This window comes from Promicromonospora sp. NPDC023805 (assembly GCF_040639635.1).
In the GTDB taxonomy this organism is placed as follows: domain Bacteria; phylum Actinomycetota; class Actinomycetes; order Actinomycetales; family Cellulomonadaceae; genus Promicromonospora.
This window is the reverse complement of sequence record NZ_JBFAAH010000001.1, coordinates 1-54,111: the sequence shown is the minus strand read 5'-3', so window position 1 is coordinate 54,111 and position 54,111 is coordinate 1. Positions and strand designations below refer to the sequence as shown.

The following is a 54,111-nucleotide window of genomic DNA, read 5'->3' as shown; positions in this document are numbered from 1 at the left end:
GCGGATGCGTGTCAATATATGCTCCGCCGACTGAGGCGTGATTTCGCCGTATAGGCATTGCGCCATCATAAGGCTGAGCAGTTCGAAGATGCCGCAGAGATGGCGACGAGCCTGCGGCGACATGCTGGGCCGCATCGTCGAGGGGGCGGTGATCCGCACGTTGAAATGTGAAATGTCTCCGGTAAACCGCATCGACCCCTATGGCAACGAGGTGACTCGCAAGAGTCCAGGCAATCACACGCCGATCGTTTGGGACTGGTGCTGGCTATGAGTAATTACGAAACTATCGTCGGGTTCGAGGGCGTCTACCTTGAAGACAGTTGGGTGCTGGGAGTGCATCTGGAGCCCGGACTAGCTGTACTCGAAGTGGATGTGGTCCTTACGGAAAGTCATCCGCAGTACACGGCACCGAGCGCCGGTGAACAGTTCTGCTATCGACGGGCGCAGATTCGGTTCGAGGAGGTCTCAAGTGTTTGCTGGACGGGTCAGGGGCTCGTGAAGGCTGCCGTGGACGCCACGGGTGAGCGCGACTTTGGGTCGATCGACGAGTTCGAAGTCGACGGTGACTCCTTCTCGCTTGAGGGCGACTTTGGCCGTCTCGAGATCGAGTCGCGGCGACCCGGCCTGCACCTGCTTTGACGACGGCGGAATGTACGACGAGGAGTTGCCAGGCGGTATCTGCTCTAGGTGTATTAGTTATCGCGCCGACAGTGTGGAGTTCGCGCTCCCGCCGCCGCTATCACCCGAAACCAGGCCGACCCTACGGCAATCCCCCATTGGATTGACAATGGAGCGGTCAGGATTGCTCGAGTAAGTACCGTGGATCCCGATTTTAAGATGAACGGTGTCACGTTGTATCTCAGTTCGCTGGAGAGCGATAGATTCACGCGCGTCCGAGAGTGTCGATTTGTGCGACCGATCGTCGTGGGCGATCAGAAGCCGGGTGTGGTCGCGCATCTGACGCCTGGTGTTCCTGGTCAAGAATTTGGGGTGGGCGAGGACATCTCGTCTTTTGTGCTCACGACCCGTTTTGAGGGCGCTGATATCCGAAAGCTCGAAGAGTTTCCCTGCTTTGTCTTCATTGCTCTGCCTCAGGTAACGCTGACGCCTGAGATGGACCGAATCGCCGCGGTCGATCTGCAAGTGATTGCGTGGGGTGAGTTGTACCGAACGGCGACCGACGCGGAGCAGCACCGGTTCGGGTAGTTTCGATGTCCTCCCACTATCGGAGATCTCGATAAGGATGGCCCCGCCCCTCGCGAGCTTGTTCCAGCCCGTGGCGCTCGCCAAGAGCGGCGGCGAGGCCGACGGGGTGTCCCCGCCGACCGCGCCGTGCCCAGCACCCTGCGCCGCTACGCGTCCCCACCCTCCGTGAACAACCGCGGGAGGAAGTCGATGAGCGACTTCTGCCAGACGTCCCAGCTGTGCGGCCCCGGAACGATGGGCGCGAACTCGTGGTTCACCCCGCGGCTCTCCATGGCGGCGATCAGCTGCAGCGTCGCGCCGTAGGTGAAGTCCTGCACGTCACCGGAGTAGACGCGCAGCAGCTTGGTGCCCTCGTTGATGGCCTCGACGTCCGCGGTGGCGGGCGGCGCACCGAACGCCGACATGGCGCCGATGTAGCCGAACTCGCCCGGGTGCGCCCAGAGCGTGCTGAGCGTGTGGCCCGATCCCATCGAGAGACCCGCCAGAGCGCGCTGGTCGCCGTCGGAGCTGATGTTGAACTGTTCCTCAGCGGCCGGCACGATGCGCGTCGTGATCTCCGTGGGGAAGTCCACGCCGTTTCCGTTAGCCATGACGACCACCATCGGCACGATGTTGCCCCGCAGGTAGTGGTTGTCGAGGATGCGCTGGACGTATCCCACCTCGACCCAGTCGGTCCACGTCTGCCCGCCACCGTGCTGCAGGTACAAGACCGGGTACTCCTCGGCGCGGTCCGCGTCGTAGCCCGGCGGCGTCCACGCGTACGCGGAGCGCTGCTGGCCGCCACCTGCGGTACCCGGGCCGAAGTTCCCCTGCACCGCGACGGGGCTGTCCCCGATGCCGGTCGCCTCGGTCACCGCCGCGCGGGGCACCGTGAAGCGGTAGACGTCCGAGACCGGGTTGTTCGGCACCTCACTCACCCACGGGTCGGCGCTCACCGCCTGCGCGGCAGGTGCGCCTCACCGGATCTTCTCGTTTACCGGTAGAGCAATGGCGGTCACGATCGCGTCGTCGATCGAACACCGTGAGTAATCTATTGATTATCGAGCGATCCTCATCGATAATCGCTGCATGAGTCGCATAGTCTTCAACATGCTCACGCTGCTGATCGTCAGCGGGATCGCCATCGCCCTGTTCGCCCAGGTCGTGATCCTGCCCGGGATCGCCGCCGGCGAGGTCAGGCTCTTTCCCCCGTACGAGCCCTACCGGGCACCGCTCCTGGCCGCCGGGATCGCGTTCATCGCCTGCGCGCAGGTATCGCTCGCGGCCCTCTGGATGCTCGTGTTCCGCGCCCAGGCGGGCATCTTCTTCCGGCCGGGCACGCAGCGCTGGGTTGTCACGATCGGCGCGGCGGTCGGTGTCGCGACGCTGCTCACCGCCGGCTTCTTCCTGTATCTGACGTTCGTGGGGATCCCGATGCCCGACGACATGGGGGACCTGGGGCTGTGGATGGCAAGCGGCCTGGGATGTTTCGTCGGCGTCGCGCTGCTCGGTGTCGTGTTCGTGACCCATCGGCTCGTCGAACGGGCGACGGAGGCACAGACCGAGCTGGACGGCGTGCTCTGATGGCGATCGTCGTCGAGATCGATGTGCTCCTGGCGAAGCGGAAGATGTCGGTCGGCGACTTCGCCGACGCGATCGGCCTGAGTCCGGCCAACGTGTCGGTGCTGAAGAACGGCCGTGCGAAGGCGGTCCGGTTCTCGACGCTCGACGCGATCTGTGAGGCTCTCGATTGCCAGCCGGGAGACGTGTTGCGGTGGGTCTCCGACGACGGCGTCGAATCCGCGGCGGTCAGCCTTCCGCGTAGCGTCGACTGACCGGTGTTCTGATACTGACTCCTTCGCCCGGGACGTCCTGGGCGGAATCGTGGAAGGCGGGCTGATGGCGAACGTTCTGGTGACTGGCGCGTCCCGAGGGATCGGGCGGGCGATCGCGGTGGCTCTTGCCGGCCGTGGTGACCGGGTCGCTGTTCATTACGGCTCCGATCGCGCGGCCGCCGAGCGGACGCTCGAACTGCTGGCCGGCACGGGTCACGCGGTCGTGGGTGGAGACCTGAGCCGGCCCGAGGGCGCGGAGGCCATCGTGACGGCGGCGGCACAGGCGCTCGGAGGAATCGACGTCCTCGTCAACAACGCGGCGCTCGCCCCGAGCGCACGTCACCATCATCCGATCGCGACCGTGAGCTACGAGGACTGGCAGCGAAGCTGGCGGGAGATGGTCGACGTCGACCTCATCGCGGCGGCGAACGTGACGTACCTCGTGGCACGCCAGCTCATCGCCAGGGGCTCCGCGGGGGTCATCGTGAACATCGGCTCCCGGGGCGCCTTCCGTGGCGAGCCGGAGTTTCCGGCGTACGGGGCGGCGAAGGCCGCGCTGCACGCCTTCGGGCAGTCGATGGCCGTCGCCCTCGCGCCGCACGACATCGCGGTGGCGTCGGTCGCCCCCGGATTCGTCAGCTCCGAACGCCAGGCCGGGAAGCTGGCGGGCCCCACGGGTGACTCCGTGCGCTCCGAGAGCCCGTTCGGGCGGGTCGGGACGCCGGAGGAGGTCGCGCACGCGGTGCTGTACCTGACCTCGCCGGGGGCCGCGTGGGCTTCAGGAGCGATCCTCGACCTCAACGGCGCCTCCCACCTGCGCACCTGAGGATCCGCCGCACACCCCGCCTCGCACCGGGCCCCCTGCTCAGCGGGTGAGGGCGGTCGCGAGGAAGTCCCGGATCATCGCGGTGGCCTCGTCGAGGTGGGACTCGAGGAGGAAGTGCCCGCCGGGCAGCAGCTCGATCCGGGCGTCGGGAAGGTCCTTGGCGAACGCTCTGGCGCCGTCGGGCCCGAAGATCTCGTCGCGCTCTCCCCAGACCGCCAGCAGTGGCACCTGCGAGGTGCGGAAGTACTCGTGCACGGCGGGGTACAGGGGCGGGTTGGTGGCGTAGTCGGCGAACAGCCGGAGCTGGACCAGGTCGTTGCCCGGGCGGGAGACCAGGGCGAGGTCGTGCTCCCACGTGCCGGGGTCCACCAGGGTGGGATCGGAGACGCCGTGGAGGTACTGCCACCGGATCGCCTCACGCGTCAGCGCGGAGCGGACCGCGGGCTCGGTCTGCTCGTTCTGGTCGGTCGCGTAGGCCCACACGTCCTTCCAGAAGCTCTCGACGAAGCCCTCCTCGTACGCGTTGCCGTTCTGGCTGATGATCGCCGTGATCGCGGACGGGTCCGCCAGCGCGAGCCGCCACCCGATCGGGGCGCCGTAGTCCTGGACGTAGATCGCGTACGAGGTGATGCCCAGGCCCGACAGCAGCTCGGCGGTGATCCGGGCGAGCGCGTCGAAGCTGTAGTCGAACTCGTCGACGCCGGGCGCGTCGGACAGCCCGAACCCGAGGTGGTCGGGCGCCACCACGTGGTAGTCCTCGGCGAGCTGGGGGATGAGCGTGCGGAACATGTGCGAGCTGGTCGGGTAGCCGTGCAGCAGCACGATGGTGGGTGCGCCGGCGGGACCGGCCTCGCGGTAGAAGATCCTGTGCCCGTCGACGTCGGCGAACCGATGGTGGATGGCGACCATGATTCTAACCCTCTCGATTGGTTTTGTCTGGTTATAGGAACATCACGGGTGCTAACCTGTCAACACCAGTTGAGGAGGTTAGTCATGAAGGTCGTGACACGGGAGGACGAAGAGCTGCTGCTGGAGCTGCTGAACACGACGCCCGTCGTCGACGGCGAGCGCACCGACGAGCTCGGCGACCCTGATGCGGGTCCGGCCTGGGCCGCGGCGCACGGCGGAGCCGGCAGCACCGGCGAGATCGCGCGACTTCGACGCGTTCGAGCAGCGCTCCAGGACGTCATCCGCGGAGCGGCCGACGCGCGGACGCTCGAGGAGCATGTGGAGCGGATCGCGCTGCGGCCCTCGTTGCGCACCGGCGCCGTGAGCTGGGAGCTGCGGGTACCCGCCGACGAGAGGCTCGCTGCCCGGGCGCTGCTCGCCTGGATGGTGATCGACGAGCGCACGCCCGGCCGGCTCCGGCCGTGCGCGAATCCTGAGTGCTGCCGCTTCCTGCATGACCGCAGCAATGCGAACACTGCTCGGTGGTGCTCGATGGCGCTCTGCGGCAACCGGTTCAAGGCCAGACGCCACTACCAGCGCACGCGGAAGGCTGACTGATCGTTCTACGGGACATCATGAATCTGAACAGAGAAGACGGCGCGGGTGCCTGTGGCGGCACGGACGACTGACTCTGTCCCATGGGGTTCAGATGCCGGCACAGTTCGTGCTGGATGTTGAACGTGGCGATGCGCAACCTTTGACCCACACCTGCCGTAGTGGGTGGCATGACGCATGAGAACGGGGCGACCGTGAGCAACCTCTGGACGGACAGGCCGTCGGACGGCGACGAAGTACGTGAGGTGCGGGTCTCCGTTCCGCGCACCCGCGACGCGGGGTTCACCGCGTTCGTGCGGGACTCGGGCGCCTACCTCCACCGCACCGCATACCTGCTCTGTGGGGACCCCCACCGCGCGGAGGAGCTGGTCCAGTCGACGTTCGAGCGGGTCTACCGCAACTGGGCCAAGGTCCGGCCGGACACGCAGCGCGCCTATGCCCGCCGGATCCTGGTCAACCTGCGGATCGACAGCTGGCGGCACGGGCGTCGAGAGTGGTTTCCGGGTGACGACAAGATCCCCGTGGCAGCGACTTCGGACCATGCCGCGCAGGTCGTCCTGCGGGACGAGCTGGTCCGCGGGCTGGCACAGCTGCCGACCTCGCAGCGCCGAGTGGTGGTGCTGCGGCACCTGCTGGACCTGCCCGAGGCGGAGGTCGCCCGCGAGCTCGGGCTGGCGGTCGGCACGGTAAAGGCCGCGAACTCGCGTGGGCTGGCCCGGCTGCGGGACCTGCTCCGCGCGGGCACGGAGGCCATCGAGCCGGTGGAGTTCGACGAGCAGGCCGTGCTGGACCGGAGCCGGGCGGCGCTGCTGCGGCGACGTGCCGCGCAGGTCCTGGGGGCCGCGTGCGTGGTGCTCCTGCTGGCGCTCGGGGTGGTGACACGCGGCCCGGTGCCGCTGCCTGTCGTCGGACCGGTCGTGCTGCCGGGTGGACAGCTGATCGCGCCCCTGCTGGAAGACGGTCGCGCCGAAAGTGTCCGTCCCGGTCCCACACCGGCGGGCAACACCCCGGTCGCCTGCCCCGATGAGGTCCCCGAACCCACACCGGCGCGGGCCGCCGAACCAGGCGAGAACCTCGGCGGGCTCGACGACCCGGTAGTGGTCGACACCTCAGCCTCCCGCCCGTTGACCTGCTACGACGTTGACATTGAGGCGGTCACACCCGGGTCGTTCGACGACGATACCGGGGTGCCCGTCGCCGACAACGGAGAGCCGCTGCCGGTACTCGGTGGGCTCTCCGAGACGGGGGACATCTGGGCCGCCGTGGTTCGGTCCGGGCCTGGTGGCGCGGTCGACGAGGCCTTTGTCAGTGCGGGTGGGTACCGGGGTGCGCCGATCGCGTCCATACCGACAGAGACGCTCGGCGGTGTGGTGCTGTGGCCGCTCGGCGTCGCCACGCGGAGCGGCCAGGTGATCTGGGGAGAGACGACCGGAGGGGTGGGCCCCATGCACGCCGCCAACGTGCGCACGTTCCGAACGGGTCAAGGGCCGAGAACACTCGCGGCGTACGAGGGGCGGCTGTGGCACGTCGCCGCCACACGTGACCACGCACTGTGGACAGACGGGGCGGAGTACAACAACACACGCCTGCTCACCACACCTATCGACGACCCCGGGACGCCGACGGAGCTCGCAACCGGCGTGACCGCCATCGCGGCCGACGACGACGAGGTCGTCGCCGCCGTCCTGAGCGCTGGATCCGGCGGGACCAGCACCACGTCGATCCGGCTGTTCGACGACCTGGCCGGCGGGGACCCCACCGGCACCACCTTGTTCGAGGTGGAGCACGACTCGTTGGCCGAGGTCACCGCGATCGCAGTCTCGGACGATGTCGTAGCATGGGCGGTCATCCCCATCAACCTCGGGTCTCAGGCGCGGGTCGACCCCGTCCGCCCCGAGCCTCTGGTGAGCACCCTCTACGTCGTCGACCGCCTCGGTGAGCGCAACAGCATCGTGCAGCAGGCCGACCGAGGTATCGACGACCTCCGCGCGTCGGGTGGTCTGATCACGTGGAACAGCACCGTCACCGCTGGTGAAGGGTCCGTCTCGTCCTACCTGTACCGCGCGACGCCGTCGGCCTCCGGATATGACGGCCCGGACCTCGCCCGGTTCCCAGGCGACTCGGCATCAGATCTGGCGGGCAGCCGCACCGCCTGGCTCGAGAACCAGGGCCAGCGGCACTGGCTCGTCGAGGGCGCGGTCACCCCCGCACTGGACCGCGACTGATCCGTACCACCGGCGGCGGGTTCGAGTCGTCGTAGATGCGGGCAGCGCTCAGCAGCCCGGACTCGCCCCGTACGTACACCGCGACGCCGGCCTCGGGCGGCAGGTCGGTCACGCCCCAGCGCACCACGTTGTACTCCAGCGCGCAGGCCCGCCCGTCGTCGGTCACCGTGCAGTGCTCGAGCGGGATGCCGCCGCCGTTGGAGAAGAATGAGGTGAACAGCGCGCGCAGCTCCTGCTCGCCGCGGTGCACGTACTGCCCGCCGGCCGGCTCGCGCACCGTCGCGTCCCGCTCGAAGGCCGCGACCGTTGCCTCGACGTCGCCGGCGGCCAGCGCCCGCTGGTAGTCGCCCACCACTCCGGCCTCCGTCGCTGCTTCGTCGGGTTGCAGCAGCGGTGGCCGGTTGGCGTGCGAACCGGTGATCGGCCAGGTGCTGAAGTACATCCGCAGCTCGTGCAGGCCGGCGTCCGACCGTTCGGTGACGATCGCGACCGGGAGCTCGACCCGCCCCTGTCCGGCGTCGTACCGCAGCACGACCTCCTCCACCGTGCGGTGCGGGGTGACGATCAGGTCGACGTCCTCGACGGTGCAGGCGCCCGCGCGCAGCTCCTCGCTCATCATCTCGACGAACCGCCGGAACGCGGCACGCCCCTTGACCCTGCCGCGCACCGGGTGGTGGAGCTCTGGCTCGCCCGCGAAGGACCCGACCAGCGCGTCCACCTCGCCCGACGTCACGCCGTCGAAGAACGGGACGGCGACGAGCGGCGAGCGGCGGTGCTGGGACAGCTCCGCGACGTACCTCGCGGAGAAGAGCTCAGGAAACCACGGCATCGAACGATTCCTTCCGTCGGGGCTGTTCGCCCGGTGCGGCCTGGGTCTTGCTGGCGGAGCTCATGCGGTGCTCGCTCCCTGGCGGCTCCAGGGCAGGACGACGAGCTTGCCGCGGGCGGCGCCGGACTCCATGAGGGTGTGCGCGTCCCGGATCTGGTCGAGGTCGAACACGCTGTCGACGGGTACCACCGCGTGACCGGCCGCGACGTCGTCGAGGAATCCCTGCAGGACGTCGGCGGGCAGGTCGTCGGCCTCGCCGGAGTAGGCGGTCAGGCGTACTCCCGAGGGCAGGTAGCCGATGGGGTAGAAGTCCTTGACGGTCCACACGTTGGAGAGCATGCCGGTGAAGCAGGCGGTGCCGTGGACACGGACGGCGCGCAGGGTGTCGGGCAGCGTGGGCGTGCCGACCAGCTCGATGGCGCCGTCGACGCCGTCGGGGAGGATGGCGCGCACCTGTGCGGCGACGTCGCCGTCGTCGAGGAGGACGTGGTCGACGCCGATCTGGGTCAGCGCGTCGTGCTTGGCCGGGCTGCGGGTGGTGGACAGGACCGTCATCCCGAGGCGCTTGCCGAGGACGGCGGCGGCCATACCGACCGAGGAGGTACCGCCGCGGACGAGGAGGCTCTGGCCCGGCTTGGCGTCGAGGCCGACCGTCAGGGAGCCGTAGGCGGTCTGGAGCATCTCGGGGACGGCACCGAGCGTCCGCCAGGGCAGGCCGGAGCGGAACGGGATGACCTGGCCGACCGGGACGCAGGTGTACTGGGCGTAGCCGCCGTCGTAGGCGCGGCCCATCCCGCCCATCATCGTCACGACCTGCTGACCCGGGGCGAACGTGCCGGTGGGGTCGCTGTCGACGACTCCCGTCGCCTCGATCCCGAGCACCCGTGGGTAGGTGACGGCGTCGCCGGCGAGCCCGAGCCGGGTGTGCAGCTCTGACCGGTTGAGCCCGAAGGCCTCGACACGGATCCGTAGCCAGCCGGCCTCGGGCTCGGGTACCGGGAGCTCGCGGACGTGCAGGTTGGTCACGGGGCCGGGTTCGTCGAGCACGACGGCGCGCATGGTGTCGGTCATGGTGTCTCCTTCTGGCTGCTGTCGTCCTGGCTGCTGTCGTCCTGGCTGCTGTTGCCCTGGGTGGTGTCATCGTCGAGCAGCTCGCGGATCCACGCGCGCTCGGCGCGGCTGGTCGCGCGGGCCGTGAGCAGGATGCCGCGGCGGTAGGGGTCGGTGAGGTCGGCGGCGCGCAGCGGGCGGTCGCCGTCGTAGAAGAAGCTGGCGGGCTGCTCGAGGTAGTCGAGGCGGCGGCGTAGGACGACGTCGCGCTCGGCGCGGTCGGGCAGCAGGGACAGGAACGACAGCACGACGAAGAAGCGGCTGCCGTCCGTGATGTCGTGCCCGTCGGCCCCGCGGAGCCGGTCGAGCATGCGGGTGCGGCCCGCCTCGGTGAGGCGCAGGGTCTGGCGCGGGGCGCCGGCGCGGCCGGGTTCGCTCTCGCGCGTGACGAGGCCGCCCTTGATGAGGCGGGTGATCGCGGGGTAGAGGGTGCCGTCGCTGATGCTGCGGGCATAACCGTGCAGCTGCTCCATGCGGCGGCGCAGCTCGTACCCGTGCAGGGGCTCCTCGGCGAGGAAGCCCAGGATCATCAGCTCGATCACAGCCACAGCCTAGTACCTCGATCCGAGATACCTCGAATCGAGGCTCGAGCCCAGTGACTCGGCCCGGAGTTCACGTCAGCTCCGGGCCGAATCACTGGGTCGGCAGACCTTTGTCAGCCGCCCCCGGTCAGGGCTTCTGGTTCACCTCGTCCACGATGGTCCGCTCGACGATCGCCTGCGCGTCCGTCATGCCGTCGGGGTAGGCGTTCGCGACACCGAGCAGGTCCTTCGTCTCCGGATCGAAGATGAGGTCCTGCCGGTAGTACTGCAGGTCGACGCCGACGGCGATGCCGGGCCGCCCGATCGCGTCGGTGATCCCTGGCGTCACGATCAGCCCGTCGACCCGGCCCAGCGCCTCGAAGATCGCCGCCTGCGACCTCGGCGTCAGGTAATGCAGCAGCTCGTAGGCCCTGATGAACATCGACGCCGCCGGTCCTTCGTCCTCAACCGGAGGCTGGTCCCGCAGGTAGTCGTACATCGCGTCGGCGTCGGTGGGCGCGTCCAGCTTGAGCCCCGGCTCCGAGCTGCAGTCGCCGCCACCGTCCGCGAGAGCCCGCTCCAGCCCGCCGTCCTCGCAGGTGTACAGCGGCGTGTCGAGCGGATCGCCTACCGAGTACGTCGCCGTGGCCCGGCCGTCCTGGGTCCCGTCGACCGAGAACCAGCCCGTGTAGTTCTCGGAGATCTTCGTGACGCCCGCTCCCTCACCCTCTCCTATGACCTGGTACCGGTTGGTTCCCGTCGTGCGGTAATAGATGAACTGGTCGCCTCGAACCTCGTCCCACGAGTCGTCCGCGGCGGCGACCGTCCGGGTCGCGGCCGCCTGCAGGATCTCCGCCGCTGAGGCCGCGCCGGGCGGCACCGCGGCCGCGCCGCCGTCGTCCTCCCACGGCATCGAGAGCGTGGCAGTGGGCGCGAAGAGCAGGCCCCCCGCGACCGTCGCCGCGAGGCCCAGCCCCACAGCAGCCCGGACCGCGGGCCTGCGCGTTCCTCCGTCGCGTCGCCGGCCGCCCGGCCGGCGTCCGTCGGCCGACCCGCGCCGGCCGCCCGGACCCCGCACGGTCCAGAGCAGGCCGCTCCCGGCCGAGTGCCCGTGCCGACCGTCCGTCGCGGCAACGGGCGCCGTCATCTCCGCGGTCAGCCGTGCCTGCGCCGACCGGAACGCGGCCTCCTGCTCGGCCTCCGAGGGGTCCAACAGCACCCCCGTCATCTGCAGTGCGTCCAGCTCGGTCCCGCCGGGCTCCTGCCCGGTCCACGTGGTGCTCGTGCTCATCGCGCGTCCTCCTCTTCGTCCCAGAGCCCACCCGGAAGTGCCGCGCGGACCAGCTTGCGTGCCCGGTGCAGCCGGGAGCGCACCGTGCCCTTCTTGATGTCGAGGGTCGTCGCGATCTCCTCGTAGCTGAGGTCGCCCCACGCCCAGAGCAGCAGCACGTCCCGGTCGCCGGACCGGAGGCCACCGAGCGCCGCGCCGAGCGCGCCGCCCGCGGCCCGGGCGGCGACGTTCGTCGTCGCCAGGTCGGCAAGACCGTCCTCGGGGAGCGTTGTCCCGACTCGCGCCATGGCGCGGTAGCGGGTCTCCTCCGCTCGGCGGTGCTGGGCGACCTCCCTGGTCGCGATCCCGAGCAGCCACGGCCGGGCGTCAGAGCGGTCCATGTCGTAGGAGGCCCGACGACGAAACGCCGCCACGAACGTCTCGGCCACCACGTCCTCGGCGTGCTCCGGACCCACGCGGCGGTACGCGTACCGGTGGACCGTCCTCGCGTGCCGACCGTAGATCGCCGCGAACTCCTCCGGCTCGTGCAAGGACGACGCGATCACCTGGGCGTCGGACCGCCCCACCTCGGGCGCGACGTCGGTACCCACCAGCTCGGCGGCCGCCGTCATGGCGCCGCCCCGCCCCGGGGCCTGCGGTCTCTCGTGCGCATCGTGTCTCCCTGCCCGTCGGAACCACTGTCACCCAGGTATCCGCGCGGGAGACGGAATCGGTTCACGGCGGTGGCAGGGCAGCTCGGGGAGGCGCCGGTGTCCCCGGCTGGTCGGGATGCCGTCTGGACAGCCGGTTCACCCGCTCACACGGGCTAGATAAGAGGCAGACCGGCGAGCGCGGTGGAACCGTTGCACCATGACGCTCCCACCCCGGTCGGCCTCCGAAGATGCCGGCGTGAACTACGTCGGCGACCTCGCCCGCGCATGGGCCCTGCTCGAGCCCATGCAACGGTGGGTCGACGCCGCGCCCGGCGGTCCGCGGCCCTCGGAGGAGCTCGTGCAGGACTTCCTGCTGAGCGAGGATCCGTACCCGGCCGGCACCGCGGTGTTCGCCGCACGCTGGCGGTCAGGGCGGTGGGGCGTTGGCGTGATCACGGCGCGCGTCGACGACGACGAGTGGGCAGTGGAGTTCCTCGACCACAGGGACATCGTCTTTCGCGACCACGCCGAACTGGTTCCCGCACTCTGGTGAGCCGGGTGAACCTGCTCGGACCGGGCGAGCAAGCAGGCCGGGCGGCCTCAGCTCACAGCAGCTCGACGCTGTCCGCCTGCGGCCCCCGGTCACTCTGACGCACCTTGAACCGGACCCGGTCACCCTCCTCCAGGACCTCGTCGCCCCGCACGACGGACACGTGCACGAACAGGTCCGCGCCCCCGGAATCGGGGGTGATGAAGCCGAAACCGCGATCGGCGTCGTAGCGCGCGACGGTGCCCTCGCCTCCGCGTACGGGCCCGCCCGATGCCGCGGGGCGGCTCGGCCGACCACGGTCCGTGGCCGGACGCCCACTCCCGGAACCGCGCACGAGCTGCACGTTGCGGGCGTTCGGCCCCTTGTCGCCGTCGACGACGTCGAACGTCACGCGGGCACCCTCGGAGAGCTCGGTCAGACCTCGGCCGAGCGCGTTGACGTGGACGAAGACGTCCTCGCCGCCCGAGTCGCGGGCGACGAACCCGAAACCCTTGGTGTCGTCGTACCAGGACACCGTGCCGTCCGCGCCGTCGGACGTCGACCGTGCAGCCTGCACGGTCTGTGCGGCCTGCGCCCCGAGCGGTAGCAGATGGTCCGCCTGCGGCCCCTTCTCCCCGTCGACGACGAGGAACGCCACCCGCTGCCCCTCCGAGATCACACCGCCACCGACGATGGCCGAGCTGTGCACGAAGATCTCGCCGCGGTCGTCGTCGGGCGTGACGAAGCCGTATCCCTTGGCCGGCTCGTACCAGCTGACGGTGCCCAGTACGCCCAGGGGCGCGTCGGCGGCCCGCTCGCCCGTGACACGGACGCGGCGCGCCTGCGGGCCACGCTCACCCTCGCCCACCTCGAACTCGACGGCCTGCCCCTCGCGGAGAAGCTTCGGTCCGTCGTCGCCGACGATCTCGGACGCGTGGACGAACAGGTCCTCTGCCTCGTTCCCGAGGTCGATGAAGCCGAACCCTCGGTCGGCGTCGAACCATCGGACAGATCCCTGGGGCACTGAAGACTCCTCAACTCGGCAGACATTGCTGTCCTCCAGTGTCCCTGACAGAACGCCGGACGGGTGCGCCGAACCGTTTCGGGCGTAGCTCCGTCGAGTGCGGACCGGATGTCGGCTAGCCGGCGGCGGCGCAGCCTATGCAGGTGCGGGCCGTAGGCCGGGCCAGCAGGCGGTCGCGTGCGATCGCTTGTCCGCAGCGCTCGCAGTGGCCGTAGCTGCCGGAGGCGATCCTCGCGAGCGCGGCGTCCACGTCGGTCAGGTGGTTTCGGGCCGCGGCGAGCAGTGTGCTCGCCTGTGAGCGCTCGAAGGCGATCGTCGACCCTTCGGGGTCGTGCTCGTCGTCGGCTGCGGTGAGCCGTGACGCCTCCACCATCGAGGCAATGCTGCCGGAAAGCGAGGAGATCAGGTCGGCCGTGCGCTCACGATCGGCTGTCAAGAGCCTACGGACCTCGGCGATCGGAGGCATCTCTCAGTCTGTCGTTCGGGCGTCCGGTAGCGCGGCAGAGAGCAGCAGACCGCCGACTGCCAGCCCTATCCGTCCGTGGGGCAGCTCGGGGGAGTGGTGGTAGCTGCCGGTTACCGTGAATGACTCCCCGGGCCGGACGTTGCGTGGCTCGATGAAGCCGTTCCGGGATCCCTGCGCATCCGAGAGGTCAGTGACGTCAGCCTGCACCCATACCTCGATCGGCTCGACTCGCTCGGCGGCGGCGGTCACTTCCGCACGCAGTTCATGGTCGAGGTAGCCGGTGGGGTCGAGGGGCCGTACGCCTGTGGTGACGATCCCGCGGAGCGTCGCCTCGATCCCACCGACTGTGACCGTCTTGTCGAGTGGTACGTCAAGGGCGATCGTGCTCGAACTCGCGAGGACCACGGGGCCAGACGTCCTCTCAGGCGGGTCGAACGACAGCCCGCGCGGTCTGCGGGGGAAACGCGACGTGGTGCTGCTCAGTCCGTTGTCGACGCCGACGAGTTCCGCACCGCTCACGGCGTCTGCCAGCAGCGCTGCGAGCTCGGACGCGGCGGTACGGGCGTCACGCCGGACGGCGTCCCACGCTCGGAACCAGCGCGGGTCAGGGGTCTGGAATCTCTCGAGCTGGGTGATCCGCCCGAACTCGCCGTCGGCGATCCGCTGACGGGACTCCTCCGCAGGGTGCTCGTGACGGACGTGATTGCGCGTGATGGCCTCGCCGACGTGCAGATCGAGGTTCTGCCAGGCGGCACGGGCCTTGGGGATATTGCCGCGCTTGAGCTCGGCCAGGAGCAGCTGGCGTTCCGCGATCGCTGCTTGGACGGGTGACCTCGCGGCATGGGCGGCGTCCATGAGGCTGGAAGCGGCGTTGTCGAGGTCCGTACGGAGCTCCGCTGCCGCTTGCCCGGGCATCGCGGACTGCTTGAGCAGTCGCGTTCCGTTGTTCAGGGAGACCGTGTAGCGCTGTTCCAGCACGGCGTTCATCTGCTGCTCGAGCGAGATGAGGCGTGACTGCGACTGTTCAACCTGAGTGAGCAGGCCGAGGACGCCCGCGGCGAGGCCGCCCGCGTCGTCTCCCGCCAGGGCCCCGACGAGACGGCGCGCGCCGACCTGCGCCACCATCAGGGCGAGAGCGCTCAGCGGTTCCACCCTTGTGAGTGTGCCACCTGCAGTCCGGTTAGCGCTCACATTGGGCCATTCGGACGGGTTGCGGCGTTGGTAACCTTTGCGCGGCTTGTGGTCACCGAACCGCGCACCACTGCCTCGATCCTTCGAACGGACAGCCATGAAGACAGCGAGGCACTCCACGCGGAACGGCGCGCGCAGGTACCGGGTCATGTGGGGCGCCGCGCTCGCGGTGGCCGTCGCGGCCGTTCTGGCCTACCCGGTCATCGGGTCGCTCTCCGGCGATGCGGCCGACGTCGCACGGACCGCTGCCGTCGCGGCCCCCGGCGGCTCTCAGGTGAGTACCCCGGCCGTCACCCGACCCCCACGGGCAGCCCGACGCCGACGGCCTCCCCGACCCCGGAGCCCAGTCCTTCCGCCCCGAAGCCGCGGCCGTCGCCCAAGGCGACCCCGCCGCCGTCGACCACCGCGGCGTCCGCAGGACGGATCAGCCCAGGGACCACGTACGAGGGCGACGCCACCCACTACGACGCCGCGGACGGCAACGGCGCCTGCAGCTTCCGCCCGAGCGACGACATGATGATCGTGGCGATGAACGAGACCGACTACGAGACCGCCGGGGCCTGCGGCGCCTCCGTGCTCGTCCGGGCGGCGAACGGGAGGTCCGTCACGGTGCGCGTCACCAACGTGTGCCCCCTGCCCTGCGCACCCGGGCAGCTCGACCTCAGCAAGCAGGCCTTCGCCGAGCTCGCCGATCCGATGCTCGGCCGGATCCCGGTCACCTGGAGCCTGCTGAGCCCCGATACGGCCGACACGATCTCGATCCGGTACAAGGGCGGGTCGAGCCAGTGGTAGTGCGGCATCCAGGTGATCGACCACCGCAACCCGGTAGCGAAGCTGGAGGTCGACGCCGGGGACGGCTGGCAGGCGTTGCCCCGCACGGGGTACAACTACTTCCTCTCCGAGAACGGCAGCGGGTGTGGCGGCGAGATCAGGATCACGGACATCTACGGTGAACGGCTGACCGTCGGTGGGCTCCCGGTGAGCGCGGGCGTCGTGCAGCCGACCGGGGTCCAGTTCGCCCAGCACTGAAGCTCGCTCAGCACTGTTCACTTCGCGCTATGACTCGATTGTGCCCGATGGCGGCGCGGTCGAGTTTCAGACCGCTTCCGCACCCGCCGCGAGCGCATTCATACATATGATGTGTGCGCATGGTCGAAGAGGCCGGGAAAATTACCCGGGCGATACGATGAGCGATCGTGCGGCCCCCGTGATCGCGCGTCGGAGGAGGAGAGACACGTGGTTCAGCAGGCACCGACCAGTACGCAGGTGACCCGAAACCGGCCGGCACTCGCCGAGGCAGTGATCCGGGCGCTGGTGCAGGACGTCGTCACCGAGAAGTACGCGCCGGGGACCGCGCTGCCGTCCGCCGCCGTGCTGTGCGAGACGTTCACGGTGAGCCGCACCGTGATCCGCGAGGCGCTCACGGCGCTGGCGGAGAAGGGGCTGGTCGCCGCGCGTCAGGGCTGGGGCACGGTGGTGCTCGACCGGGAGTCCTGGTCGCTGCTCGACACCATGGTCCTGGAGGCGATCTTCCAGCGCGACGACAGCCTGCTGTTCATGGACCAGCTCATCGGGATCCGGACGGTGCTGGAGGGCCTGATGGCGTCGTCGGCGGCCCGGCAGGTCGACGACGACGCCCGGGCGGCACTGTCCCGCCAGTTCGACGCGCTGAACGCCTCGCTCGACGACCCCGACGAGTACGCCGAGGAGGACATCGCCTTTCACGCGCTGGTCCACCGGATCTCCGGCAACGAGTTCGCGCGAGCGATCATCTCCAGCATCCAGGGCAAGGCCCGTCTCGTGGCCCAGTACACCGGCGCGCCGCCGAAGGGGCACAACGAGCTCACGCACGAGGAGCACCGCCACATCTTCGAGGCCATCATGAGCGGCGATACGGAGGCGTCGGCAGACCTGATGCGCGCGCACATCTCCCGGAGCTGGGCCCGGCGCCGCCCCAAGGGCTAGATGTCATTCGTATGATAAGTTACGACCCATGAAGATCACGGGGTATCGGAGCCTGCTCACCGTGCACCGGTGGGGCCGGCCCGTCGGGGACGTCAACGGCGTGGTCCGCAGCGGCGTGACCGAGGTCCCGGTCGTCCTCGTCGAGACCGACGGCGGTCTGACGGGTGTCGGCCTCGGGTCGCACGACGCGATCGACCGAGTCTTCCCGGCGATCGAGGGGGAGGACCCCCGCGCGGTCTCCGCGCTGTACGACCGGATGCTCTCCTGGGTCTTCAAGGCAGGTCACGCCGGATCGACCTTCGCCACGATCGGGGCGCTGGACATGGCGCTCTGGGACCTGAAGGCGAAGATGGCCAGTGAACCGCTGTGGCGCCTGCTGGGCGCGCGGGACCGGTTCGTGCCCGGGTACGCGTCCGGCCTCGAGTACGGCCTCGACGAGGACGGTCTCGTGGACCTGTACTCGCGGTTCGCCGACCGCGGGTTCACCGGTGCCAAGGTCAAGGGCGGGCTCGACCTGCGCCGCGACGTGGCCCGTCTCGGCGTGGTGCGCGAGGTGATGAGCCGGAACAGCGAGAACCCGGCGCTGATGTACGACGTCAACGAGAGCTGGGGCAGGCACCAGGCGCGGCGGCAGCTGGCACAGGTCGAGGCGCAGGTCGAGCTCACGTGGATCGAGGAGCCGGTGCGGCGCTGGGACGTCGAGGGGCACCTGGCCCTGGCGCGGTCGACGTCGACCGCGCTCGCCACCGGCGAGAACCTCACCGGGCTGGAGCAGTTCCGGCCGCTCGTCGAGGCCGGGGCGGTCGACGTGGTGCAGACCGGGAGCGTCTGGGGCCCGACCCACTTCATGCGGGTCGCCGCCTACGCGCACGCACACGACCTGCCGGTCAGCCCGGTCGCGTACAACTGCAACCCGCTGGCCGCCGCGGCCGCCGCGGTGCCCAACCACCTCGTGAGCGAGGTCCAGGACCTGTCGTTCCCCGTCGGCCTGACGGTCGACCAGTCCTTCGAGGACGGCGGCATCATCCTCGGCGACGAGCCGGGCCTCGGTATCGCGGTGGACGAGACGGAGATCGCGGCGATCACGGGGACGGGGTCGTGGGCGGCGCCCGCCGGCCCGCACGTCCGTCCGCGCGATGCCGGGCTGCGGCTGGCGCAGCGCCGAGACCCGGCGGCCCAGCTCAAGGTGGCCTCGGTCGGCTGACCCGCGGCTGCCCCGGAGCCGGGGGAGTGCGTCCGTGACCTCCGCGTGGATACGGGCGTACTGCACCAGCACGCCCGTCCGCGTCACCGCGACGGTGGGTGGCATGGCTGGGCTCTCCTCCGTCGGAATGCCTGTCGGGGCCTGGTGATCCGGCAGCGGGCAGACATGTCCGGAGCGAGACGTACTATGTGTGATGACCAACGACACTTGGCATACATGTTATCTCTGGTAGAGTCTGACGCGAGGCAAGGGGGCCGAGTCAGGGCCTTCAGGCGCATCCCAGTCATGCACTGCTGCTGATGAGATAGGAACAACGATGTCCTTGCGTACTCGCTCCGCCGGCCGCACGCGGCTCGGACGGCTCACTCTTGCGGCGGCGGTCGTGGTCCCCGCGCTGGCGCTCGCCGCCTGTGGCGGCGGTGCTGAACCCGGTTCCGGCGCCGACTCGCCCTACGGCTTCGCGGCGGAGGAGCAGGAGGCCGACAGCCCCATCACGGTCTGGGTCGACGCCGCGCGCGAGCCCGCCGTCGACGCGTTCACGAAGGCCCACCCGGACATCCCGGTCGACGTCGAGACCTACGACGGCGGCGCGAACGGCTCGGGCAGCTTCCAGACCAAGGTCACCGCGTTCGACCAGGCCGGCTCCGGCTGGCCCGACGTCGTCTTCTCCACGCAGAACAACGACGCCGCCTGGGCGGCCGTCGGCCAGACGCCGTTCGCGGCCCCGCTCGACCAGGGGTACTTCGACCAGGAGTTCCTGGACGGTTTCACCCCCGGCGCCCTCGATCCCACGACCGTCGACGGCACCGTGTACGGCCTGCGCAACGACCTCGCGTCCGTCGTGACGTGGTACGACCAGAGCCTGTTCGACGAGTTCGGGTACGAGGTCCCCACCACGTGGGAGGAGTACGAGGCGCTCGGGGAGCAGGTCGCCGAGGAGCACCCCGGCTACATCGTGGGCTCCGTCGGCGACGCCTGGGCGCCCGAGGTGTACTTCTGGGGCGCCAAGGCGCCGATCAACACGGTCACCGGGACGGACACCTTCAGCGCGGACACGTCCGACCCGAACTCCGTGAAGATGGCTGAGATCCTCGACAACCTGATCGAGTCGGGATCCGTGGTGCAGGACAGCGTCTTCGACGCCGAGTTCGTCAGCAAGTACTCGGGGAAGACGCTCATGCTGCCGGGCCCGATCTGGTTCAGCGGCGCGCTCTTCCAGAACAAGGACTCGCTCGACGCCCCCGAGGGCACGATCGGGGCGGGGCTGCCCCTGGCCTGGGAGGGCGAGGAGGCCGTGACCGGGAACGTGGGCGGCGGCACCTGGTTCGTCTCCCAGCACTCCAAGAACCTCGACGCGGCGAAGACGTTCCTGGAGTTCGTCACGAGCGCCGACGAGTACCAGGTCGACCTGGGGCCGGGCCTCCCGGCCTACGCCTCCGCGGCGGATCAGTGGCTCGCGAACCAGGCCGAGTCCGGCTACTTCGCCGGCGACTTCACCGCGGACGTCACCGCGGCGTCCGGCCAGGTCTGGGACGGGTGGGGCTACCCCCGGTTCAGCCAGGAGGCGGTCTTCGCCAAGACCGTGACGCCCGAGCTCGCGGCGGGCAAGAAGCTCGTCGACCTGCTGCCCGACTGGCAGACGGCCCTGGAGAACGAGGCCCAGGTGAACGGATACACGGTCGAGTGATGGTGACAGCACAGCGGTCCGGCGCCGCTCCCGCTCCGGGAGCGGCGCCGCCGCGGGCGGCCGCGGGCCGGGTCAGGCGGCACGACAGCCTGGCCCGGAGTCGCAGCCGGATGTCGTACCTCTTCGTCTCCGGCTACACGGTCCTCCTGCTCATGTTCGGCCTGGCGCCCACGGTCTACGCGGCCTACCTGTCGCTGACCAAGGAGGACCAGTTCGTCGGCCTGGACAACTTCGTCCGGGTGGTCGACGACTTCCGCTTCGGGCCCGCGGTGCTCCACGTCGCGCTGTTCGTCCTGTTCTGGCTGGCCGGGCTGGTCCTGTTCGTCGTCGTCCTGTCCCTGCTGGTGCACGGGCTGGCCAGCCGCAGGCTCAGCACCGGCCTGCGGTTCGTCTACTACATCCCGGGTGCGCTGGCGGGCGCGTCGAGCGTGATGCTCTGGCTCTTCGTCCTGGACCCGACGGTCAGCCCGGTCTCCTGGGTGCTGCACGCCATGGGGATGGAGACCTTCGTGCAGACGGTCTCACCCGGGAACCTGCCGGTGATCTTCGCGATCATCGCGTTCTGGACCGGTGCCGGCGGCTGGATAGTGGTGCTCTACGGCGCGCTGAACAACGTGCCCGGCGAGGTGATGGAGGCGGCGCGGATCGACGGCGCGAGCCGGCTGCGGATCGCGCTCAGCATCCAGCTGCCGATGATGCGCAAGTGGATCTCGTACATGGCCGTCATGTCGCTCGCCGCGGGCACCCAGCTGTTCGTCGAGCCACGCATCCTGTCCCAGGCCAGCAAGGGCGTGGTCCCGGTGGACTACTCGCTCAACCAGCTCGCCTACCTCTACGCGTTCAAGCAGACCGACCAGAACGGGTCGGCCGCCATCGCGATCCTCCTGCTCGTGGTCTCCCTCGGCCTGAGCATGTTCTTCGTCATCAAGGGAGGACTCTTTGAGCGCGACTGATCTGAGGCCCGCGATTCCGACGGCGCCCGCCGCCCGCGGCCGACGTCGGGCAGAGCCCGACCCCCGGGCGTGGCTGGGACGCGCGTTCGTCGCGATCGCGCTCACCTTCTTCGCCCTGTTCTTCGCGGTGCCGATCCTCTGGCTCCTGAACGCCACGACGAAGTCGCCCCGCGACCTGCTCACCACCGCGCCGTTCGCGCCGGGGACGTTCACCGACCTGGCAGCGAACTGGGACGCCCTGGTCAGCTTCCAGGACGGCATAGTTTTCCAGTGGCTGGGCAACGCGGGGCTGTACTCCGGCGTCGCGCTCGTGCTGACGCTCCTGACGAGCATCCCGGCCGGCTACGCGATGGCCCTGGGGGAGTTCCGGGGCCGCAAGGTGCTCCTGACCACCACCCTCGTGGTCATGCTCATCCCGAACACGGCGCTGGTGCTGCCGATCTTCCTGGAGCTCTCGGCACTGCAGCTCGTTGGCACGGCGGCGTCGGTGATCCTGCCGTTCTCGTTCTTCCCGTTCGGCGTGTACCTGACGTACATCTACTTCTCCTCGAGCATCCCGGCGGACCTTCTCGCCGCCGCCCGGATCGACGGCTGCGGGGAGCTGGGCGTCTTCACCCGCATCGCGCTCCCGCTCGCCAAACCGGTGGTGGCGCTCGTCGGGTTCTTCAGCTTCGTGGCCAACTGGAACAACTACTTCCTGCCGTTCCTGGTCGCGCCCGGCCCCAAGGCGCCCATCCAGGTGGGCCTGGCCGAGATGCTGGCCAACGTGCCACAGTTCAACCCGACGGCCGCCGGCGTGACGACGATCGAGCTGCCCGCGCTGGCACTGGCCACCCTGCTGTCGGTGGCCCCGGTGCTGCTGATCTTCCTCTTCTCGCAACGATTCCTGGTGGCGGGCATGACCGCCGGCGGGACCAAGGAGTGAGTACGAACATGGTGGAGAGACACGGTCTTGTCGTGAACATCGTCCCGGAGCGGCGCGAGGAGTACCTGCGCCTGCACGCCGACGTCTGGTCGCAGGTCGAGGTGACCCTCCAGGCGTGCAACGTGCACAACTACACGATCTTCGTGCTGGAGAACACGCTGTTCGCCTACTACGAGTACACCGGCACCGACCACGAGGCCGACATGGCCCGGATCGCGCAGGACCCGGTGACCCAGGAGTGGTGGAGGCACACCGACCCGTGCCAGACGGCGTTCGGCCAGGACGCTGCGCAGGGCGAGCGGTGGCGGGACATGCAGGAGGTGTGGCACCTGCCATGACTGCTACACCTGCGCCGGTGCCTGACCGGTCGCCGCACTGGCCGCGTACAGGAGCTCCCTCAGATCCGGGACGGCCTCGCGGTCGCGGTGCCAGACCAGCCGGAGGCTGAGATCGCCGGTGGCGAAGGCGAGCCGGGTGAGCTTGCCGGAGGCGAGAGGGCGAGCGGGGCGGTGTCGACGTCGCAGAACTGCAGCTCCTCTATCAGGAGCGGGACCCCAGCTCTGACGGCATGGACTACGGCATCCTGCCGTACCGGCCGGGTCTGCTGACCCTCCATTCCGATCGGGTGGAGCGAGGGGAATGCTGCGGTCATCACCTTCAACGCGGCGATCCCCGGCATCGTGCAGAGCAAGGTGAATGCCGGCAAGAACGTGCACCTGGTCGACGTGTACGGCGCCCTGACCGCCTCCGACCTGGACGACGGGGTCCACCCGACGCCCGGCGGAACCGACGCGCAGCTGTGGACTGCTGGGGAGGCTCCAACCAGCGGTGGACCTACACCGCCGGCAAGCAGCTGAGGGTGTACGGCAACAAGTGCCTGGACGCCTACGGGCCGGGACCAGCAACGGCACCCGGGTGGTCATCTGGGACTGCGGCGGACAGGCCAACCAGCGATGGATGGTCGGCCAGGTCGCTGACCCGGTCGCGCTCACGACGCCGTCGTATGTTCCGGCGTCGTGAGCGCGTCCCGGGAGGCTACTGGCCTGGCCGTTCCTCGAACGGGGACGGCATGTTCTGGATCAGGAACCAGCTGCGTTCGGCAAGGCGCGCCTCGTCGTCCTCGGTGCGGTTCGTGATCATGGCGTACACGATCACGCGGCGGTCCTCACGCTTCGCGGGGTCGGTCTGGAACGTGTGCGCCTTGTAGCCGAGCTTCCGGATCGCCCGGCGTCCGCAACGGCGGAACTGCGTGATGCCCTCTGTGTCCCACTCGTCGAAGTGGTCGGTGACCTGAAAGTCGATCTCCAGAGGTTGCATCATGGCCGCCACGAGCTCGTCATCGTCCACAGATCGCCACGCTACGCCGCGCCCACGGTGCGGGTCTCGTGGATCGCAGGGTGAATTCGCCGGAGCGGTGCCCCAGATCGATCTCACCCCCAGGGCAGGGAGACGGCGAGCAGCGCGACCGCCGAGCCCCCGAAGACCGCGGTGTTGCGGACGTACGTCTGTGCGCGGACCCAGCTCGGGAAGGCATCCTCGGCGGCCCGGAGGAACGGAGCGACCTCGATTCGAGCGAGCTCGGGGTCGCCCTTGCTCCGGAAGGCAGCCTCCACCGACTTCACCGCGGTGAGGTTGCTGTAGACGATCGCCGCGTTCATCAGCAGGACCAGCGACGAGAAGATCCAGGTCAGGAGCTGGGCCGCATCAGCGCCGGCGAAGTTGAGGGAGGCGGTAGCCACCATCACTACCGCGACCGCCACGGGGGCCGCCGTCTCGTGGCCGCCGGCGTCGAACCGCAGCTTGTTCTCCTCGAGTACTTCGGGCCGGACGCCCTGTCGGTGCAGCTCGGTCACCGCGGCGGCCTTGGCCACGTGGCCGTAACGGTGGCGGACGAGCGGGATGCTGACGAAGGCGGCGGCGACAAGCAGCTGCATGACTGCGGCGAGTGTGTTCATGGTGGTCTCCCTCAACTTGCACTTAGTTCAACTGGCTGACGAGTGAGACCGTAGCGGACAACTTGAACTAAGTGCAAGTCCAATATTGAACAAAGTGCAAGTCGTGCGTACGGTGTACGTATGCCGCGTGACACGCTGACAAGGGACCAGATCGTCCAGGCCGCCATCGAGCTGCTGGACACCGAAGGCCTCGAAGGGCTGAACATGCGGGCGCTCGGTCGTCGGCTGGTGTCCGCCGCCACGGCCGTGTACTGGCACGTCCAGAACAAGGACAACCTCGTCCTGCTCGCGACCGACCGGGTCTGGGGCGAGCTCACCCTCCCCGACCTGGATCACGTCGGATGGCGAGCGGCGGCCGAGTCGATGGCCACCGACCTCTACGGGATGTTCGTCCGGCACACCTGGCTGGTGCAGGTGTTCGCCGTGCACGTCGTCTACGGCGAGAGCAAGGCGCGCCACGACGACCGCAGCCTCGCCGTCTTCGAGGCGGCGGGCTTCACCGGTGCCCGGGCCGACCAGGCGGCAGCAAGCGTCTTCACCTACGTGCTCGGCAACGCGGCAGGCGCTACCGCTTCCGCATCGCTCGCACGCTCGCTCGCGGGCGGTGGCCCGACCGCCGAGCTGCAGCTCCAGGGAGCCATGGACAAGGCCCGGGAGATCGCCGCGCAGTATCCGTACCTGCGGGCGCGACTGGACACCCACGCCGCAAGCGACTACGCCGCTTCTCCGGAAAGGACCTTCGAGTTCGGCCTTGAGGCGCTTCTCGACGGACTTGAGCGTCGGACGGCGTCGGGACGCTGATCTCCGCTCAGCCGGTCCGGGCGATGCCGTGCCGGTAGGCGAGGATCACGAGGTGCACCCGGTCGCGGGCGCCGAGCTTGGCGAGGATGCGGTTGACGTGGGTCTTGATCGTCGGCAGTGCGAGCGTGAGCTCGGCGGCGATCTCGGGGTTGGACAGTCCTCGTGCGATACCGAGGAAGACGTCGTACTCGCGCGGCGAGAGCAGGGCCCGTAGCTGCGGGCCGGCGCCTGCGCGGTCGAGGGCCGCGACGTGCGCCTCGATGAGACGACCCGTGACACGGGGCGCGAGGACGGCGTCCCCGGCCGCGACGGTACGGATCGCGTCGGTGAGCGCGGTGGCCGTGGCGCTCTTCAGGAGGAAGGCGCTGGCGCCGGCCCGCAGGCTCTCGAAGGCGTAGACGTCGAGGTCGAACGTGGTGAGCACGACGACCTTCGTGCCGGGAACCGCGCCGGTGATGCGACGGGTGGCCTCGATGCCGCCGATCCCGGGCATCCGCACGTCCATGAGCACCACGTCCGGCCGGAGGGCGCGGGCAAGCGCGACGGCTTCCTCCCCGGTGCCGGCCTCGCCGACGACGGCGATGTCGTCGGTCGCGGCCAGCACCAGCGAGTTGCCGGTGCGGATGAGGGCATGGTCGTCGACGAGGAGCACGCGGATCCGCGGGCGGGGCTCAGCCATCTACGACGTCGTTCCTCTCGGCGCTCGCTGCTCCGGAGTCCGGGACGGTGCGCGGACCGGCGGTACTCAGGACTGCGCGGGTGCGCCAGCCGCCGCCCGGCAGCGGCCCGGACTCGGCGTCACCGCCATGGGCCGCGGCACGCTGCCGGATGCCGACCAGCCCGTGCCCCGGCGTGCCCTGCCGGGTGACCGGCCCGCCGTCGTCGGTGATGGTGAGGACGACGACGCCGTCGCCGTGGTCGATCGCCACGGTCGCCCCGGTGGGACCGTGTGCGTGCCGGAGCGTGTTCGTCAGGGACTCCTGCGTGATGCGGTAGACGGCCTGCCGGATAGCGGCGTCCGCCGGTAACGCGGGCCCGGTCCGGGTCAGCGTGACGGGCAGCCCCGCGCCCCGAAAGCCCTCGGCGAGCTCCTCCAGGGCGGGGAGGTTGTCGCCGGAGTAGTGGAGGTTGGCGTCGAGCCCGGCGTCGGCGTCGCGGAGCAGGGCCAGGGTGCGGTGCATGTCGCCGAGCGCGTCGCGGCCGACCGCGGCGATCTGCTCCACGGCCTCGCGCGACCGTTCGGGATGCTTCTGCGCGGCGCTGGTCGCGCCGTTGGCGAGGGCGACGATGACGGTGAGCGAGTGGGCGACGAGGTCGTGCATCTCGGCGGCGATGCGGGTGCGTTCGGTCAGGGCGGCGTGCTCGATCCGCTGGTTCATGGTCTCGGTGAGCCAGCGGGTGTGGTCTCGCCGGCTCCTGACCAGGAACCCGGCGGCGAGGGCGATCAGCGAGACGGGTTCCATCAGGGAGCCGAGCTGCGGGCGGATCCCGCTCAGCGAGTACGGGACGGTGGCGAGCATGGCCACCGCCATCGCGGCGCCGTAGCCGATCACCGTGCGGGCCGTCGTCTGGCGAGAGGCCACGGTGTACAGGGCGACGGCGAACGGGAGGGTCGGAAAGCCGAGGCCCGGCTGCGTGAGCGCGCTGAGCGCGCCGGCCAGGGCGGCCACGATGAGCACCGTGAGCGGCCACCGGCGGCGCGCCAGCAGGATCCCGGCCGCGGTGGCGAGCAGGAGGTACCCCCACCACGTGGTGCCCTGGGTGCGGAAGCTCAGCGCGAGCAGGTGGGGGAGCCCAGCGGCGACCACGACGACGACGTCCACCGTGCGTGGGTGCTCGCGTATCCAGAGGGCGAGGCGCGACGGCGGACGCGTCAGGTCCGCAGCCTCGACCCGCAGGCCCTCCGTCGTCATCGTTCCCCTTCTCGCGGTAGATGTCCGGGCCCATTCTGCGCGCTGCGGCAGGTGGGGCGGCATGTCGGGCGGCATGTCAGGCGGCACGTCAGGCGTCACGCAGGTGGAGCAGCACGCCCGCCACGAGCAGCGCGACGACCGCCCACAGCGCGAGGACGCCGAAACCCGTCCAGGGATCGAGCTGCGCGACGGAGTGGAAGTCGGAGATGAGCCGGCGCCCCGCGTAGGTCGGGGTGTAGTCGGCTGCCCCCCGGATACCAGGGATGGACGACAACAGCGGCGGCGCCACGACCAGGAGCCCGAGGACAGCGGTGAGCGCGCCGGCGACGTGGCGCAGAGCGGCCGCCAGACCCGTGGCGAGGGCCGCGATCGCAGCGAGGTACGCACCCGAACCGAGCGCGAGCGCGACGGACTCTTCGAGCCGGGGCGCGTACACGACATCGGACCCCGCCAGGATCAGCACCGACAGGCCGAGGCTGCACGCCGCACCGATCACACCGGTCAGGAACCCGAGCGTGGCGAGCACGAGGGCCTTGGCTGCCAGCCAGGGTGATCGTGTCGGCAGTGCCAGCAGCGACAACCGGGCCTGTCCCGACGTGTACTCGCCGGTGGTTGCGAGGACCGCGAGCACGGCGACGACGATCTGCGCCCACAGCACGCTGTCCATGAACTGCACCGGCTCGGCGGTGATCGTCTGCCCGGCGAACCGGGGATCGGCGAGCCGGGACCGCAGGCTGACCGAGAGCAGCGCGCCGGTGCCGATGATCGTGAGCAGCGCGCCGGCGGCGAGCATGCGGTGGGAGAGCAGCGTCCACAGCTTCACCGCTTCCGCGGCGACCGCGCCGACGAGCAGGGGACGGGCCGGGGTCAGGGTGCTTCGGCGAGTCATCGGGTTACCTCCACGGTGTTCGTGCTGGTCGTGCTGTTCGTGCTGTTCGTGCTGGTCGGGGCGGTCGGGGCGGTCGGGGCGTTCGGGCGAGTCGGTGCGCTCGTGGCGGTCAGACATCTCGAGCCCGGAGCGCGACGACGGCACCCGCGAGCGCGGCGGCCGTCCAGGCGAGCAGGACGGCGTATCCGCCCCAGGGTCCGAGCTCGGCGGCGGCGCCGTCGGGTGCGAGGAGCAGCAGGCCCGCCGACGTCGGCAGGTAGAGCGCGAGCTCCCGCACCTCAGGCACCGGGACCATGGTGGTGGCGAACGGTGTGACCCACAGGAACACGACCACCGCGAGGATCGAGCCCGCGAGGTCGCGCACGATCGCCCCTATCCCGAGCGCCAGCACCGCGATCGCGCCCAGGTACAGCCCGGCGCCGGCCACCAGCCGGACCGCGAGGGCCGGCTGGTCGCCCAGGTCGGTTCCTGTGGCGGATGCGAGGGCGAAGGCTGTTCCACCTCCGGCGGCGCCCGCGGCGAGCCCGACGGCGCCCACGACGGCGACCTTCCCGGCCAGGACCGGCCACCGGTTCGGCACGGCCAGGAACGTGACCCTGCTGGTGCCTGACGCCCACTCCGAGCAGATCAGCACGACGGCGAGCACCGCCAGCACGAACTGTGCCCACGCGACCCCGGCCAGCAGCTCGGTCGCCGTCGGCGCCGGGACGGGGCCGTCGCCGTCCTGGGCCGACAGCAGCATCGCGGCGAGACCGATGATCAGGGCGAACGCGGCGCTCGCGGTGACCAGGTTCGACGGCAGCGAGCAGAATTTCAACCACTCGGCGTGCACCGCCCGTGCCACGGCGGTCACGACCCGCTCCCGCCCGCGGCGCCGGTCCGCGGCTCGCCCACGTCTCCGCCGCGGTACTCGACGGCGTCCCGGGTCAGCCTGATGTACGCCTCCTCGAGCGTGCGCCCGGCGTCGGAGGTCAGCTCCGCGATCGGGGCATCCGCGATCAGCTCGCCCCGTCCGATCACCACCACGTGGTCCGCGACGAGCGCCAGCTCGCTCAGCAGGTGCGACGACAGGAACACCGTGCGTCCCTCGGCGGCGAGCGCGCCCAGCAGCCCGCGGATCCACGCCACGCCGTCCGGATCCAGCCCGTTGACCGGCTCGTCCAGGATCAGCGTGTGCGGGTCACCCAGCAGCGCGACGGCGATCCCCAGCCGCTGACCCATCCCGAGGGAGAACTTCCCCGCCCTGACACGGGCCGCGCTCTCCAGGCCGGTCAGCCCGATCACCTCGTCGATCCGTGCCGCCCGGAACCCGTGCGTCGCTGCGACGGTGCGCAGATGATCGACGGCGCGCCGGGACCGGTGCGCGGACCTCGCGTCCAGCACCGTGCCCACCTCCCGCAGCGGCGCACGCAACCGGGCGTACCGCACACCGTCGATCAGCGCCTTGCCCGTGGTGGGACGGTCGAGCCCGACGATCGAACGCATCGTCGTGGACTTGCCCGCCCCGTTCGGCCCGAGGAACCCGGTCACCTTCCCCGGTCGCACCTCGAACGACAGGTCGCGCACTGCCCACGCCCGCCCGTACTGCTTGCCCAGCGACTGCACCTGTATACCCATCATCGACCTCCGGTCTGCGAACGACTTGCGTCGACGCTACGAAGAGGCCGGTGCCCGGCGATGCCACCCCAGGGTTGAACAATTCGGCTACCGCGTGTGGCATGCCTTCAGATAGCTGAGGAACGATGCCTGTAGCCCGGTGACGTGTGTCTCGTGGAGCATCTTGTTCGAGACCTGCTCCGACCGGCCCTTGGTGTGCAGCCGTTCCACGACCGAGAGGACGTTGCGCGCCATCTTTCGATAGATCGGGATGTCTCCGAGCACTTCGGCTTCGTTCAGCGTGATGTGCAGGCGCGGGGGAGTGGAGTCCTCGCCGGGCTGGGGCAGGGCTTCGACCAGGCTGAAGATCTGGCTGTCGGCACTCACCACACCGGGGCTGCCCGCACCGAACGTCGCGAACGGCGCTGCCTCGCGCAGCCAGGCGTAGAGGGCGAAGAGGCCTCCGTAGGAGTAGCCGAAGAGGCCGTGCCCGGACTCGCTGACGCGCAGCTTCGACTGCAGCTGGGGGTGGAGCTCGGCGGTGAGGAAGTCGAGGAAGACATCCGCGTGCGTGTCCGACAGCTCGGCGAGGTAGGCCTCCATCTGCGCCGGGGTCATCTTCCCGGTGTCGCGCGCCCACTCGACGGTGGCCACCATCTCCGCGCTGACCGGTTCCCCCGGCGGGACCAGATCGCGGTTGCGAAGGTGCTCCCAGGCCGCGGCCTCCGCACCGGCGTACCCGATGCTGACCTGGATGTAGGGGCCGATCGTCAAGAACGGGTCTGCCTGGGTGACGATCAGTGGCGCGGTGAGACCAACGGTCCAGTTGCCGTCCACCACGTAGACCAGGGGCAACGGATCCGTCGAGTCCGCATAGCCGGGTGGTGTGGTCACCCAGACGCCGTAGCTGTGCCCCGACCCTGCGGTGACCTCGAAGTACTCCGTGTCCTGCAGGCAGCCGTGCAGCATCTGGCTCATCGAGCTTCTCCTTTCGTGGCGCCGCCGTCCCCCACACGGTGCGGCCCTCTCCAGGGCCGGGGGCGCCATCCTCAACAGTGGTGAATTCGGTGTCGGGTACGCTACTCAACAGTGGTGAGTTCGTCAACGGGAGGTACCGTGAGAGCGCCGGTCGGAGAAGGTCGGGAGCGCCTGCTGGAGGCACTGTTCGACGAGTTCGGTGAGAACGGCCCGAGTGCGAACCTGTCGATGCGCCAGGTCGCCGAACGGCTCGGTGTGCACCACACGCTGCTCACCTATCACTTCGGTTCGCGGCCAGGTCTGCTGCGTGCGGTGCTGTCGGAGGCGCGTCGTCGGGACAACCTCGTCATCGCCGCCGCCGGCGACGAGCTCGGATTCGAGGCGCTGTGCCGGACCATCTGGAGCTTCTACTCGGACCCCGCGCACGAGGATCGAATCCGCGCCTTCTTCCACCTGGTCGGGCTCGCCGTCTACGAACAGGACGTGTTCCAGGAGTTCGTCGCCGACATAGACGACCTGGCGCACATCCTTGAGGCGGCCGCCCTTCGTGACGGCGTCACGCCGACGCAGGCAGAACGGCAGAGCATCATCGCCACCTCGTGCCTGCGAGGACTGCTGCTGCAGCGGCTACTGACCCCCACCGCCGAGATCGACGCCGCGGCCGAGCACTTCATCACCTCGCTGAGGGCTCTCACCGGTGAGGGTCGCCCGTCGTGAACCATTCCGTCGTCGAACCGCTGGCGTCCTGCGTCTGAGGTTGGCCTCGTACGTCTGTGGTGTCGCGAGATCGGTCGGATGCACGCGGCCCGAAACGAGATCGGTCGCTTGCTCCGAGATCGGTCAATCAACGGACCGATCTCAGAGCAAGCGACCGATCTCGAACTACAACGAGTGCAACGGACCGATCTCGTGCCGACGGCACGCTGCGGTGACCACCTCGCCCCACAGCTCGGGGTGGGTGTGCCAGAAGTCGTGCGGGACGTCAGGAATCGTCTCGAAGCGGCCGGCCGGGACAAGCTCACCGAGCTGCGCCAGCGGCCATGACGGGCGGATGTCCGCGCCTGCGGCCAGGAAGGTCATCGGCACCCGCGAGTCGGCGAGGCCGCGCCACAGGCCGGGCTCGTGGATCCAGTCGAGGAACGACTCCTGGAGCGCGGCGTGGACCTCGGCCGACCAGGCGATGTCGGGGCGCGGATCCGCGGCCCTTCCCGCCTCATACACCGCAGACCAGGAGCGGTCCTTGTGCGGCCCGTGTCCGGCGATCCCGACGACCTGCACCACCGACTCCGGACGGTCGAGCGCATAGCGGACGGCGAGGTCGCTGCCCCAGGAGTGACCGAGTACGGTCCACCGTTCGACGCCGGCTGCTCTGCGCACCTCCTCGAGATCGGCCACGGCCTCCGCCATCGTGTGCGGCCCGCCCCCGGACCGGCCGACGCCGCGGGGTTCCGGGAACCAGGCTCGGAAGCCCCGCGGAGCCAGCTCGTCGGACTCCAGGTACTGGACGCAGCCTGGACCGCCCGACAGCACGACGACGTCCGGCCCGGCGCCGCAGACGCCTACATGGAGTTGCGTGCCGTCAGGTGTCGTCACGATCGCGGAGTCCATTATTCGTCCGGGCCGGTGACGCTGAACCCTTGCTCGTTGCCGTACCGGATGACCGACTCCTGCCAGGCCTCGTGCCCGTCCGCAAGGGTCCTCGTGCCGGTGTAGGCCTGGCCGACGGTGTCGGGAAAGACGCTGTTGGCGTGCACCTGATAGGGCAGGTACTGCCATCCGGGCACGACGTGGGCGGATGAGTCGGCCAGGATCTTGTTGATCTGCTGCCCACCGAAGAATTCGGGCTCCTCGGCGAGGAAGGCGGGATCGGTCAGGTCTCGCATCGTGGCAGGGAAGGCACCGGCCTTGAGGCGGGTGGTGACGCCGTCACCGATGTTCGCGTACTTGAGGAAGGCGTACGCCAGCTCCTTGTTCTGGCTCCCTTCCGGGATCGCCAGCGCGGAGCCCCCGTTCTCAGCGGTCTGGTAGGCCCCCTTGGTCCACTGGGGGATCCGGGCGACGCGCCAGTCGCCCGACGCCGCGCCGGCACCGGTCTCGAGGTTCGCGGGCATCCACGCACCCATCACGAGCGCGGCGATCTCGCCGTTGCCCAGGCCCTGGAACCACTCGTCGGACCAGGCGGGGACGTCGGCCAGCAGGCCACGGTCGATGAGCTGCTGCCACATGCGCGCGAACCGCGCGGAGCCCTCGTCGGCCAGGTCCACGGTGACGTTCGTGCCGTCGACCTTGAACGGGTGACCGCCGGCCTGCCAGATCATCGACGTCGCGAACCCGGCGTCGCCGCTGTCCGACGTGATGTACGTGTCCGGGTCGTGCACGTGGATGGCCTCCGCGGCGGCGGCGAACTCCTCCCACGTCGTGGGCACCGTCACGCCGGCCTCCTGGAACACCCTCGCGTTGTAGAACAGGGCCATCGGACCGGAGTCCATCGGGAGGCCGTACACGGCCTCGTCACCTGTCGCGCCGTCGGTGTCGGTCACGGCACCCCACGGGCCGGCCGAGAAGGACCTGCTCAGATCACCCGCACCGAACTCGCTCAGGTCTGCCAGCGAGCCGGCGATGGAGAACTGCGGCAGTGCGTAGTACTCCATCTGGGTGACGTCGGGTACGCCGGACCCGGCGCTGATCGCGTTCTGCAGCGCGACGTAGTGGTCGTTGCCCGTTCCGACGTTCGCCATCTCGACGTTCACGTTGGGGTACTTGGCCTCGAAGTCCTCGACGACCTTGTCCAGCGTGGGCTCCCATGCCCAGACCAGCAGGTCGCCGCCCTCCCGGAGGACGGCGTCGTGCGCATCGTGGGACAGCCCCGCGCGGTCGGCGCTGCCCCCTGCGCCCGAACGGGGGGCGCCGCACGCGGTCAGTGCCAGCGCCAGGACGCACGCACTCGTGATTGCTGCTGCAGCAGAGCGGCGGACGGCTGGTGGTGCGGGCATCGGCGGGGTGAGCCTTTCGGTCGGCGGAGTCAAGCATCCGGCCCGCGAGAAGGGGCGGCAACCCGTAGAAGCCGCAGGTGGACGGAGCCGCAGGGTTCCGTACTCCCTGTCCACCGGCTTGATCGGCGCTCACTCTCCGCTAACCCGCGGCTTGCGACAGTGATGGCTCCGGTACGTCCGTAATGCCAGGGAGACATCCATGAAGAAGCTTTTGGTCATCGGCGCAGGGGCAGTGCTGGCCGCCGCCGCATTTGGTGGACCGGCCGTAGCCACCGCCGTGGCCGCTGCGCCGCAGAACGCGCAGACCGCCAGCCACGCGCAGGCGGCGACCCATCACGGCACGCCGACCAAGGCCGAGATCGACGCGCTCTTCGACCGGTGGAACGCCGCGGTCGAGACCGGCGACCCGGAGCAGGTGGCCGACCTCTACGCCCCGGACGCGGTGCTGCTGCCCACGCTCTCGCCCGTGGTCCGGACGGACCGCGCCGGGCTCGTGGACTACTTCGAGCACTTCCTCGCGAAGAACCCGAGCGGCGAGCGGACCCAGTCCGTCATCAAGGTGCTCGACAAGAACACGGCGATCGACACCGGCCTGTACACGTTCACCTTCACCGCCGACGACGGCACGCAGACCTTCGCGGACGCGCGCTACACCTTCGTGTACGAGAAGGTGCACGGCGAGTGGCTGATCATCAACCACCACTCGTCGCTGCTGCCTGCCGCCAGCTGATCCGTACGTTCAGTCCGCCGGTGGGGGCGTCGTCGAGCACGACGTCCCCACCGGCGTCGGCGACGAGCTGTCTGACGATCGCCAGGCCGAGCCCGGAGCCGGACCTGCCCGTATGGCCCGGCCCGCGCCAGAACCGGTCGAACGCGCGATCCTTCTCCGCTGCGGTCATGCCCGGGCCCTCGTCGCGGACCTCGAGCACGACGACGTCGGCACCGGCCCGTACATCGAGGGTGATGGCCGCCCCGTCGGGCGAGACGCTCAGCGCGTTCGAGAGCACGTTGTCCAGGACCTGCTCGATCTGCCCGGGGCCCGCAAGGACCACCGGATCGGCGTCCCAGGCTCCGGTCAGCCGGAACGCGACGTCGCGTTCGTCGCCCCCGAGACGCCAGAGATCGAGCCGCTGCTGGACCAGCTCCGCCAGGCGCACCGGTTGCGTGCCGCCGGTCCGGGCCTCGGCACGTGCCAGGACGAGAAGCCCGTTGACCAGGCCGCTGATCCGGGTCACCTCCCGGCTCGCCCGCTCGACGTCGTCCCGGACGGCCGCGTCGCCGACGCCGTCGGCGATGTTCTCCAGCGACAGCTGGAGCACCGTCAGCGGCGTCCGAAGCTCGTGGGAGGCGTCGGCCACGAACACCCGCTGGGCCGCGACCAGAGTCTCCAGGCGCTCGGCGGCGGAGTTCAGGGCCAGCGCCAGCGTCTGCGTTTCCGGCGGGCCCGCGACGGCGGTGCGGGCCGCGAGGTCGCCGTCGCTGAGTCGGCCGGCCATCGTCTGCAGGTCGCCCAGCGGCTTGGTCAGCAGGCGTACCGCCAGCGCGCCGAGCAGCGCCGTCACCGCAAGGATCCCGATCGCGAGCAGGGCCCGCAGCTGCCAGACGTCCAGGACCCGTTCGTGGAGCGCGCTGGTCGGGTAGCTGATCCGTACGGCGCCGTTCGGCCTCGCCGGGACGGTCACGACCAGCTCGACGTCGGTCCACTCGGCAGTGGCGTCCCCGCCGTTCCATGACTCGAGGACGTCGACACCGCCGGGAGTGTCGCGCTCGTACGCTGACATCGTCTCGGCCAGCGCGTCGCGCGCGTCCTTGTCGCCGTCCGCCAGCAGCAGCGCCATCGTCATGGCGTCTCCCTGGACGGTCGCCTCGGTGTCGTCCCGCAGGTGGTTGCCGACGGGAACCGAGAGCGGCAGCTTGAAGGCCAGGAGCGCTATCGCGATCAGGACCACGTAGCTGACGATCAGCCGCCGGGTCATGGCTCGGTGCCCTCGACGACCAGGCGGTAGCCGACGCCGCGTACGGACTCGATGGTCAGGGCACCCGCGAACTTCCGCCGCAGGGCGGAGGTGTGCACGTCGAGGGTCTTCGTGGGACCGAACCAGTTCAGGTCCCAGACCACCTCCATGATCCGTTCCCGGGTCAGGAGGGCGCCCGGCTGCTCGGTCAGGAAGGCGAGGAGCTCGTACTCCTTGCGCGCCAGCGGCACCTCTACCCCGTCGAGGAACGCCCGCGCCGCTCTCCGGTCGATCGTGACCCGGCCGTAGTGGCCGACGCCGGCCGGGCCGCCACCGGGGTTCACCCGCCGCATCACCGCCCTGATCCGGGCGATCACCTCCCGCACCCCGAACGGCTTGGAGACGTAGTCGTCAGCCCCGAGCTCCAGGCCCGCCACCCGGTCGACCTCGTCGCTGCGCGCGCTGATGACGATGATGGGTACGTCGCTGCGTGCCCGCAGCGCCCTGCACACGTCCAGCCCGTCGGTGTCCGGCAGCCCCAGGTCCAGCAGGACGACGTCGCCCGGGTCGGCCCGCAGCGCCGCGGCGCCGGTCGCCACCCATTCGACCTCGTACCCGTACCGGACGAGCCCGCGTTGCAACGATGTCGCCAGCGACTCGTCGTCTTCCACCAGGAGCACTTGCACGCACGAACACTATTCCTCCGCGGGCCTGCGGCCCGCCTCTCGCGCGGAACCGGTGGTCGTCGCGTGGGTGGAGGCACGCTCGACGATGTGCCACTGATCGGTGAAATCGGCACCGGTGCCTGCGAGGGCATACCGGGCGCACGCCGCGCCCTGCTCGCGCATGGACTGCGCCACCGAGGTGATGCCCTGGGCGCGCGCGGCCTCCGCGTCGTCCCAGCCGGTGAGTGCCACGTCGCTCGGCACGTGCAGCCCGGCGGTCTCGATGGCGCGGAAGGCGCCGGACGCGAGCTCGTCGCTCATCGTGGCGAGGGCGTCCGGGCGGTCGGCGCGCGACATGAGCTCCTGCGTCATGGCGCGGGCCTCGCGGGCGTCGTTCGTCGAGCACACCGCTACGAGCACGTCGTCCCAGTCGGCGCCGACATCGCCCGCCGCGTCCCGGAAGCCGAGCAACCGCTCGCGCGTGACGGGAAACGTCGCATCGTCCGGGTCAGGACCGGCGACGACGGCCGCCTCACGTGCACCGGTCAGGGGGAAGCTCAGCACCGCCGGCACCGTGCCGCCCGCGAAGACCAGGCGGCCGATAGCCCGGGCCGCCGCACGGTTGTCGATCCCCACGACATGAGCTCCTGCGACGGCCGGGCCGCTGTGCACGACGACGGGGCGTCCGGTCGCGATCGCGGCGTCCAGCACCGGTGCGCCGTCCTCCGTCGTCCACAGCACGTAGCCGTCCACTGCCGCCGCGCTGATCCGCGCCACGTCCGCGGTGGCATCGGTGACCGGCAGGATGGTCATCGCCTGTCCCTGCTCGGCGCAGACCTCCGCCACGCCCGCCATGAAGGCCGTCGCCTGCGGGTCGTCGAACGCGTACGTCAGGTGCTCGCCCAGCACGACGCCGAGCGCCCCCGACCTGCCCCGTCGCAGCGATCTGGCCGACGGGTCGGGTGCCGTGAAGCCCAGGGCCCGAGCAGCGGCGAGGACCTTCTCCCGGGAGGCCGCGGAGACCCGCTCCGGCCTGCCGAACGTGTAGGACGCCGTCATCGTCGAGACGCCGGCGAGCTCAGCGACCTGCGCCAGCGTGGCTCGACGCGAGGCGTGGCTGTTCACACGCAACAGTCTATGCGGGGAGGGCAGCATTGTGTAACGTTACACAGATGTCACGACACTTTCGGGCCGTGCCTTCCACGGCTGCTGCCGCAACGCTCGCGTTCGCCGCCTTCGGAGCCTTCTGGGGTGCGTGGGGTGCGTCGATCCCCGGGTTCCGGGTCCAGGCGGGGCTTGATCACGCCGGGCTCGGTGTGGCCCTGCTGTTCGTCGGGGCCGGCGCGCTGCCCGCGATGCTGCTCACCGGTCGGGCGATCGACCGGTGGGGTCTGCGCGTGGCCGCCGTCGCGATCGCCGCGCTGGGGCTGGTGGGTGCCGGTGCCGTGCTCCTCGCCAAGGACCTGGTCAGCGCGTCGCTCGCGCTGGCCCTGATCGGCGTCACGTCCGGCGCGGCGGATGTCGCGATCAACTCCGTCGCGGGGCGCGCCGAACGTGAGGCAGGACGCCCGTTCATCACCCGGGTGCACGGCGTGTTCTCGTCGTTCGTCGTGGTCGCCAGCCTCGGTACCGGCCTGCTCACGAGTGCCGGGGCGCCGGTCGTGACCCCGTTCGTCGTCGTCGCGGTGGCCGCGCTCCTCGCCGCGGCGCTGATGGCGAGGGTGCTTCCCGCCAGGCCCGGCGCCGCGGTTCCCGCACGGCCGATCTCCACCGGGAACGTCGACGCGCGGCTCCCCGCCTTGCCCACCTTGTCGCTGATCGGCCTGGGCCTGCTCGGCGCGCTGGCCTTCGCCAGCGAGAACGCCCACCAGAGCTGGAGCGCCGTCTTCGCCACCGACGCGCTCGGCGCCAGCCCCGCGGTCGGCACGTTGGCCCCGGCGGTCTTCGCCGGCACCGCGGCGATCACCCGGTTCAGCACCGGACACATCAGCGCCACGTATGCCCGCCCGACCATCGCGGCCGGCGCGACGGCCGCTGCGGCCGGCGCCGTGGTCATCGCGTTCGGTCCCAACCTGGCGGTGAGCGCCCTGGGCATCGCGCTGGCGGCGGCAGGCACCGCCGTCCTGTTCCCGATGATCCTGTCCGTCGTGTCGTCCCGCGTCGACGAGGCCAACCGTGGCCGCGCCACCTCGACCGCGTCCACCGTCGCCTATCTCGGGTTCCTGCTCGGGCCGTCCTACGTGGGCTTCTGGTCCGACGCGGTAGGCCTGCGTGGCGCGATGCTCGCCGTCGCGTGCCTCGGCGCACTGCTCCTGCTGCTCACGCCGCTGGTCACGCCAGGCTCACGCTCCGCGGCCGGGGCCGGACGTGACCGGCCCGCTCGCCGGAGCGCAACCAGCGGCTGAGCGACGCGGTAGCCGAGGTAGGTTCACCGGTTGGTCGGGCCGTGGCTACCAGGACGTCTTCCGGCGCGGTTAGAACGGGGGCATGAACCCTGGTCCCGAACTCGACCGACGCACCCTGCTCGGTGCCACCGGCCTCGCCGCCGCCGGACTGCTGCTGCCGGCCGCACCGGGCTTCGCCGCGCCCGCCTTCGCGCGGGCCGGCCGCCCCTCGCTGACCCACGGCGTACAGCTCGGCGATCCGCGTACGGACGGGGCGGTGGTGTGGACACGGGTCGACCGGCCGTCCCGGATGTTCATCGAGATCTCCCGCGATCCGGACTTCCGGCGTGCGGTGCGGATCCGTGGCCCGCTGTTGACGCCGGCGACCGACGGCACCGGTGAGGTGCGGCTGATCGGTCTGCCGGCGGGGCAGGAGGTGCACTACCGCGTCGTCGCGCAGGACCTGGACGGCCGGGCCGACAGCCAGGCACTGACCGGACGGTTCCGCACCGTGCCAAGGGACCGCAGGGACGTGCGGTTCGTGTGGTCGGGGGACGTCGTCGGCCAGGGGTGGGGGATCAACCCTGACATCGGCGGTATGACGATCTACGACGCGATGGCCGCCCGCAACCCCGACTTCTTCCTGCACAGCGGCGACACCGTGTATGCGGACGGGCCGCTCCAGGAGTCCGTGACGCTGCCCGACGGGCGGGTCTGGCGCAACATCGTCACCCCGGAGAAGTCCAAGGTGGCCGAGACGCTGACCGAGTACCGCGGACAGTTCGCCTACAACCTGCTCGACGAGAACGTGCGCCGCTTCGCCGCCAAGGTCCCCCAGATCGTGCAGTGGGACGACCACGAGGTGACGAACAACTGGTACCCCGGCGAGATCCTGAACGACGACCGCTACACCGAGCAGCGCGCCGACGTCCTCGCCGCCCGTGCGTACCAGGCCTTCCACGAGTGGCAGCCGGTACGCAAGCAGGACGCCGTCGACGGCCGTGTGTACCGCAAGGTGTCCCACGGCCCGCTGCTCGACGTCTTCGTGATCGACATGCGCAGCTACCGCGACCCGAACTCGGCCGGCACCACGCCGGAACGCATCCTCGGCGCCCGCCAGGCCCGCTGGCTCGTGGAGTCGCTGGACCGCTCCCGCGCGACCTGGAAGATCATCGCCTCGGACATGCCGATCGGTATCACCGTGCCCGACGGCGACAAGATCGAGGGCGTGGCCAACGGCCAGCCGGGTGTGCCGAACGGGCGCGAGGCGGAGCTCGCCTGGGTGCTGCAGGAGATCAGCCGACGGCGGGTGCACAACACCGTCTGGCTCACCGCGGACGTGCACTACTCCGCCGCCATCCACTACGCGCCGGAGCGGGCCGCGTTCGAGGGGTTCGACCCGTTCTGGGAGTTCGTCTCCGGCCCGCTGCACGCCGGTGCGTTCGGCCCGAACAAGCTCGACCCGACGTTCGGGCCGGAGCAGGTGTTCGTCAGCTCCCCGCCGCGCGCCAACACCTCGCCGCTGGAGGGCTTCCAGCACTTCGGTGAGGTCAACGTCGACGGCGCCACCGGACAGCTTCGCGTAGACCTGCGCGACCAGGCAGGGCGCTCGCTGTGGGCCACGACCCTCGACCCGAGGCGCTGACCCGCCAGCAGGTGCTCGACGCTGGAGCTCGTGTTCGCCCGCGATGGTGTACCGCCAGAGCCCAGGTGCGGGGAACCTCTAAGTTCCTTACCCGACTACGCGAATATTGTCGCCGTCGCATAGACGCCAAGGACTGACGCTCGTACCGTCGAAGCATCCGGCCCACCAGGGGCCAGGCGCCGGCGGGCGAGGCGCTGGTGGAGATCCCGGAATCTGTGCTGAGGGAGGCCGTGCGTGCTCTTGGATGGTGAGGCCTGGAGTGCCAAGTTTCTGGATTTCCGCAGCGAGGCATGGCGTCTTGAGACCCTGCCGGAATATCGCGTCTCGCAGGAGGACGACGAGATGCGCGCGTTCCTTGCGGGCGAGCGTATCGACCCGCACGCATACTCGAACGAGTACACCGACGACCTGAAACGGGTGCGCGCCGAGGGGAAGTCCAAGGGGCGGGTCCATGTCGTCACGCGTCCGCTCTCGGCCTACCTGCGATACGAGTTCATGTACTACCGGCCGCACGCGTGGGCAGGTGAAGACATCCGGATCATGGACGTGACCGACAGGGAGAACCCGTTGGCCGGCGCCCAGGACTTTTGGATGTTCGACCGGTCAGAGGTCGTGCTCATGCACTATGAGTCTGACGGGACTCAGATCGGCCGTGAAATGTTCGAGGGTGACGTCTCTCCGTTCCTTGAGTATCAGAGGATCGCGCTCGCCGAGTCGGTGCCCTTCGAGGAGTACGTGAAGGGTCTTGACGTTTGAGCCGGAAGAGCTAGGTCAGAGTAGAGCCAACCTAGCGGTGCGCCATGTCACGCTTGTGGCGGCCACTCCGCTAGGAAGTCATCCCTGATGTTCTCGACGAAGTCCTCATGGCGTCGTCGGCCAGTGCCAGGGCGGCGAAGCGTTCGAACTTCGCGACGTAGAGGGCGACGTCTCGGGCGTCGGTCACCGTCACTTCGGCGTGCGTCGTCTCCACCGTCACCAAGCGGTCGTCCCGGATCACGAAGGAGTGCCCTTGAGCGTCACGCTGCGGGGCTGACAGCGGCACGACACGAATGTCGACGCCAGGTAGACGAGAAGCTGAGACGAGCCTGCCCAGTTGCCCAGCCATCATCAGCGGCGGCAGCAGGCGCCAGCGCAGCACGGCTTCCGTGATCACGAAGCGCAGGTCCTTGCCGGTCTCGTACAGGATCGACTGACGGGCGATACGGGCAGCGACCGTACGATCGAGCGTGTCCTCTCCCAGGCCGGTGTTGGACAGCACTGCCCGGACGTACTCCGGTGTCTGCAACAGTCCTGGGATCAAGGAGGGCTGGAAGAGGCGCAGCAGGGTCATCGATTCTTCGAGTGCCCTGATCTGCTCCTGTTTGCGGTGGAACCCGAGTCGCCGGTAAAGCCGCCATGCCGTCGCCTCCGTGGCCTGCGCACGGGCCACAGCCATGTATTCAGCCTTGACCTCCTCCGAGACGCCAAGGGCCGTGAGGATACGTTCCACGTCCATCACGCTTGGCGCTGCGCGGCCGGTCTCGATCTTGCTGAGCTTGCTGGTGGACATGACAGCGCTGCGGGCTACGGCCTTTGCCTCCTTGCCGGAAGCCTGCCGTAGAGCCCGCAGCGCTGCGCCTAGCTCTCCTCGGTTCACTCGGCCCCGTGCTTCGCCCACCACTCGGTGAACGGCACAGCATGTGCCAGGGCCGTGTCCCGGAGCGCGACGAAATCCCCCGCCTGAGCGGTCGGCACGAACGTTGGGCCGAGGAAGGTGCCACCGTCGTCATAGTTCATGACGGCCGGGGCTTCCTCGTCGAACAGCCAGAAGTCTGGTGCGTCCGCCAGAGGGTTCTCTCGCTCCGTGGTGTCGAGGATGAAGAACTCTTCCCCGGCCTCCATGTTCGTCAGGTAGCCCCAGCCCAACTCGTATCGCAGGTACGGGGTGAGCGGACGAGACAGGATATGCACCCGGTACATCCGCTTTCCGCTGTGCGTAGCCTTTCGCACCGCGTCCAGCCACCCGGCGTTATATCCCTCCGGCTTGGGGTCCCCTGCCAGGAAAGCCCGGAAGTTCTCGGCGCTCGACGGGATTTCATAGTGATCAAGAATCTCCAGGCGAAATGCTTCGCGCTCGAAAGTCTTGAGGCGGTTCGTCAGGTCGTCAGATGAGCTGATCATTCATCGCCTTCCGGATCAGTTCCATGGGGATCTCAACGACCGTCTCGTGTGCCGGTAGCGCCAACCCATGATCAGCAGGAGTGGCGCCCTGCACCAGGATCGTGTCCCGGTCGGTGGCGTACAGCGTCGGACAATCCCCGAGCTCACAGGTGCTGACCAGCTTCGTGACCTGCATAGTGGTACCCCCTCTGTCGAGCCGCTTCCTGTCGCAGTCCATGCTCCTGGCCGTCAGACCGCAAGGCAAGTGCCGGTTCTTTCCACAACAGGAAACCGGGCCTGCCCCCGGCTATCGCCCGTTCACTGCGCGTCGCGCCCGGCCGCGTCGTGTGGCCTGACTGACGCAGCTCACACGAGGAACATACCGGATGTTACGGCAACTGCTGCCAGGTTGGCCGACACCCTGTCTGGCGAAGTCGCGAATACCGTTCTTAACGGCATCTTGGCCGACTTCTTGCGAGAACAGGAAAGCGGGTGGGGCTGGCTGAAAAATTCCATCAGGATCATTCTCAGAGCCGACAACTACTGGGAGGTCCGACAGCATGGAAACAGCACCAGCGGAAGCTGTGAACACGAGGACAGCGCACATGATTGCGCTCGACGTTGATGGCACGCTCGCCCATTCCGGGCGCATCCCGGACGTCACAGTGGCAGCGGTCCAGGGAACTCTCGCAGCAGGCCACCTCCTGGTGATCGCGACGGGACGGTCGCTGGTCGGGGTGGCGCCGATCATCAAGCGGCTCGGGCTGCGCCGGGGCCATGTGATCTGCTCGAACGGCGCGGTGACCGTGCGGATCAGCGGGCGCCGTCTGGTCATCGAGGACGCTGTGCGGTTCGACGCCGGTCCCGCGTTGCGGCGGGCCAGCGACGCGTTCCCGGACGCGCTGCTCGCGACCGAGGTCCTCGGCAAGGGGTATGAGGTCAACGCCCCGTTCCCGGACGGGCTGCTCAACGGTAGGCAGCGCGTTCGGCGCGCGAGCGATCTGTGGGCTGTGCCCACCACCCGCTCCGTCGTGCACGCGCCCGGCGTCGGACGGCTGGCGCGCGAGCTGCGCTGGTTCGACGTGACCGTCACGCTGGGCTCCACCACAGAGCCGGGTGACTGGCTTGACCTGACCGCGGCTGGTCTGTCGAAAGCGAGCGGCCTGGAGGCCGTCCGACATCGTCTGCGGGTGGCCCCGGAGCACACCGTTGCGGTGGGTGACGGGCACAACGACCTGCCGATGTTCCAGTGGGCGGCTCGCGCGGTCGCGATGGGGAACGCCCCGGCCGAGGTCCAGGCAGCAGCCGACCAGGTGTGCGGCACCATCACCGAACACGGTGTGGTCGATGTGCTGCGCTCGATGGCCGGTGTGCGGTGAACGCCACCGTCGTCGGACACGACGCCCAGGAGGACTTCGCCTCCGAAGCCTTCACCTCCGTGACCCAGCCCAGACCTGCGTCCCCGTCCTTGCCCTCGTCCAAGGAGACGTTGCCGCCCACTCCGCACGGGATCTGCGTGAACTGCGGACGCGAGGTAATCCTTCGGGTCGTGGCCACCGACGACTCATGCCGCACCTACCAGTGGGTGCCCACCAGCGAGCCCGCCCGACGGGGCCGACGGTGCAGCGAAGCATCGATGCCCGCGTTCCACTGGAGCGACGGCGCCATGGCCGCGGTCTACCGCATCGCGATCTGACCCGGTTGGGAACCCCGGCGATCCCTTCAGCGCGTAGACCCCCAAGAGGGGGCCCGCAGCCGTCTCCGGCCACAGGCCCCCTCCCGACCTTCGGCTCAGTCGACGGAGTACGCCCGTACGACCGTCTTGGCCACCGACGCGCCCGCCGCGTCCCACGCCTCGAGCTTGAGCGAGACGTGCTCGGCGCCGGCCGGCGCCCTGACCGCCGCGACGAAGGTGCCGTCACCGGTCCGGGTCACCTTGGCGCGGTGCCAGGTGGCGCCGTCGTCCGCCGACCACCACAGGCGGGCGCCCTCGACGGTCGACGTGTCGTACGCGCCGTCGGTGTAACCGGCGGAGACCCGCACCCGGGTGGTCGCCGGTGCGGAGCCCGACGGGTCGATCCCGCGCACCTCCCACGTGGTGTCGAGGAGCGGGGGGCTGACGTCGTCACCGACGTCGGACCGCGCGTGGAACTTCCACTCGCTGGTGACGCTGGTGGCGAGCCGGTAGGCGGGCTCACCAGGCGTGCTCTCGTACAGCAGCCGGTAGTCCGCGCCGCCGTCGGGAACGGTGGGGAACGAGTAGGGCTCCGGTACGTCCTCGATCAGCTCGCCGTCCTGCCAGACGCGCAGGCGCTCACCGACGTCAGAACCCCACAGCACGCCCCCGTCGTCGTCGATCCGGCTCGTCGGGGAGAACCAGAGGTCGACGCCCGACTGCCTGACCGGCGTGATCGTCGAGAAGCCTGGGGCCAGCGCACCCGTTGCGAGCCCCTGCCGGGCGCGGCCCGGCTCGCTCCAGACGTGTCGCAGGGCCTCGGTGAGCACCACGCCCACGCCGTCCTCCTGGATCTCGGACCCGAGGTACCACCTGCCCGGCAGCGCCGTCAGGTACTCGGTGCGCCGCGTTCCGACGGGGACCGGTTCGATCGCACCGCCGGCGATGATGGTGCCCGGCTCCCAGTACAGCCGCCGCGCGAGGTGGGTGTCGCCGACCGACGCGCCGTAGGACGTTTCGACTGCGACGGTCGTGCGACGGTCGCCCCGCAGTGCCGGCACCTCCACGCCCTCGCTGTGGTGGGCGAGGTCGTAACGGTAGGGCGCCGCCTCGTCGCCCGAGGTGGGCGGCAGCAGTGTCGCCTGGATGATGGTGTCGTAGTCGCCGTGCTTGGCCGCGGGCACCGGGGTCAGGGCGAGGTTCGTCCCCGGCTCATACATCACGTTGACCCCCGCGGAGAAGACCTCCGCCGAGTCCTCGGTCTCCACGGAGAGGCCCAGGCTCGCCAGCTCGGCCGGACGGTGTGTGGAGGTCGTGACCTCCCGCGCGGTCGTGCCGTCCAGGAGCACCTCGGCGTCGGCAGTTGCGTCGACCTCACCGCTGGACAGGAACAGCGCGTCGGTCACCGTGCCGTCATCGCCGAACGTCTCGATGAATGCCACGGGGCTGTAGATGCCGGGGATGACGCGCGCAGTCGCGACTCCGTCCTCGAAGAAGAGGTTGGTGCCGAAGAGACCGCCGTTCTCGACGTCCAGCTTGATCGCGGCGCCCCAGGTGTCGGCGGTGACGGGCTCGCCCGCCCGGTCGACGGCGCGCACCGTGAGGTTCACGTACTCGCGCTCCTTGGCCCAGCCGACGGGCGTGCGCACGGTGGTGCCGTCCGTCCCGGTAGCGACGAGCGTGCCGCCGACGGCGCCGATCGCGCCCGGGCCGTCGGCCGCGGTCGCGTCGACCGTCGCGGTCCCGCCCGCCGGCACGATGACGGAGTCCGCCGACAGGGTGAGGGCGTCGGCGACGTCGGCGCCCTTCGAGTCGGTGACGTCGCTCGTGAGGGCGAGCGTGACGTCGTCGGAACCCGCGTTCGTGTACGTCACGGTGCGGGCAGCCGTCTCGCCGTCGTGCGGCCAGGCGAAGGTGCCGAACGAGACCGACGGCGTGGCCGTGACCCGCTGTGCGATGGCGCCGGGAACGGTGATGCGCCCCGCGCCCTCGGCCCAGACGTCGGCGCCGGTCGACACTGCCGAACCCATCAGCGCGGACTTGAGCGCCGTGGCGGAGAGGTCCGGCCGGGCCTGCTTGAGCACCGCCGCCGCGCCCGCGACGTGCGGGGTGGCCATGGAGGTGCCGCTCAGCGCGACGTGCAGGTCGTCGACGACGTCGCCCTCCGTGGTTCCCGCGGCCCGTGCGGCGACGATCCCGTCACCCGGGGCGACGACGTCCGGCTTGAGCAGGCCGGCGGCGGAGCCACCGCGGCTGGAGTAGACGGTGACGTCGTCCGCGTCGTCGACGGCGCCCACCGTGAGGGCCTTCTCGGCGATACCGGGCGAGCCCACGGTGCCCTCGCCCATGTCGCCGTCGTTGCCGGCGGCGACGACGAACAGCGTGCCGTACTGCTCGGTGAGCTGGTCCACCGCGACGGCGTCCGGGGACGGGACGTCGAAGTACAGGCTGCCCAGCGACAGGTTCACGACGTCGGCGCCCTCGGCGGCCGCCCACTCCATGCCCTCGATGACGCCGGACAGCTCGCCGTAACCGTCGTCGTCGAGCACCTTGCCCACCAAGAGGTCGGCGTCCGGGGCCACGCCCCGGTTGACGCCGTCGGACGCGTCGCCCGATCCGGCCAGGATGGAGGCGACGTGCGTGCCGTGGCCGTCGCCGTCGACCACGTTGCCCTTGCCGGAGAAGTCGCGTTCGCCGACGACCACCTCGTCCAGGTCGGGGTGGGTCGCGTCGATGCCGGAGTCGAGCACGGCGACCGTGACGCCCGCACCCGTGAACCCGGCCTCCCACGCCTCGGGGGCGCCGATCTGCGGGCTGGAGTCGGCGTCCGACGCCCGGACCGGCTGGTCCAGCCAGACGTATCCGACGCTGCCGCTGCCTGCCTTCTTGGCGGAGGCCCCGGTGTCGGACGGCGCGAGCGCGCCGAGCAGCTTCGCGGCCCGGCCCTTCGGCAGGACGTCGGCCACCGCGTCAACGGACTCGAGCTTCCGGTCGGGTGTGATGCCCGACGCTGCCCAGTTCTGCTTGGCCGCCGCCGCCGACCTCGCACCGGCCGTCGCGGCAGCCTGGACGATCACGGGCAGGGTGTCGCGCGACGCGTCGTCGTACCCGGCCTTGACCAGGCCGGCCACGTCGAACAGCGCGCGGTCCAGGCGGCTGGGGACGAGCTGCGCGACGTCGCGCGGGATGACGTAGAGATGCTCTCCCTCACGCTGCTGGAAGAAGGCCATGTGCGCACGGCCCGCGCCGGGCTGCACCGTCGCCGTGACGGAGCCGTCCGGTGCGGTCAGCACCGTGACGACGTCGCCGGTCAGCAGTGTGACCGTCGCGGGACGACCCTGCGCCGCGGCTGTCGGAGGCTCCTGCTCATGATGTGGTGCCGGGGTGTCCTGCGGGACGGACGCGGTCGCCCACGTCCCCCCGCCCAGTGCGATCGCCATCGCGACCGCTGCTGCACTTGCTCTCTTACGCATCGGGTTGCTCCCGTCCGGGTCGAGCGCGCCGCCTGTGCGGCGCCACGGTTACCAGACGCGCGAGACCCTGCGATGGGTTGCTTGACCTGCGGAATCAGAGTCCCGCTGGGGTGCGGAGGGGCGCGGACCTCCGCTGGAACCGCCACCACGTGCGCTGGATCAGGAGGCACACCACGGCCCCGGCAACGATCATCGCGACGTTGATGGCGAACTGGGCCAGCGAGCCGGTCGCCTCCCTGCCGACGCCGTAGGCGAGCGCGACCGCCGCGTTCCCCACCGCCGGGACCGTCGTCACGGAGATGAGCACGCCCACCAGGACGCCGGACCGGCCGGAGGTGAGCGAGATCATGCCCGCCGCCCCGGCCAGGAAGCCGACGATCCAGCTCAGGGTGTCCGGCGCCCAGATGAACGACGTCTGGGGCCGGTCGGCCAGCAGGGTGGACTGGTCGGCAAGGCCCCACGCCTGCAGCAGCAGAGCCATGACCACCGACGCCACGAACCCGGCGCCGAACCCGGCGGCGAGCGTGGCCACCGCCCGTCGGACCGTGCGCCAGCGCCCTCCGACCAGCCCTACCGAGATCGCGGCCAGCGGCCCGAAGTCGGGGCCGACCACCATGGCACCGACCACGAGGATCGGCTGGTCGAACAGGACGCCGATCATGCCGATGGTGGTGGCCAGGGCCATGAGCGCGAGGTAGCCCAGCGAGGTGCGTGACTCCGATTCGGTGCGGTCCACGACCTCGTGCCAGACGAGCGCGTCCTCCGGGAGCCCGGGTGCGGCGTCCCCCGCGCGCCGGGCGTGGTGCGAGAGGGAGGTGTCGACGGACTCGACGGCGATGGATCCTTCGCGGTCCAGGCCCAGGTCGGTCAGGCGCTCCAGCACGGGAGTGAGCGCCTCGCGCGCGACGTCGGCCATGACGACGTCGCCCGGGGGGTCGACGGCGCATCCGTGGAGCACCATGACGTTGGTCGCGGCGGGGCTGGACCGCAAGAGGTCGAGGACGTCCGGGGTGGTCGCGGGCGGGCTGACCACGCGGAGGTGTTGCATCACGCCGAAACAGTAGCCGGGTGAAACGGCACTCCGCGCACTTCTCGGCTCACTCGTCCTCGGTCGACGGCAGCTCCAGCTGGCTCAACCGCGCGTAGGAACCCGCCATGTGCTCCTCGACGGCCGTGCGGGCTCGCGCGGGATCGCCCGCACCGAGCACTGTCCGGAGCTCCTGGTGCTCGGCGTGTCCGACGATGGGGAAGTCCGGGAAGTTCGCGTTCCGGGTGTGCAGGAAGAACGCGACCTGGCTGCGGATCGAGGTCCAGACCCGGCGCAGGCGGGCGTGGTCGGCGGCGTCGTAGATGACGTCGTGGAAGGCGAGGTCCAGGCGGACCGCCTCCTGCGGCTCGATGGATCCGGAGGCCGCCTTCATGGCATGCAGGATGCGGTCCATCTCGGCGAAGTGCTCGCTGGTCAACCGGGTGGCCGCCCGTTCCGCGGCGAGCGCCTCGATCGCGGCGCGCAGGCTGTGCACCTCGTCGACGTCCTGCTGGGTCAGCACGCTCACGAACGCGCCGCGATGCCTGCGGATCTCCACCTGGCCCTCCGCCTCGAGGACGGCGAAGGCCTCCCGGATCGGCCCGCGGCTCACGTCGAGGGCCACCGCGAGCTCGGTCTCGCGCAGGTGCGCGCCCGGGCGCAGCTTCCCGGTGGCGATCTGATCCCGGATCACGCCGACGACGTAGTCGGCGAGGGTGGCTCGTGGTGCGGTCCCGAGCGGGTCCATCTGCTGGTCTCCTGCCGATGACAGACTGTTAGTTGTTGACAATCTACCGCAACGCTCTCTAGCGTCACCGACGTGAACCCTGGTACCGGCAGCGACGTGACCTTCCCGAGCTCGGCACCCAGCGACCCGAGCGCGCCGCACGTGCGGCGGGCCCGCGTCCGGGTGGATGCCGGAGCCGACCGGGGAGCCCTGGCCCGGATCTGGGAGAGCATCGGCTACGACGAGATCAACTGGACCTACACCCCGACCGGCCGCCGGCTGTTGAACAGCTTCGGCGAGCTGACGGACCGCGGCTTCCACGTGCGTCCGCACTACGTGTTCTGCTCCGGGACCGGCTTCGGCCTCCCGCACTGGGGCAACGGGAACGTCTACCACGAGGACGCCGACGGCGTCCCGAGCTACGACTTCACGATCGTTGACCAGACCTACGACGCCATAGTCGAGGCGGGCCACCACGTGCTCGTCGAGCTGGCCTTCACGCCACGGGACATGCTGCCCGACGCCGCGGCGGAGCTCACGGTCGTGCCGAGCCCCACCGTGTACAGCAGCTACGAGGCCGGTGCCTGGGCCTATCCGCCCAAGGACTACGCCCGCTGGGGCGACCTCGTCGCCGCGCATGCGCAGCACTGCCTCGAGCGGTACGGCGAGCAGGAGGTGAGCACCTGGCTCTGGGAGCTGTGGAACGAGCCGGACATCGACTACTGGCGCGGCACGCCCGAGGAGTTCTACGAGCTCTACTCGGTCACGGCGCGCGCGGTCCGCGGCGTGCTGCCGGGCGCCAAGGTCGGCGGGCCGGCGGTGACGGGCGGTGGCGACGGCTTCCTGCGCGGCTTCCTCCAGCACACCCGCGACCAGCAGGACCCCGTCGACTTCGTCTCCTTCCACACCAAGGGTTCAGCGTTCACGCCGTGGCGGGTCTACGGCCCGACCGGGGGTGCGGCGCCGGAGCGGCAGAACCCGTCGGCGCACAAGATGCTCTTCGAGATCCGCCGGATGCTCCGGGTGGTCGCGGAGTTCGACGAGTACCGCGGACTGCCCGCCATCGTGGACGAGTGCGACGCGGGCGTCCCCGCCCACTTCAGCGTGTACGACAACGCCAACTTCCAGTTCCAGAACACCGAGTACTACCCGGTGTTCCAGGTCAAGCTGATGAAGAAGATCCTCGACCTCAACGAGACCGAGGCCGTCCAGGTCGAGCAGGCCACCTCCTGGAGCTTCTACTTCGAGGGGGAGCGGTTCTTCGAGGGGACGCGGTCGTTCCTCACGGCTGGCGGCATCGAGAAGCCGTTCCTGAACGCCTACCGGCTGCTCGGCCGGCTCGGCGAGCGGCGGATCGACGCGGTCTCGGACGCCGCGCACGCCGTCACGCTCCTGGACCAGTCCGAGGGCCGCAGCATGCCGGAGGAGATCGACGCACTTGCCTCGCGGTCGGCGTCGGGCACCATAGCGGTGCTCGTCTGGCGGCACACCGACGACCAGTACCAGCAGGACGACGTCGACGCTGCCGTCACGCTCGACCTGACCGGTCTCGACGCGGACGCCTACACGCTCAGCCACCACCGGATCGACGTCGCGCACAGCAACTCTCATACGGCGTGGGTGGCGGCCGGGTCACCGCAGGTACCCACCGAGGAGCAGCTCGCGGCGGTCAAGGCCCGCCAGGGCGTCGAGGAGCTCGAGCCGGCGCGGCGCGTCGAGGTGTCGTCGTCGGCTCTGGAGCTGACCGTCAGCCTGCCGCTGCCGTCGGTCTCGCTGCTGGTCCTGGAGCCGGTAGGGCCGTAGATCGGGGCCGACGCCGGACCCGGGGACCGGGGGAGCCGGGCGGCTCAGGCGCGCTCTATGGCGCGGAGGACGCCGCTGCCTGCTTCGCGTTCGGCGGCGCTGCCGGCGTCGGCGAGGTGTGCGACCGCCTGCAGCATGGCCCAGGCCCGGACGCGTTCGAGGTCCGCGCCCAGGCCGTCGGCCACGGCGTGCAGCAGCTCGGTGCCGCCGATCGGTCCGTGGAGCTGTTGCTGGAACAGGAAGTACCCGCCGTCGAAGGCACGTTCGGCCAGCACCGGCTTGGGGTCGATCAGCAGCCACGGCTCACGCACGGACGAGACGACATTGCTCAGGTGGTTGTCGCGGTTGGCGATCCCGACCTCGTCGGCACCGGCCAGTGCGTCGCACAGGCGCACACCGAGCTTGAGCTCGTCGGCGACGTCGGGCGCTCGGCCTGCGGTCTCGTCGAAGTACTCGGCCCAGCCCTTGAGGAGATCGACAGCCCTGGGAATCTCGGGGTAGCCGACGGCGGGGACCGGGACGCGCCAGAGCCTGCGGAAGAGGTCGCAGGCGATCGCGAAGCGCTCACGGGCGGCGTCGTGCGCGCTCAGACCCGGGAACTGGCGGGCGAGCAGGGCCGTCCCGGGTCGGGCGCACTCGAGGAGCATCGCGCCGGAGCCGGGGTCGTACTCCAGGAGGCGCACCGCGCCGTCGCCGTCGTAGGCGCGCAGGGCGGTCGGTTCGGACCGGTTCTCCACGTCCTGCAGATCCAGCTTGAGCACCGCGGGGGTGCCGTCGGCCCGGTCGACCGGCAGCACGTAGGCGGTGGTGGTGCCGCCGGTGAAGGGAGCTCCGGCGGGGTGCAGGTCCCACGTCGCGGCGAGGCGGCTGACCGTCGCGGGGAGCGCGTCGACCCAGGCCCGGCCCTGGTCGCCGTGCCAGTCGAGGGCCCGCTGACGTACGGACGCGGGGAGCGGCGCTAAGGGCATCGCACAAGTATCGGGACGGACGTGTTCCGGGCCAATGTTTTTCGCTGTGACGGCGGCACCGACGCTGCGACGATTGCGCCATGACTGTCGAGGAACGTGAAACGTTGAGGTCGTTCACCGTGCGCCGGGTCCGCGCCGAGGAGTGGCGGAGCCTGCGCGAGCTGCGGCTCGAAGCGCTGCGTGACCCGATCGCCCACCTGGCCTACCTCGACAGGATCGAGGTCGCCGTGCTGCGACCGGATGGCTACTGGCAGGAGCGGACCCGGACCGCCTCCTCCGGCACAACGGCGGCGCAGCTCGTCGCGGTCGACGAGCGCGGCGACCTCGCCGGCACAGCGACCGCGCTGGTGACGGCGCCGGGCGAGCCCGACTACATCGGCGAGACGAGCCCGCACCTGCGCGCCGCCGTCGTGGCCGTCTACGTGCGTCCCGGCCACCGTGGCGGCGGCATCCTGCAAGCGGTGATGTCGGAGACGGAGGCCTGGCTCCGGGGTATCGGCGTCCCGCAGGTGCGGCTCCACGTCAACGAGCAGAATCTCCGCGCCCAGGGCGCCTACCGCAAGTGCGGGTACGTCGACACCGGCGTGCGGGTCGAGATGGTCGACGGCATCAACCACGAGATGGTGCGCGACCTCCGGAGCGGGCAGGATGACTCGTATGACCGATCGTGAGGGCTGGTCGCAGACCGCGTACGCCCGCAATGGAGACGTAGAGCTCGCCTATGACCGGTTCGGGCAGGGCGGGGGCACGCCTCTGCTGCTCGTGATGGGGCTCGCGATGTCCAGGTTCTGGTGGCGGGACGGGCTGTGCCGGGCCTTCGCGGACGAGGGCTTCGACGTGATCAGGTACGACCAGCGCGACTCGGGGGAGTCCACCCGGTTCAGCCAGACCGCACGGCGAGGGCCGTGGGCGACGCTGCTCGGGAACGACACCGTGGCCTACACCTGCGAGGAGCTCGTGGACGACGCCGCTGCCGTGCTCGACGCCGTCGGTTGGGAGCGCGCTGTGGTGTTCGGCTCGTCCATGGGCGGTGCGGTGGCGCAGCGCTTTGCCCTGCGCCACCCCCGGCGGACCCTCGCGATCGTTTCGAACGGCGCCCCGCCGAGCGACACGTCCGGGCTCGGCCTCTTGCGCTACATACGGTTCGGGCTGCTCGCGAAGCTCGCCACGACAAGATTCCCGGAAGGGCGAGACGGGGACATCGCGGCATCCATGGCCATCATCAGGGGAATCGCTTCGCCGGCGAACCCCGTCGGCGAGGACGAGGCACGCGCACTGGCCGAACGTGAGCTCGGCGCGGGCGCACGCGACGACGACGCGCGGAACCGGCAGCTGGGCGCCAAGTGGAACGGCCCGCGGCTGCGCGAGGTCGCGGCGCCGACCCTTGCGCTGCACGGCGAGGACGACCCGATCATGAGGACGTCGGCCTCCCGCGACGTCGCGCACGCGATCCCTGGGGCGAGACTCACCATCCTTCCCGGTGTCGGACACGACCTGCCGCCCGCGTCCTGGAGGACCGTCGCGCAGCAGACCCGACTCCTGGTGGCTGAGCCCACGCCGGCATCCGGCACCTCTACCGCGTAGCGCCGCGAAGCGCGTTGACGTCGGTCCCGATCAGTCGCGGGGCGCGCCGTACCAGCGCCAGGTCGTGAGTCGCTGCCGGTCCGGGAGGTCACCGCGTCCCGTGGCCCACAGGAGAGTGGGCCAGGGCTCCGTCGTGCTCGGTGCGTCGGGAAACAGCCGGGCGAGCACCCTGGAGCACAGGTCGGCGGGCGGGTCCCAGACGAGGCCGAGGCCGGCGGCCAGGTCGTGGGTGTGCACCAGCGTCTCGACGATCCCCATCGCGGCGAACCCTTCCGGATCCGACGCGCCGTAGCCGTGATGGGCGCGGACCGTCGTCGGCGTCGTGCGCACCATCGCGACCAGCAGCGCACCGGTCGCCTCCAGCACCAGCAAGAGCCCGGCTGGTCCCGCCGTCCGGTCCACGTGGATGGCGTTCGCGGGGCCGCCGGGCCGCCGGCTCTCCCAGACGAAGGGAATGTTGCCGTCCGACGGCGGTGTCCTGGGGCCGAGCTGGGCGGCATAGGCGAAGAGGTCGTCGTTGAGGTGCTCGACGGTCTCCCAGCAGGTCCACTCCAGCGACCCGGCCGCCGTGTCCCAGGCTGCTGCGGGTGCCTCGCGAAGAGTGGCGATCGCGAGCTGGACGGCGTGGTCGAGGTCGTCCGCGGTGACGGGCGACGGTCCGGCTTCGGCTGACAGAGGCATGCGGAGACCGTAGCGCGGGCGGCCCGTACGACCTGGGTATGACCACCGCCGCGGCAGGACCAGACCAGGGCCGGATGCGGTGCGGGGGCGTCGCTCCGTAGCGTCGCTTCCATGGACTTCACCGTTAATGCGACCGGGGCCTCACCCGCTGTGCGCGCACGCTCACTGACCAAGACCTATGGCAAGGGCGAGGCCACCGTGCAAGCCCTGGACGGTGTCGATGTGGACTTCGAGCAGGGCCGGTTCACGGCGATCATGGGCCCGTCGGGTTCGGGGAAGTCGACGCTGATGCACCTGCTGGCGGGTCTGGACTCCGCGACCAGTGGTCAGGCGTTCCTGGGTGACACGGAGATCACGGG

At 70.1% G+C, this 54,111-nt stretch carries 63 protein-coding genes; 31 read left to right on the top strand and 32 right to left on the bottom strand.

Annotated features, from left to right (window positions below; genetic code table 11):
* Positions 1-121: 121 nt before the first annotated feature.
* The 3 genes from AB0F70_RS00315 (at position 122) to AB0F70_RS00305 (ending at position 1,206) form a co-directional block, all read left to right on the top strand.
* On the top strand, positions 122-271 hold the full coding sequence (locus AB0F70_RS00315; protein ID WP_357442319.1) for a hypothetical protein: 150 nt from the start codon (positions 122-124) through the stop codon (positions 269-271).
* A complete protein-coding gene (locus AB0F70_RS00310) occupies positions 268-639 on the top strand; it encodes a hypothetical protein (protein WP_357442317.1) in 372 nt (123 codons plus the stop codon). The genes AB0F70_RS00315 and AB0F70_RS00310 overlap by 4 nt, the downstream gene beginning before the upstream one ends.
* Before the next feature lie 270 nt (positions 640-909).
* Entirely contained in the window at positions 910-1,206 is a 297-nt protein-coding gene (locus tag AB0F70_RS00305; RefSeq protein WP_357442315.1) for a hypothetical protein, read from the top strand.
* Positions 1,207-1,352: 146 nt separating this feature from the next.
* Here the strand turns inward: AB0F70_RS00305 and AB0F70_RS00300 are convergent, their stop codons facing one another.
* Positions 1,353-2,114, bottom strand: a complete 762-nt coding sequence (locus AB0F70_RS00300; RefSeq protein WP_357442314.1) for an alpha/beta hydrolase-fold protein — start codon at positions 2,112-2,114, stop codon at positions 1,353-1,355.
* A 160-nt stretch (positions 2,115-2,274) separates the two neighbouring features.
* Here AB0F70_RS00300 and AB0F70_RS00295 point away from each other — a divergent pair, with 160 nt between their 5' ends.
* The 3 genes from AB0F70_RS00295 (at position 2,275) to AB0F70_RS00285 (ending at position 3,846) form a co-directional block, all read left to right on the top strand.
* Complete coding sequence (locus AB0F70_RS00295) at positions 2,275-2,769, top strand: DUF2975 domain-containing protein (RefSeq protein ID WP_357442313.1); 495 nt, start codon at positions 2,275-2,277, stop codon at positions 2,767-2,769.
* Positions 2,769-3,020 (top strand): helix-turn-helix transcriptional regulator, encoded by a 252-nt coding sequence (locus AB0F70_RS00290; protein ID WP_357442311.1) that lies wholly within the window; start codon positions 2,769-2,771, stop codon positions 3,018-3,020. Before AB0F70_RS00295 ends, AB0F70_RS00290 begins: the two co-directional genes overlap by 1 nt.
* 64 nt (positions 3,021-3,084) lie before the next feature.
* Positions 3,085-3,846 (top strand): SDR family oxidoreductase, encoded by a 762-nt coding sequence (locus AB0F70_RS00285; protein WP_357442309.1) that lies wholly within the window; start codon positions 3,085-3,087, stop codon positions 3,844-3,846.
* 39 nt (positions 3,847-3,885) lie between these two features.
* Here AB0F70_RS00285 and AB0F70_RS00280 read toward each other — a convergent pair whose 3' ends face one another.
* Positions 3,886-4,755, bottom strand: coding sequence for an alpha/beta hydrolase (locus AB0F70_RS00280; protein ID WP_357442307.1), 870 nt, complete (start codon positions 4,753-4,755; stop codon positions 3,886-3,888).
* Between the two features lie 84 nt (positions 4,756-4,839).
* On the opposite strand from AB0F70_RS00280, the gene AB0F70_RS00275 reads away from it, so the two are divergent.
* Positions 4,840-5,352, top strand: coding sequence for a CGNR zinc finger domain-containing protein (locus tag AB0F70_RS00275; RefSeq protein WP_357442305.1), 513 nt, complete (start codon positions 4,840-4,842; stop codon positions 5,350-5,352).
* 167 nt (positions 5,353-5,519) lie between these two features.
* The gene (locus AB0F70_RS00270) at positions 5,520-7,574 is read left to right on the top strand and encodes a SigE family RNA polymerase sigma factor (protein ID WP_357442303.1); all 2,055 of its coding nucleotides are present in this window, start codon (positions 5,520-5,522) and stop codon (positions 7,572-7,574) included.
* On the opposite strand, the gene AB0F70_RS00265 is transcribed toward AB0F70_RS00270, so the two are convergent.
* The 5 genes from AB0F70_RS00265 to AB0F70_RS00245 all read right to left on the bottom strand — a co-directional run bounded on the left by AB0F70_RS00265 (position 7,549) and on the right by AB0F70_RS00245 (position 11,936).
* The gene (locus tag AB0F70_RS00265) at positions 7,549-8,403 is read right to left on the bottom strand and encodes a nuclear transport factor 2 family protein (protein ID WP_357442302.1); all 855 of its coding nucleotides are present in this window, start codon (positions 8,401-8,403) and stop codon (positions 7,549-7,551) included. The two genes, AB0F70_RS00270 and AB0F70_RS00265, sit on opposite strands and share 26 nt — an antisense overlap.
* Positions 8,404-8,463: 60 nt before the next feature.
* Positions 8,464-9,474, bottom strand: a complete 1,011-nt coding sequence (locus tag AB0F70_RS00260; RefSeq protein ID WP_357442301.1) for a zinc-binding alcohol dehydrogenase family protein — start codon at positions 9,472-9,474, stop codon at positions 8,464-8,466.
* Complete coding sequence (locus AB0F70_RS00255) at positions 9,471-10,055, bottom strand: PadR family transcriptional regulator (protein ID WP_357442299.1); 585 nt, start codon at positions 10,053-10,055, stop codon at positions 9,471-9,473. Before AB0F70_RS00255 ends, AB0F70_RS00260 begins: the two co-directional genes overlap by 4 nt.
* Positions 10,056-10,182: 127 nt before the next feature.
* Complete coding sequence (locus tag AB0F70_RS00250) at positions 10,183-11,325, bottom strand: CU044_5270 family protein (RefSeq protein ID WP_357442297.1); 1,143 nt, start codon at positions 11,323-11,325, stop codon at positions 10,183-10,185.
* Positions 11,322-11,936, bottom strand: a complete 615-nt coding sequence (locus AB0F70_RS00245; protein ID WP_357442295.1) for an RNA polymerase sigma factor — start codon at positions 11,934-11,936, stop codon at positions 11,322-11,324. The genes AB0F70_RS00250 and AB0F70_RS00245 overlap by 4 nt, the downstream gene beginning before the upstream one ends.
* Positions 11,937-12,174: 238 nt before the next feature.
* Between AB0F70_RS00245 and AB0F70_RS00240 the strand changes: the two genes are divergently transcribed.
* Positions 12,175-12,510, top strand: coding sequence for a hypothetical protein (locus tag AB0F70_RS00240; protein WP_357442293.1), 336 nt, complete (start codon positions 12,175-12,177; stop codon positions 12,508-12,510).
* A gap of 52 nt (positions 12,511-12,562) precedes the next feature.
* Here the strand turns inward: AB0F70_RS00240 and AB0F70_RS00235 are convergent, their stop codons facing one another.
* The 4 genes from AB0F70_RS00235 to AB0F70_RS00220 form a co-directional block, all read right to left on the bottom strand.
* Positions 12,563-13,510: a cold shock domain-containing protein gene (locus tag AB0F70_RS00235; RefSeq protein ID WP_357442291.1), complete on the bottom strand. Its 948-nt coding sequence runs from the start codon at positions 13,508-13,510 to the stop codon at positions 12,563-12,565.
* A 115-nt stretch (positions 13,511-13,625) separates the two neighbouring features.
* On the bottom strand, positions 13,626-13,883 hold the full coding sequence (locus AB0F70_RS00230) for a TraR/DksA C4-type zinc finger protein (protein WP_357442289.1): 258 nt from the start codon (positions 13,881-13,883) through the stop codon (positions 13,626-13,628).
* Positions 13,884-13,979: 96 nt separating this feature from the next.
* Complete coding sequence (locus tag AB0F70_RS00225; RefSeq protein WP_357442287.1) at positions 13,980-15,128, bottom strand: hypothetical protein; 1,149 nt, start codon at positions 15,126-15,128, stop codon at positions 13,980-13,982.
* 329 nt (positions 15,129-15,457) lie between these two features.
* Positions 15,458-15,625: a hypothetical protein gene (locus tag AB0F70_RS00220; protein ID WP_357443603.1), complete on the bottom strand. Its 168-nt coding sequence runs from the start codon at positions 15,623-15,625 to the stop codon at positions 15,458-15,460.
* Between AB0F70_RS00220 and AB0F70_RS00215 the strand changes: the two genes are divergently transcribed.
* The 10 genes from AB0F70_RS00215 to AB0F70_RS00170 all read left to right on the top strand — a co-directional run bounded on the left by AB0F70_RS00215 (position 15,591) and on the right by AB0F70_RS00170 (position 22,921).
* Positions 15,591-15,959, top strand: a complete 369-nt coding sequence (locus tag AB0F70_RS00215; RefSeq protein WP_357443530.1) for an expansin EXLX1 family cellulose-binding protein — start codon at positions 15,591-15,593, stop codon at positions 15,957-15,959. The two genes, AB0F70_RS00220 and AB0F70_RS00215, sit on opposite strands and share 35 nt — an antisense overlap.
* Before the next feature lie 12 nt (positions 15,960-15,971).
* A complete protein-coding gene (locus AB0F70_RS00210; protein ID WP_357442285.1) occupies positions 15,972-16,196 on the top strand; it encodes a hypothetical protein in 225 nt (74 codons plus the stop codon).
* A gap of 207 nt (positions 16,197-16,403) precedes the next feature.
* Complete coding sequence (locus AB0F70_RS00205; RefSeq protein ID WP_357442283.1) at positions 16,404-17,132, top strand: FadR/GntR family transcriptional regulator; 729 nt, start codon at positions 16,404-16,406, stop codon at positions 17,130-17,132.
* 28 nt (positions 17,133-17,160) lie between these two features.
* Positions 17,161-18,336, top strand: a complete 1,176-nt coding sequence (locus tag AB0F70_RS00200) for a mandelate racemase/muconate lactonizing enzyme family protein (RefSeq protein ID WP_357442281.1) — start codon at positions 17,161-17,163, stop codon at positions 18,334-18,336.
* 316 nt (positions 18,337-18,652) lie between these two features.
* Entirely contained in the window at positions 18,653-20,023 is a 1,371-nt protein-coding gene (locus AB0F70_RS00195; protein ID WP_357442279.1) for an extracellular solute-binding protein, read from the top strand.
* Entirely contained in the window at positions 20,023-20,976 is a 954-nt protein-coding gene (locus tag AB0F70_RS00190; RefSeq protein ID WP_357442277.1) for a sugar ABC transporter permease, read from the top strand. The genes AB0F70_RS00195 and AB0F70_RS00190 overlap by 1 nt, the downstream gene beginning before the upstream one ends.
* Entirely contained in the window at positions 20,963-21,901 is a 939-nt protein-coding gene (locus AB0F70_RS00185) for a carbohydrate ABC transporter permease (RefSeq protein ID WP_357442275.1), read from the top strand. The genes AB0F70_RS00190 and AB0F70_RS00185 overlap by 14 nt, the downstream gene beginning before the upstream one ends.
* Positions 21,902-21,909: 8 nt before the next feature.
* On the top strand, positions 21,910-22,239 hold the full coding sequence (locus tag AB0F70_RS00180) for an L-rhamnose mutarotase (protein WP_357442273.1): 330 nt from the start codon (positions 21,910-21,912) through the stop codon (positions 22,237-22,239).
* Between the two features lie 342 nt (positions 22,240-22,581).
* Positions 22,582-22,758 (top strand): hypothetical protein, encoded by a 177-nt coding sequence (locus AB0F70_RS00175; protein WP_357442271.1) that lies wholly within the window; start codon positions 22,582-22,584, stop codon positions 22,756-22,758.
* A gap of 16 nt (positions 22,759-22,774) precedes the next feature.
* Complete coding sequence (locus AB0F70_RS00170) at positions 22,775-22,921, top strand: hypothetical protein (protein ID WP_357442269.1); 147 nt, start codon at positions 22,775-22,777, stop codon at positions 22,919-22,921.
* Between the two features lie 15 nt (positions 22,922-22,936).
* Here the strand turns inward: AB0F70_RS00170 and AB0F70_RS00165 are convergent, their stop codons facing one another.
* Positions 22,937-23,248, bottom strand: a complete 312-nt coding sequence (locus AB0F70_RS00165) for a hypothetical protein (RefSeq protein WP_357442267.1) — start codon at positions 23,246-23,248, stop codon at positions 22,937-22,939.
* A gap of 83 nt (positions 23,249-23,331) precedes the next feature.
* A complete protein-coding gene (locus tag AB0F70_RS00160; protein WP_357442265.1) occupies positions 23,332-23,856 on the bottom strand; it encodes a hypothetical protein in 525 nt (174 codons plus the stop codon).
* A 120-nt stretch (positions 23,857-23,976) separates the two neighbouring features.
* Between AB0F70_RS00160 and AB0F70_RS00155 the strand changes: the two genes are divergently transcribed.
* A complete protein-coding gene (locus AB0F70_RS00155) occupies positions 23,977-24,657 on the top strand; it encodes a TetR/AcrR family transcriptional regulator C-terminal domain-containing protein (protein ID WP_357442263.1) in 681 nt (226 codons plus the stop codon).
* 7 nt (positions 24,658-24,664) lie between these two features.
* Here the strand turns inward: AB0F70_RS00155 and AB0F70_RS00150 are convergent, their stop codons facing one another.
* The 6 genes from AB0F70_RS00150 to AB0F70_RS00125 form a co-directional block, all read right to left on the bottom strand.
* Positions 24,665-25,336, bottom strand: a complete 672-nt coding sequence (locus tag AB0F70_RS00150; protein ID WP_357442261.1) for a response regulator transcription factor — start codon at positions 25,334-25,336, stop codon at positions 24,665-24,667.
* On the bottom strand, positions 25,329-26,570 hold the full coding sequence (locus AB0F70_RS00145) for a histidine kinase (protein WP_357442259.1): 1,242 nt from the start codon (positions 26,568-26,570) through the stop codon (positions 25,329-25,331). Before AB0F70_RS00145 ends, AB0F70_RS00150 begins: the two co-directional genes overlap by 8 nt.
* Positions 26,571-26,658: 88 nt before the next feature.
* Entirely contained in the window at positions 26,659-27,459 is an 801-nt protein-coding gene (locus AB0F70_RS00140; RefSeq protein ID WP_357442257.1) for a hypothetical protein, read from the bottom strand.
* Positions 27,460-27,568: 109 nt separating this feature from the next.
* Positions 27,569-28,312 (bottom strand): hypothetical protein, encoded by a 744-nt coding sequence (locus tag AB0F70_RS00135; RefSeq protein WP_357442255.1) that lies wholly within the window; start codon positions 28,310-28,312, stop codon positions 27,569-27,571.
* Positions 28,309-29,076: an ATP-binding cassette domain-containing protein gene (locus AB0F70_RS00130; protein ID WP_357443528.1), complete on the bottom strand. Its 768-nt coding sequence runs from the start codon at positions 29,074-29,076 to the stop codon at positions 28,309-28,311. Before AB0F70_RS00130 ends, AB0F70_RS00135 begins: the two co-directional genes overlap by 4 nt.
* Positions 29,077-29,163: 87 nt before the next feature.
* Complete coding sequence (locus AB0F70_RS00125) at positions 29,164-30,033, bottom strand: alpha/beta hydrolase-fold protein (RefSeq protein WP_357442253.1); 870 nt, start codon at positions 30,031-30,033, stop codon at positions 29,164-29,166.
* Positions 30,034-30,171: 138 nt separating this feature from the next.
* Here AB0F70_RS00125 and AB0F70_RS00120 point away from each other — a divergent pair, with 138 nt between their 5' ends.
* On the top strand, positions 30,172-30,750 hold the full coding sequence (locus AB0F70_RS00120; protein ID WP_357442252.1) for a TetR/AcrR family transcriptional regulator: 579 nt from the start codon (positions 30,172-30,174) through the stop codon (positions 30,748-30,750).
* Between the two features lie 165 nt (positions 30,751-30,915).
* Here the strand turns inward: AB0F70_RS00120 and AB0F70_RS00115 are convergent, their stop codons facing one another.
* The gene (locus AB0F70_RS00115; RefSeq protein ID WP_357442250.1) at positions 30,916-31,626 is read right to left on the bottom strand and encodes an alpha/beta hydrolase; all 711 of its coding nucleotides are present in this window, start codon (positions 31,624-31,626) and stop codon (positions 30,916-30,918) included.
* A 14-nt stretch (positions 31,627-31,640) separates the two neighbouring features.
* Positions 31,641-33,026, bottom strand: coding sequence for an extracellular solute-binding protein (locus tag AB0F70_RS00110; RefSeq protein WP_357442248.1), 1,386 nt, complete (start codon positions 33,024-33,026; stop codon positions 31,641-31,643).
* Positions 33,027-33,225: 199 nt separating this feature from the next.
* Between AB0F70_RS00110 and AB0F70_RS00105 the strand changes: the two genes are divergently transcribed.
* Positions 33,226-33,756, top strand: a complete 531-nt coding sequence (locus AB0F70_RS00105) for an SgcJ/EcaC family oxidoreductase (RefSeq protein WP_357442246.1) — start codon at positions 33,226-33,228, stop codon at positions 33,754-33,756.
* Here the strand turns inward: AB0F70_RS00105 and AB0F70_RS00100 are convergent.
* From AB0F70_RS00100 to AB0F70_RS00090, 3 genes are read right to left on the bottom strand one after another with little or no spacing between them, the layout of a single operon-like run.
* A complete protein-coding gene (locus AB0F70_RS00100) occupies positions 33,719-35,002 on the bottom strand; it encodes a HAMP domain-containing sensor histidine kinase (protein ID WP_357442244.1) in 1,284 nt (427 codons plus the stop codon). The two genes, AB0F70_RS00105 and AB0F70_RS00100, sit on opposite strands and share 38 nt — an antisense overlap.
* A complete protein-coding gene (locus tag AB0F70_RS00095) occupies positions 34,999-35,667 on the bottom strand; it encodes a response regulator transcription factor (RefSeq protein ID WP_357442242.1) in 669 nt (222 codons plus the stop codon). Before AB0F70_RS00095 ends, AB0F70_RS00100 begins: the two co-directional genes overlap by 4 nt.
* Positions 35,668-35,676: 9 nt before the next feature.
* Positions 35,677-36,771 carry a LacI family DNA-binding transcriptional regulator gene (locus tag AB0F70_RS00090; protein ID WP_357442240.1) on the bottom strand — a complete coding sequence of 365 codons (1,095 nt, stop codon included), beginning with the start codon at positions 36,769-36,771 and terminating at the stop codon, positions 35,677-35,679.
* 68 nt (positions 36,772-36,839) lie between these two features.
* Between AB0F70_RS00090 and AB0F70_RS00085 the strand changes: the two genes are divergently transcribed.
* The 3 genes from AB0F70_RS00085 to AB0F70_RS00075 all read left to right on the top strand — a co-directional run bounded on the left by AB0F70_RS00085 (position 36,840) and on the right by AB0F70_RS00075 (position 40,431).
* A complete protein-coding gene (locus AB0F70_RS00085; protein ID WP_357442238.1) occupies positions 36,840-38,051 on the top strand; it encodes an MFS transporter in 1,212 nt (403 codons plus the stop codon).
* 82 nt (positions 38,052-38,133) lie between these two features.
* Positions 38,134-39,675 carry an alkaline phosphatase D family protein gene (locus AB0F70_RS00080; protein WP_357442236.1) on the top strand — a complete coding sequence of 514 codons (1,542 nt, stop codon included), beginning with the start codon at positions 38,134-38,136 and terminating at the stop codon, positions 39,673-39,675.
* Positions 39,676-39,909: 234 nt separating this feature from the next.
* Positions 39,910-40,431: a DUF6879 family protein gene (locus AB0F70_RS00075; protein ID WP_357442234.1), complete on the top strand. Its 522-nt coding sequence runs from the start codon at positions 39,910-39,912 to the stop codon at positions 40,429-40,431.
* A gap of 70 nt (positions 40,432-40,501) precedes the next feature.
* Here AB0F70_RS00075 and AB0F70_RS00070 read toward each other — a convergent pair whose 3' ends face one another.
* The 3 genes from AB0F70_RS00070 to AB0F70_RS00060 are packed head-to-tail and all read right to left on the bottom strand — an operon-like array spanning position 40,502 to position 42,010.
* On the bottom strand, positions 40,502-41,311 hold the full coding sequence (locus AB0F70_RS00070) for a helix-turn-helix transcriptional regulator (RefSeq protein ID WP_357442232.1): 810 nt from the start codon (positions 41,309-41,311) through the stop codon (positions 40,502-40,504).
* Positions 41,308-41,835, bottom strand: a complete 528-nt coding sequence (locus AB0F70_RS00065) for a DUF6879 family protein (protein WP_357442230.1) — start codon at positions 41,833-41,835, stop codon at positions 41,308-41,310. Before AB0F70_RS00065 ends, AB0F70_RS00070 begins: the two co-directional genes overlap by 4 nt.
* Positions 41,819-42,010: a hypothetical protein gene (locus AB0F70_RS00060; RefSeq protein ID WP_357442228.1), complete on the bottom strand. Its 192-nt coding sequence runs from the start codon at positions 42,008-42,010 to the stop codon at positions 41,819-41,821. The genes AB0F70_RS00065 and AB0F70_RS00060 overlap by 17 nt, the downstream gene beginning before the upstream one ends.
* 409 nt (positions 42,011-42,419) lie before the next feature.
* Here AB0F70_RS00060 and AB0F70_RS00055 point away from each other — a divergent pair, with 409 nt between their 5' ends.
* Entirely contained in the window at positions 42,420-43,193 is a 774-nt protein-coding gene (locus AB0F70_RS00055; protein WP_357442226.1) for an HAD hydrolase family protein, read from the top strand.
* Positions 43,190-43,510: a hypothetical protein gene (locus tag AB0F70_RS00050; RefSeq protein ID WP_357442224.1), complete on the top strand. Its 321-nt coding sequence runs from the start codon at positions 43,190-43,192 to the stop codon at positions 43,508-43,510. Before AB0F70_RS00055 ends, AB0F70_RS00050 begins: the two co-directional genes overlap by 4 nt.
* Positions 43,511-43,605: 95 nt before the next feature.
* Here the strand turns inward: AB0F70_RS00050 and AB0F70_RS00045 are convergent, their stop codons facing one another.
* The 3 genes from AB0F70_RS00045 to AB0F70_RS00035 all read right to left on the bottom strand — a co-directional run bounded on the left by AB0F70_RS00045 (position 43,606) and on the right by AB0F70_RS00035 (position 48,737).
* Positions 43,606-46,962, bottom strand: coding sequence for a S8 family serine peptidase (locus AB0F70_RS00045; protein WP_357442222.1), 3,357 nt, complete (start codon positions 46,960-46,962; stop codon positions 43,606-43,608).
* A gap of 94 nt (positions 46,963-47,056) precedes the next feature.
* Entirely contained in the window at positions 47,057-48,010 is a 954-nt protein-coding gene (locus AB0F70_RS00040) for a DUF389 domain-containing protein (protein WP_357443526.1), read from the bottom strand.
* A gap of 49 nt (positions 48,011-48,059) precedes the next feature.
* On the bottom strand, positions 48,060-48,737 hold the full coding sequence (locus AB0F70_RS00035; RefSeq protein ID WP_357442220.1) for a GntR family transcriptional regulator: 678 nt from the start codon (positions 48,735-48,737) through the stop codon (positions 48,060-48,062).
* A gap of 72 nt (positions 48,738-48,809) precedes the next feature.
* Here AB0F70_RS00035 and AB0F70_RS00030 point away from each other — a divergent pair, with 72 nt between their 5' ends.
* Complete coding sequence (locus tag AB0F70_RS00030) at positions 48,810-50,519, top strand: glycoside hydrolase (protein ID WP_357442218.1); 1,710 nt, start codon at positions 48,810-48,812, stop codon at positions 50,517-50,519.
* Between the two features lie 44 nt (positions 50,520-50,563).
* On the opposite strand, the gene AB0F70_RS00025 is transcribed toward AB0F70_RS00030, so the two are convergent.
* Positions 50,564-51,487 (bottom strand): aminoglycoside phosphotransferase family protein, encoded by a 924-nt coding sequence (locus AB0F70_RS00025; RefSeq protein WP_357442216.1) that lies wholly within the window; start codon positions 51,485-51,487, stop codon positions 50,564-50,566.
* A gap of 80 nt (positions 51,488-51,567) precedes the next feature.
* On the opposite strand from AB0F70_RS00025, the gene AB0F70_RS00020 reads away from it, so the two are divergent.
* Both AB0F70_RS00020 and AB0F70_RS00015 read left to right on the top strand, forming a co-directional pair.
* Complete coding sequence (locus tag AB0F70_RS00020) at positions 51,568-52,158, top strand: GNAT family N-acetyltransferase (protein ID WP_357442214.1); 591 nt, start codon at positions 51,568-51,570, stop codon at positions 52,156-52,158.
* Positions 52,145-53,071 (top strand): alpha/beta hydrolase, encoded by a 927-nt coding sequence (locus AB0F70_RS00015; protein ID WP_357442212.1) that lies wholly within the window; start codon positions 52,145-52,147, stop codon positions 53,069-53,071. The genes AB0F70_RS00020 and AB0F70_RS00015 overlap by 14 nt, the downstream gene beginning before the upstream one ends.
* Before the next feature lie 30 nt (positions 53,072-53,101).
* Here AB0F70_RS00015 and AB0F70_RS00010 read toward each other — a convergent pair whose 3' ends face one another.
* Positions 53,102-53,752 (bottom strand): hypothetical protein, encoded by a 651-nt coding sequence (locus tag AB0F70_RS00010; protein ID WP_357442210.1) that lies wholly within the window; start codon positions 53,750-53,752, stop codon positions 53,102-53,104.
* Between the two features lie 111 nt (positions 53,753-53,863).
* Between AB0F70_RS00010 and AB0F70_RS00005 the strand changes: the two genes are divergently transcribed.
* Positions 53,864-54,111, top strand: a 248-nt coding sequence (locus tag AB0F70_RS00005) for an ATP-binding cassette domain-containing protein (protein WP_357442207.1), incomplete at its 3' end; no start/stop codon positions are given.

Excerpts from the sequence above, each read along its gene's own strand:
- AB0F70_RS00315 (WP_357442319.1), top strand. The coding sequence starts at position 122 with ATGCTGGGCCGCATCGTCGAGGGGGCGGTGATCCGCACGTTGAAATGT.
- AB0F70_RS00310 (WP_357442317.1), top strand. The coding sequence starts at position 268 with ATGAGTAATTACGAAACTATCGTCGGGTTCGAGGGCGTCTACCTTGAA.
- AB0F70_RS00295 (WP_357442313.1), top strand. The coding sequence starts at position 2,275 with ATGAGTCGCATAGTCTTCAACATGCTCACGCTGCTGATCGTCAGCGGG.
- AB0F70_RS00290 (WP_357442311.1), top strand. The coding sequence starts at position 2,769 with ATGGCGATCGTCGTCGAGATCGATGTGCTCCTGGCGAAGCGGAAGATG.
- AB0F70_RS00285 (WP_357442309.1), top strand. The coding sequence starts at position 3,085 with ATGGCGAACGTTCTGGTGACTGGCGCGTCCCGAGGGATCGGGCGGGCG.
- AB0F70_RS00280 (WP_357442307.1), bottom strand. The coding sequence starts at position 4,755 with ATGGTCGCCATCCACCATCGGTTCGCCGACGTCGACGGGCACAGGATC.
- AB0F70_RS00275 (WP_357442305.1), top strand. The coding sequence starts at position 4,840 with ATGAAGGTCGTGACACGGGAGGACGAAGAGCTGCTGCTGGAGCTGCTG.
- AB0F70_RS00270 (WP_357442303.1), top strand. The coding sequence starts at position 5,520 with ATGACGCATGAGAACGGGGCGACCGTGAGCAACCTCTGGACGGACAGG.
- AB0F70_RS00265 (WP_357442302.1), bottom strand. The coding sequence starts at position 8,403 with ATGCCGTGGTTTCCTGAGCTCTTCTCCGCGAGGTACGTCGCGGAGCTG.
- AB0F70_RS00260 (WP_357442301.1), bottom strand. The coding sequence starts at position 9,474 with ATGACCGACACCATGCGCGCCGTCGTGCTCGACGAACCCGGCCCCGTG.
- AB0F70_RS00250 (WP_357442297.1), bottom strand. The coding sequence starts at position 11,325 with ATGAGCACGAGCACCACGTGGACCGGGCAGGAGCCCGGCGGGACCGAG.
- AB0F70_RS00245 (WP_357442295.1), bottom strand. The coding sequence starts at position 11,936 with ATGACGGCGGCCGCCGAGCTGGTGGGTACCGACGTCGCGCCCGAGGTG.
- AB0F70_RS00240 (WP_357442293.1), top strand. The coding sequence starts at position 12,175 with ATGACGCTCCCACCCCGGTCGGCCTCCGAAGATGCCGGCGTGAACTAC.
- AB0F70_RS00230 (WP_357442289.1), bottom strand. The coding sequence starts at position 13,883 with ATGGTGGAGGCGTCACGGCTCACCGCAGCCGACGACGAGCACGACCCC.
- AB0F70_RS00200 (WP_357442281.1), top strand. The coding sequence starts at position 17,161 with ATGAAGATCACGGGGTATCGGAGCCTGCTCACCGTGCACCGGTGGGGC.
- AB0F70_RS00195 (WP_357442279.1), top strand. The coding sequence starts at position 18,653 with ATGTCCTTGCGTACTCGCTCCGCCGGCCGCACGCGGCTCGGACGGCTC.
- AB0F70_RS00190 (WP_357442277.1), top strand. The coding sequence starts at position 20,023 with ATGGTGACAGCACAGCGGTCCGGCGCCGCTCCCGCTCCGGGAGCGGCG.
- AB0F70_RS00180 (WP_357442273.1), top strand. The coding sequence starts at position 21,910 with ATGGTGGAGAGACACGGTCTTGTCGTGAACATCGTCCCGGAGCGGCGC.
- AB0F70_RS00160 (WP_357442265.1), bottom strand. The coding sequence starts at position 23,856 with ATGAACACACTCGCCGCAGTCATGCAGCTGCTTGTCGCCGCCGCCTTC.
- AB0F70_RS00155 (WP_357442263.1), top strand. The coding sequence starts at position 23,977 with ATGCCGCGTGACACGCTGACAAGGGACCAGATCGTCCAGGCCGCCATC.
- AB0F70_RS00150 (WP_357442261.1), bottom strand. The coding sequence starts at position 25,336 with ATGGCTGAGCCCCGCCCGCGGATCCGCGTGCTCCTCGTCGACGACCAT.
- AB0F70_RS00145 (WP_357442259.1), bottom strand. The coding sequence starts at position 26,570 with ATGACGACGGAGGGCCTGCGGGTCGAGGCTGCGGACCTGACGCGTCCG.
- AB0F70_RS00140 (WP_357442257.1), bottom strand. The coding sequence starts at position 27,459 with ATGACTCGCCGAAGCACCCTGACCCCGGCCCGTCCCCTGCTCGTCGGC.
- AB0F70_RS00130 (WP_357443528.1), bottom strand. The coding sequence starts at position 29,076 with ATGGGTATACAGGTGCAGTCGCTGGGCAAGCAGTACGGGCGGGCGTGG.
- AB0F70_RS00125 (WP_357442253.1), bottom strand. The coding sequence starts at position 30,033 with ATGAGCCAGATGCTGCACGGCTGCCTGCAGGACACGGAGTACTTCGAG.
- AB0F70_RS00110 (WP_357442248.1), bottom strand. The coding sequence starts at position 33,026 with ATGCCCGCACCACCAGCCGTCCGCCGCTCTGCTGCAGCAGCAATCACG.
- AB0F70_RS00105 (WP_357442246.1), top strand. The coding sequence starts at position 33,226 with ATGAAGAAGCTTTTGGTCATCGGCGCAGGGGCAGTGCTGGCCGCCGCC.
- AB0F70_RS00100 (WP_357442244.1), bottom strand. The coding sequence starts at position 35,002 with ATGACCCGGCGGCTGATCGTCAGCTACGTGGTCCTGATCGCGATAGCG.
- AB0F70_RS00080 (WP_357442236.1), top strand. The coding sequence starts at position 38,134 with ATGAACCCTGGTCCCGAACTCGACCGACGCACCCTGCTCGGTGCCACC.
- AB0F70_RS00065 (WP_357442230.1), bottom strand. The coding sequence starts at position 41,835 with ATGATCAGCTCATCTGACGACCTGACGAACCGCCTCAAGACTTTCGAG.
- AB0F70_RS00060 (WP_357442228.1), bottom strand. The coding sequence starts at position 42,010 with ATGCAGGTCACGAAGCTGGTCAGCACCTGTGAGCTCGGGGATTGTCCG.
- AB0F70_RS00055 (WP_357442226.1), top strand. The coding sequence starts at position 42,420 with ATGATTGCGCTCGACGTTGATGGCACGCTCGCCCATTCCGGGCGCATC.
- AB0F70_RS00045 (WP_357442222.1), bottom strand. The coding sequence starts at position 46,962 with ATGCGTAAGAGAGCAAGTGCAGCAGCGGTCGCGATGGCGATCGCACTG.
- AB0F70_RS00040 (WP_357443526.1), bottom strand. The coding sequence starts at position 48,010 with ATGCAACACCTCCGCGTGGTCAGCCCGCCCGCGACCACCCCGGACGTC.
- AB0F70_RS00035 (WP_357442220.1), bottom strand. The coding sequence starts at position 48,737 with ATGGACCCGCTCGGGACCGCACCACGAGCCACCCTCGCCGACTACGTC.
- AB0F70_RS00025 (WP_357442216.1), bottom strand. The coding sequence starts at position 51,487 with ATGCCCTTAGCGCCGCTCCCCGCGTCCGTACGTCAGCGGGCCCTCGAC.
- AB0F70_RS00020 (WP_357442214.1), top strand. The coding sequence starts at position 51,568 with ATGACTGTCGAGGAACGTGAAACGTTGAGGTCGTTCACCGTGCGCCGG.
- AB0F70_RS00015 (WP_357442212.1), top strand. The coding sequence starts at position 52,145 with ATGACCGATCGTGAGGGCTGGTCGCAGACCGCGTACGCCCGCAATGGA.
- AB0F70_RS00010 (WP_357442210.1), bottom strand. The coding sequence starts at position 53,752 with ATGCCTCTGTCAGCCGAAGCCGGACCGTCGCCCGTCACCGCGGACGAC.